Here is a 41,341-nt window from a genome sequence, read left to right on the forward strand (position 1 = left end):
GCCGCCAGCGTTCGTCCTGAGCCAGGATCAAACTCTCCATAAAGGGACTTTCGACGGCAGGGTTTCCGTGAGGAAATCCCGAGAGTCGAAATGTCCAACTGTGAAGAACCTTGAAGGCTCGTTCTGTCCTGCTGGTTTGTCTCGCGGAACCGAAGTTCTACTCGACTATTTCATTACGCTCGATGTTCAGTTTTCAAGGAACAAGGGTTCTAGCAGATCGCTCTCGCGAATCTGAGTTGCGACCGCCGTTTCAGCGGCGCGAGAAATAATGTACCACGAACCGCAAGGCGATTGCAACAGGTATTTTCTCCCATCTGCAAACTTTGTTCCCCGCCGCTCGGATGATTATGAAATTTCACATTCGCACCCGCTCGCAACGGGCTATTTGAGCGGTTTTATGTGGTTTTTGATATAAAAACGGCGCACCACGAGGCCTCCCCCCGCCATAAATGCGAAAAATCACATAAAACCCGCGATAACAGGGGTTTCGAGCAAATTGTATGTGAAAAATCACATTCGTGCGGGCAACAGGGGCTGTTCCGGACAGGCTGCGGCAGTCGGTGATCGGGATCGGTTAGCGGGCAGTTGGCGGACAGTTAGTGCGGCGGCCGATGGGTCGTCAGTGAGCAGTCAGTGCGTAGTTAGTAGGTAGGTAGTTAGTAGGCAGTCAGTGGGTTGGCAGTCAGTGGGTTGGCAGTCAGTGGGTTGGCAGTCAGTGGGTTGGCAGTCAGTGGGTAGCTGGTGAGCGGTTGCTGGGCAGTTAATGGTCAGTCAGTGAGTAATTGGTGAGCGGTTGGCAGGAGCTAGGCGATCAGAATGTGCTTGGTAAGCGGCAGGTCAACGATCGCTGCCCCGCCGCCATAGTCTCCCCGCCGCCCCTCCGCCCCCGCCTACTCCGCGGGGTCGCGTGCTTCGACCGTCACTCGCGCGATTGCCGTGCGGCCTCCCGTCTCGAGCGTCCAGCCCGGCGTGCCGAAGAACGGCGTGCCGTCCGGGAGCCAGACGAATCGCTGAACGCGGGCGTGGCGGTTCGGGTCGTACAGCGCCTCTCCCTGCAGCTCCTTATAGGGGCGGGCGTGATAAACGATCAGCTCGGCGGCGCCGTCCTCGGACACGGTGAAGCTGTTGTGACCCGGCCCGTACTGCTCCGAGGACGGGTCGCTGACGAAGACGGGCTCGGGCGACTTGCGCCACGAAGCCGGCTCGAGCAAGTCGCTGTCCATGCTCGCCGTCAGCAGGCCCATGCAATAGCGATCGTCCGTCGCGCTGGCCGAATAAGCGACGAACACCCGGCCGTTCCGCTGCAGAACCGCCGGTCCCTCGTTCACCCGATGGCCTTGAATCTCCCACTCATGCTCCGGCTGCGAGATTCGCACCGGCTCGCCGGCGATCGACCACGGCGTATCCATGCGGGCGATATAAAGGCTGGAATCCCCGATAATCTGAGCCCACAGCAGATAGCGGATGCCGCGAAGCTCGAACGTCGTCGCGTCCAGCGAGAAGCTCTCGTCCGGCAGCTCGATCTTGCCCTTCTCCACCCAATGGCCCGACAGCGGATCGTCGTTCGCATTCTCCAGCACATAGGGGCGGATCGCCCACTTGTCTTCCGCCGCGCCGGCGGCGAAGTAGATGTACCACTTGCCGTCGATCCGATGAAGCTCCGGCGCCCAGATATGGTTGCCCATCTCCCCTCTCTCGTGCTTCCGCCAGATGACCTTCTCCTCCGCGGTCGACAATCCCGCCACCGTCCGCGAGCGCCTGAGCACGAGACGGTCGTATTCCGGAACGGAGCCGGTGAAGTAATAGTATCCGTCCGTATGCTTCAGAACGTGCGGATCGGCGCGATTCGGCACAAGCGGATTCGGATAACGATCCTCAAGCAGCTTCCCTCTCACCTCAAAGCTCCCGGGCTGTTCCGCGGCGGATGCGTCCACCCGCTCCCACTCGACGGGGAATGTCGCGATCGCGCCTCCCTCCAGCAGCACTTCTGCCGCAGCGGGCAGAATAGGCGCAGCTCCGACATTCGTGCGAATCTCAATCGTTCTTACGTTGACAACCTTCATGTTCGTTTCTCCTTCTGCAAGCCCGACGACTCTCGCCTTACCTTTTTCCCCCATTATGCCATGAGATTACCGCCCGCTCAAACCAACCTCCGACAGCCGCACTTATTCCCAATACGCGTTCGTTCCTGCTATCATAAGCATAATTGCAACTTACTCACTTGGAGGTAACGCACATGTCCACGCCATCATCGCCAACCGCTCCGTATGCCGCTTATTTGTTCGTTTATTTTATCGGGGAGTCGGAGGACGGCGAGCAAGTCTACTTCTCTCTCAGCCGGGACGGCCTGCACTGGAGCGACTTGAACAACGGGCAACCCGTTCTGAGATCCCGCCTCGGGGAAAAAGGAGTGCGAGATCCGTTCATTCTGCGTGCGGAGGAGGAGTCGAAGTTCTATATCGTGGCGACGGACCTGAGAATCGCCAGCGGCAAGGGCTGGGACGTCGCGCAATATGAAGGAAGCCGCTCGGTCATCGTGTGGGAATCGGAAGACCTCGTGAACTGGTCCGCCGAGCGCAGCGCAGAGATGGACGTCCCGGGCGCCGGCTGCGTATGGGCTCCCGAGACCTGTTACGATGAGGCGACGCAGTCTCATTGGATTTTCTGGGCGTCGATGGTGGAGGACGGCCAGGGCGGACGCAAGCAGATCATCTATGGCTCGCACACGAAGGACTTCCGCGGGTTCTCGAAGCCCGAGCGCTTCATCGAGCGCGGGAACCACGTCATCGACACGACGATCATCCGGGAGGGCGGCTGGTACTATCGCTACTCCAAGGACGAGACGAAGAAGTGCATTGTGCTCGAACGCAGCCGCTCGTTGACCGATCCGTCCCCCGAGGAGCTAAGCTCCCCGGATCTGGACAGCCTGTTCGGCGTCGAAGGGCCGGCGATCTTCAAGTTCAACGACCGCAACGAATGGTGCCTGCTCGTTGACCAGTATGCGACGGGCAAGGGCTACCTGCCGCTCGTGACGGACGATCTGGCCGGCGGACGCTTCCGGATTCTCGGCCCCGACGAATACGACCTGGGCGAGACGAAGAAACGCCACGGCTCGATCCTTAATCTGACGCAGGCCGAGTATGACGCTCTGATGAAGGCTTGGGGCTGATTGTGCAACAACAACAGGCTGGGGGGGCTAGGAAGATGGAGTGGTTGGCGGGGGCGGTTGGAAGCAGCGTCATTGCGGGGGCGGCGTATATCCGCAAGTCATTGTCCGTCTCCGGGCTTGCGGCTGCCATTGTGCTCGGGACAACGATGTATGCGCTTGGGAGCGCGATCTGGTACGGGACGCTTATCGCTTTCTTCGTATCGTCGACCTTGTGGTCCAAGTGGGGGAAGAGCGCCAAGAAGCACGTCGAGAGCGGCTACGAGAAGTCCGGTCGGCGCGACCATGGTCAGGTGCTGGCCAACGGCGGCCTGGGGCTTCTGCTCTGCTTGGCGAATGCGGCTTGGCCGCATCCGCAGTGGCTGTACGCGTTCTTCGGCGTCATGGCTTCGGTCACGGCCGACACGTGGGCGACGGAGATCGGGGCCCTAAGCCGGAAGCCGCCGAGATCGATCAAGACGGGCCGACTGGTCGCAGCCGGAACGTCCGGCGGCGTCTCCGGGCTCGGCCTCGGCGCTTCGCTCGCCGGCGGCCTGTTTATCGGCTTCGCCGCGTGGCTCTTGTCGGTGGCCCTGCCCGCCGATTCGCTTGCCGTCTCCTCCGGTTCGCTGGCCGTGTCCGCCGGCTCGGAAGCGGCCGCGCCGCTGCGGCTCCTTGCCTGGGGCGGGATAGCCGGACTCGCCGGGCTGGTCGGGTCGCTGGCCGATTCCTGGATCGGCGCTACCATGCAATTGATGTACCGCTGCGATAGCTGCGGCCGCGAGCTCGAGCAGCCTCAGCACTGCGGCGCGCCCGCGGTGCGAATCCGCGGGCGCGCCGGCTGGAACAACGATGCCGTCAACTTCGCAAGCTCGCTTGTCGGCGGCATCGTCGCTGTTCTATCGGCTCTGACGGTCGGCTTGGCCTAGATCTGCCATTATAGTTGACGAGCACTTTCGATAAAACTATAATCTGTAGTGTAAAGGAAGTGCGAGCTGTGAGAATGAACTCGTTCAAGTTCCAGGGCAACGGGCTGGAGCGCTTCTTCGGTCCATTGGAGGCCAGGGTGATGGAAGCGATATGGAGCCGGACGGAGCCGCCAACGATCAAGGAAGTCAACGCCGTCGTCAGCGAGGACAAGCGGATGAGCTTCAACACGATCATGACCGTCATGAACCGACTCGTCGATAAGGGAGTGCTGCAGAAGAAGCTGCAGACCAAATCGTATGTTTACACCGCCGTCCTCTCGAAGGAGCAGTTCCTGGAGGAGCAGTCGAAGGAATTGTCCTACGACCTGGTGAAGGAATTCGGCTCCTTGGCCGTTACGCATATGCTCGACGCCATGGAGCAGGTCGACCCGGATTTGCTCACGCAGTTGGAGCGCCAAATCGAACAATTGAAGAAGGATCGATAACCGATGAGGCTGAACCGTTCCGGTTGGATGCTTGCCGTTGTTCTCCTGTCCGCGGGCTTCGTCTATGCGCATATGTCGCTTTTTCTAATCCAGTTCGTGTTCCATGTGCGTGTGCCTGTCAATCTGTTTAATCAATGCGCCGAGCTGCTTCGCTTCATCGGGTTCCCGGTGCGAATCAACCTGATGCTCCTCCTTGTCGGTTCGACGCTGCTCTGCTCGCTCGCCGTCGCCGTCCGCGAAGGAATCGCCGCGTATCGCTGGAACCGGACGGAACGAAGCCGCCTCGACGAGGAGCTGACGCTCGCTGTCGGAGAAGAGCACGGACTGGCCCGCGCCTCCCTCTCGATCCTCGATCATAAGGACCCCGTAGCGATGACAATCGGGCTGCTCCGTCCCCGCGTTGTCCTGTCGACAGGGCTGATCGACGCGCTGAGCGAGACCGAGCTTCACGCCGTGATCGCTCACGAGAAGTTCCACTTGACGAGGCGGCATCCGCTGGCGATATTCCTCTTGTCGCTAATTGGAATCGCCCTCTGGTACATTCCGATCTATCGCTGGTTCATCCGGAAGTATAAGGTGCTGATCGAGTTGATGGCCGACCGTTACGCCATACATGCGACGGGAGGCGCGGCTCCCCTGAGCAGCGCGCTCCTCGTTCTGCTGAAGCGCGGACAAGCGTCGGCGTCGGCGGTCGTTCTCGGCAGCGCATCGTTCGCCGACAATGCGATCAACCTGCGACTGAAGCAGTTGATCGATCCGCAATTCAAGCCTTCGCTTACGCCGCCGCTTTTGCCGTGCGCCGTATCCGCGCTCGCATTCGCTTTTATCGCCTTCGGCGTTTAATACGACAACGAGAGAACGTCATGCCGTTTCCCGGACTATGGCGTTTTCCTTTGAATATATAAACTACAATGAGTAGTGTAACTAAGGAGGAACAGCAATGAGTTATTTATGGGACAACAAGCACTTTATTATTACGCATTTTCCGATCGTCCTGCTTCTCGTAAGCTTCCTGTTCGACCTGGCCGCCCTGATCTGGAAGAAAAAAGATTGGCACACGGCCGCGCTGGTCTGCCTCGTTGTCGGAACGCTGTGCACCATTGCCGCGGTGCTGACGGGACCGAGAATGATGCGCAATGAAGGCGTCGAAACCCACGAGCTCTATGGAACAATGACGATGTACCTCGCCATCGCGCTCAGCGTCGTTCGGCTCGGCATTGTGCTGTGGAAGAAGCGGGACATCGGCCGCAACCCGATTTACTTGATCGTGGCGCTCGTCGCCGTCGTGCTCGTCATGTATACGGCTCATCTGGGCGGCAAGATGGTGCATCGCTCGTTCGAGCCCGGCCAGTTCCCGCAGGGAATGACCGGCGGCGGACAGGGACAGGGGCAGATGCCGGGGCAAGGCGACGGCCAAGGGCAGGGCTTCCCTGCACCGTCGGCTTCGAGCGCCACCCCATGATACGAAGCGAGCGGCGCCGGGATCTCTCCCGAGCGCCGCTCGTCTTTGATGCGTATTTCGCGTTAGAAACGGACTGCTAACTGTATACCCGAAAGTCACACCAACGGAATCACACGCAAGCCTCGAGCGTCTCGCGAATAACCGCAGGGATGTCCGCCTCTTTAAACTTCAATATCGGCATTGTGTCTTCCGGATTCAAGTAAGCGTCCCGATCCTGAATGACGGCAATGTTATCCAAGTGGATTCCATGCTCCTTGCCCAACGCGGTGGAGTGGGAATCCGCTTGCTCCATTGCGGGCTTTATCTGTTCTAACGGCAGTACGGCGATCTGCGTCTCCGTCTGGCCCAGAACATCGGCTATCATCTGGTAGAAATCCTTGAATTTCATGTTCATTCCGCTGATGGCGTAGCTGCTGCGATGCGTTCCGTATTCGATCGCGCCGACGGTTGCTTCGGCAACCTGCTGTGCAGTGACCATCGCCGTTCCTCCGGAGAGCACCGGTACGAAGCTCTTGCCGCGAACCTGCTCCACAAACATGCTCCAGAGCGGAGTTCTGCCCGGCATAAGGCCAAAGATGTAGGGCAATCGAAGGACCATCACATCCATTGATCCCTCGCCTTCCATGTAGGCAACCTCCTCTTGAAGGAGTCTTGTTCTCGGATAGGCGTTCTTGGCCTTAAGATTCAGATCTGTCCAAACTTCCGTAAAGTAAGCGAAATAAGAGCCGAACAGAACAAACTTGCGAACTCCGGCTTGTTTGGCCAACCGTGCCAGCCTCTGGGTCGGGAGTACATTCGCTTCGTAGAAAAATTTAAGCGCCGGAGCGTCAGGCACCACCCGCTCGTCCGCACCTGCCGCATACACAAAGGCGTAACACCCTTCCAACAAAGCAAGCACTTCGTCATCGCTCATCGCCGTGATGTCGCCAAGCCTGCACTCGACCTCCTTCGGAAGCAAATCCTCTGCCGGCAAGGGCGGCAAAGCTACGGTAGAAACCGAATAACCTCGTTTTAACAATTCTTTTGTCGCGTAATAGCCAAGAAACCCCGTACCGCCCAGAACAAATACTTTGCTCATACCATCCCACTCCCCGTCAATCTATTGGTGTCTCACAACCCGATGTCTCGCAATCATTATATAATTTCAAACGGGTTAGAAATGTGATTAATTTCACATGTATTGGGAATATATTTATCGTTGAACTTATTGTAAAAAAACGATGTTAATTGTACGATCTTGTCGAGGTGATTCGATGTTGACCAAAGAGTGTACATTTATAATCGATTCCTTTTACAACCTCACCGGCTTGCCTGTTCGCTATTATAACGGAGCCGAGTTTGTGCGAATGCTTCCGCCAATTCCCGGTTATCTGGACCCGTTGGGGCATACCCTCCAATTCCTGTTTGACGACGAGCGCACGGTGAGCTACCGGGTGACAGATGAGATCCTCTACTATGGCAAAGTCAACTCCCTAACAAATGACGGCGTATTCATTGTCGGGCCCGGCTATTTTATTCCTCCCTCCAGCGATCGCCTGACCGACATTATGATCGGCGCTGCCCTTTCTCATTCAAACCGGGTAGAGTTTACCGATTTCCTTACCCGTATTCCGACGACCTCCTTCGAGAACTTTTTGAACGGTCTCTGTTTTCTCAACTTTGCGCTGAATCGGCGAATGTTGACCGTCGAAGCTCTGCTGCTGCAAGGAAATTCCTTGCCGGGTGTCGGTTCCGGCATCAGGTCCGATCTGGAGGATGCTTTGTTCAACTCGGAAGAATCGAATGACTTCCATGATACTCATCAGCTCGAGCAGCGCATCTTGGCAGGAGTTCGCGAAGGGAACATCGAGGAGCTTGCCGACTTGTTCGAGAATTCCGTCAGAGGCAAAGCCGGCCCGTTAGCGAAGGATGCTCTCCGACAAGAGAAAAACATCATGATCATCAGCACTACCTTGGTCACCCGCGCAGCCATTGAGGGAGGGATGGACATAGAGACAGCTTACCATCTCAGCGATCTTTATATTCAACAAGCCGAGCCTTTATCGCGACTCGATTCCGTATCGTTGTTAAGGCAACGAATGGTTATGGACTTTGCGGAGAGAGTGTCGCTGCAGAAGTACCCGCCCGGCATATCGCCTGCAACCGCCAAGTGCATCCGGTATATCAGGAAACGAATAAACTCCCCCATCCTTGTTCGCGAGCTTGCCAATGACATCGGAATAAACCCGTCTTACCTGTCGAGAAAATTTTATAGCGATATGGGCAACCATCTGAATGATTATATCAATCGGCAGAAAATTAATGAGGCGAAGAAGCTCCTGGTTCTGACGGATAAGACGTTGGGTGAGATAAGCAGTTATTTAAGCTTCTCTTCTCAAAGTTATTTTCAGAATCTATTCCGCAAATTTGAAGATACCACTCCGATAAAATATAGAAATTCCTTTCGTGTTCCAAGCTAAGTAAATCATTTTTTCGATATACAGGTAGATTTTTTACAATACATCGCTTTCAAATTATTTTAAACTCAAGCCATGAGGGGACTGTCGTCTTATAAGGAGGACCAAATGACCAGCATCGACAAGCTTACGCCTGACCAACTTACAATCGAAGAGAAAGCCGCTCTGCTTGAAGGGCACGATTCCTGGAATTCCAATGCCGTTCCGCGTTTGGGCATTCCGAAGCTGTTCCTGACGGACGGTCCGCACGGACTTCGCAAGGTACGGGAAGCGACCGGCGGGTTCGGCGTATCCGACAACGAGCATTCGACGGCTTTCCCGACATCGGCAACGTTGGCTTCCTCCTGGGAGCCGGAGCTTGCCTTCCGGATGGGAGAAGCCATTGCCGAAGAGTGCATCGAAGCGAAGGTCGATGTGCTCCTCGCGCCGGGTATAAACATCAAGCGAAGCCCCCTATGCGGGAGAAACTTCGAATATTTCTCGGAAGATCCGCGCGTCTCCGGCAAGTTCGGATCGGCCTTCGTTCGCGGAGTCCAGAGCAATGGAATCGGATGCAGCGTTAAACACTATGCTGCCAATTCCAACGAGAATTATCGCTTTATCGGAGATAGCGTCGTCGATGAGCGAGCCCTGCGGGAAATTTATTTGCGCGCGTTTGAAACCGTGGTCAGAGAAGCCAAGCCCTACACAGTGATGTGCTCATACAATCGTCTTAATGGGACATTCGCCTCGCAGAACAAACGGCTGCTAACCGACATCCTTCGCGAGGAATGGGGCTTTGACGGCGTCGTTATGACCGATTGGGGAGCTACCAGCGATCGCATCGAAGGCGTGCTGGCTGGCTGCGACCTTGATATGCCCGGTGATGTATGGCACAATCGCCAGTCCATTATCGAAGGCGCCCGCAGCGGCAAGCTCCCGCTTCCAACTCTTGACAAATCCGTTCATCGCATGATCCGGCTTACGGCCCGTTGCTCGGCCAAAGGAACGACGGGGCGATTGGACCCGGAGCGGAATGCCGCTCTGTCTTGCGAGATAGCCAAAAGAAGCGCCGTGCTTCTTAAGAATGACGGGACACTTCCATTGAACGGCGGGGAAAAGCTGCTCGTCGTCGGCGAAATGTTCGAAAAGATGAGGTACCAGGGGGCCGGCTCTTCTCTGATCAATCCCCCTAAGGTCATCACCCCCAAGGATGCGTTCGATCGACGCGGAATCTCGTATTCCTACGAGAAAGGCTTCCGCTGTTTCTACACAGAACGGGATTCGTCCCTGGAGCAAGCCGCGCTTAACGCGGCAGCCGATGCCGATACGATCCTATTCTTTGGAGGATTGAACGACTTCGAAGAGAGCGAAGGATTCGATCGCGAGCATATGCGGATGGGCGACAATCAGACGAGATTACTGCAGGATTTGATCGCCACCGGCAAAAAAATCGTGGTCGTGCTGTTTGCCGGAGCTCCTGTGGAGCTGCCCTTCCTTGACGGCCTGGCCGCGCTTCTCGACATGTATCTGCCCGGCATGTACGGAGGAGAAGCAGCGGCAGCATTGCTCTACGGAGAAGAGAATCCGTCCGGCAAGCTTGCGGAGAGCTGGCCTGCACGAGCGGAAGACAGCTCCTGCCATGCCGACTATAACCGCGGTCCCGTCTCTCGATATTATGAAAGCCTTTACGTCGGGTACCGCTATTACGACAAAGCCCAGACGAACTTGCTCTTCCCGTTCGGGTTCGGCCTATCCTATACCTCGTTTCGCTATGATGAGCTTGCTGTCGCCGACGGCAATGGCAAGCTCACGATCGAATTTAATCTTACGAATGCAGGAGACCGCGACGGCTCCGAAGTCGTGCAGCTTTATGTTCGCAACAACCAGAGCACTGTCTTCAAAGCGGAGAAAGAACTTATGGCCTTTGCCAAAGTGTTCCTGCGGCCCGGCGAGACACGTCGTGTAAGTGTCCAATTTGACCGATCGGAGTTATCGTACTGGAACGTTAACCTGCATCGTTGGGTTCTGGAGAACGGCCGCTACGAGATTAGTGTTGCCGCTTCCTCAGCAGATATCAGGTTGACGGCTCCACTCCTTATTGACAACGGCGAGAACGTTCCGACGCCTTACTCCGATAGCGTGGCAGCCGCGTATGCAACGCCGCCGCCGAGCATCCCCGACTGCTTCCCGGAGCTTGTCGGATATCCGATTCAAGAGCAGCAAACGAAGGGACCTTTGACGCTCGAGTCCTCTCTGCTCGAATTCAGAAGATCCTGGATGGGACGAATCCTGTATGCAGCCGTCATGAACACCGTACAGAAGGATTACAGGAAGGCATTGCGAATGCCGGATTCGTTGGAACGCGATACTCGCCTTAAGAATTCCCACTTTGTCGTCCGGCTGATGCCTTCGAACTCCATCCGTTCCATGTGCATGTCTTCTAGCGGCAAGTTTACCTATCGAACAGCGCTCGGCTTGGTCGAGCTGGCGAACGGCCGAATGCTCAAGGGATTAAAAATTTTGTTAAGCAAGGACAAACCGATTCCGCTGCCAAGCGAACCTCATGGGGGGCCTGTTTCGTGAATATAATGAAACCGCTTCTTCGCAAGAAAGCCATGGACTCCCGGATTGCTTCTTCCGATACGACCGCCAAGGAGAGTTGGCTTGGTTATTTGATCGGACCGACCGGTGCGCTGCTGCTTAACGCGGTGTTGGCCTCCTATTTGAACGTCTACTATACGGATGTGCTGGGGCTGACTTCGCTTGGCGGCGGAGCCTTTCTTATCATCTTCCCCATCCTCTCGAAAATAGTAAGCGCCATAGCCAATTTTATCATGGGATATATCATCGACCGAACCCGATCAAAGCAAGGCAAAGCGCGGCCATGGCTGTTGATCGCCGCGCCTCTCATGACTCTGTCCGGCATTCTCCTGTTCCTGATCCCGAACGCCGAGCCGAAGGTGCAGGCTATCTGGATTGTGTTCTCCTATAACCTGTACTATGCATTTGCATTTACGATTTACAACCTGAGCCATAACTTGATGGTGCCGCTCTCCACGCGCGACAGCCTTCAGCGCGGCAAGCTGTCCGTATTCAGCCAGGTCTCGACCATTATGATGAGCGGAATTATCGTCGCCCTTATTTTCCCAATGGCCATTCTTCCGGTCATCGGGGTGGACAAGCAATTGTGGAGCGTCGTCATGAGCGTGATTTCCATTGCAGCTCTTCCACTTACCCTTCTCGAATATTACTATACCAAAGAGCGGGTTACCGCCGAGGCGGCGGAAGACGAAGCGAAGCCGTCCATTCCCTTCGGCAAGCAATTGAAGGCGATCCTGAAGGACAAATATATGATGATCATCCTGAGTTATTTCCTGATTTACACCTTCGCGACAAGTCTCAAAAACCTGAGTTTGATCTATTACTGCAATTACGTGCTGGGCACCTATAATGACGGAATCACGCAGACCTTAATCTCCGCAATCGGCGGCATTCCGATGGGCATCGGCATCTTGGTTGTCTGGCCGCTCGCCAAGAGGTTCGGCAAGCGGAACGTCACGTTGGCGGGATTCGTGCTTGTCGCTGTCGGAAGCGTTGTCTGCTGGGTATTCCCGACCAGCTTGACCATCGTTCTTGTCGGTCAATTTATCAAGAACATGGGCTTGCTCCCCAGCGCTTATATCTTCATGGCCTTATTCGCGGATACGCTGGATCATCTCGAATGGAAGGAGCGGTTCCGCTCCGACGGCATCGCGATGTCGATTTATACGACAATAGCGGTATCCATGATCGGCATTTGCACCGGCGTCTTCAACGGAATGCTCTCATCCGCAGGTTATGTCGCCCCCTATTACGGCTCCTCGGGAGAGCTTGTTACTGCCCAATCGAACGCGGTACAGCAGATGATCACGTTCTCGTTTACCGGGTTCGAGACGATTACGAGCATCGTCCTCCTTGTCCTGCTCGCTTTTCTGAATGTGGAGCGCCATCTGGATCGCAAACAACAGGAGATCAAATCCCGCCGGGAGGAAACCCTTCATGCTTAAAATTGCAGAACTGAAAATTGGCGGTCTTGCACGGGGCTGCATCACGGACAAACGACCGAACATCTCGTTCTCGCTGGAATCCGACGCGGATGGCGAAGCGCTCCGGGACGCGGTTATTACGGTCGGCGACTGGACCGCGACCACGAGCGATCAGATCAACAATCTTTACGGGGGAGAGATGAAGCCCTTTACGTCTTATCCCGTCCATGTCGTCGCTACAGGCAAGAACGGACAAGTCGCCGAAGCCGCAGCTTCCTTCGAAACCGGAAGATTGGATACGCCCTGGACAGCCCAATGGATAACGGACGCAAGCTACGATTATCCGAAGAAGCAATCTCCCGTTCCGATGGTGTTTCGCCATTCCTTCGCCGTCTCGAAGCGGGTTCGCCGGGCGTGGATAAATGCGACCGCTCTGGGCGTTTACGAATTGACTCTGAACGGCCGGAAGGTCGGCGACGATTACTTCGCCCCCGGCTTCACTTCCTACGAGCATCAAATCCAGTATCAGACCTATGACGTCACCGATCGTATCGGCACCTCCAACGCGCTGATGGCCGTCGTTGCGGGCGGCTGGGCAGCCGGTTCCTTCAACTACATCCGCAAGAGCAAAATCTATGCGGATCGTCAAGCGTTCCTCTGCGAGCTGCATCTGGCATACGAAGACGGAACAAGCGAAGTCGTGCATACGGACGAAGCGTGGCAGGTGTCGGAGGAAGGCCCGTACCGCATGGCCGAATGGTACGATGGAGAAACGTATGACGCCACGGTCGATCCGGAAGCGGTTCCATGGAAGCAGGCGACCCTTACCCGCCCCCGTCAATCTCCGGCTCTCTTGGCGCAATACGGCGATCCCGTCCGCATCCAGCAGATTCTGAAGCCGATCTCGTTCGTTAAGGCTCCCGGCGGAGAGGTCATCTATGACTTCGGCCAGAACTTCGCCGGGGTCATCTCGGCGAAGCTGCAGGGGCGACGCGGCCAGGAGGTCGTCTTCCGCCATGCGGAGGTGTTGGTCGACGGAGAGCTATTCGTTCAATCGCTGCGGACCGCCAAGGCGACGGCGACGTATATTTGCGTCGATGGCGAACAAAGCTACTCCCCCCGTCTCACCTATATGGGCTTCCGTTACGTCGGCGTGCGCGGCATCGCCTCCGAAGACCTTGAATTGACGGCGCTCGTTCTTCATTCCGACTTCGAGGAGATCGGCGACTTCGAATGCTCGAATGAGCTTATCAACAAACTGCACAGCAACATTCGTTGGGGCGGCAAATCCAACTTCGTCGATATTCCGACCGATTGTCCGCAGCGGGACGAGCGCCAGGGATGGACCGGAGACGTCGCGGTCTTCGCCCGAACGGCCTGTTACCACTTCGATCTGGGCCGCTTCTTCGACAAGTGGCTGACGGATATGCGCGCCGAGCAAGGACGCGGCGGCGGACTTCCGATGGTCATCCCCAAAGCGGGCGACAATTGGCCGACGATGGCGACTTCGGCATGGGGAGACAGCTGCGTACTCGTCCCCTGGGCCGAATACCTCGCTCGAGGAGACAAGACAATTCTGGAGCTTCAATACCCGACGATCAAGAAGTTTCTCAAGGCCGCCAAGTGGTGGTCCTCTCTTCTCTCCGTTACTCCCAATGGCAGGCACGTCTGGAGATTCCCCTTCCACTTCGGAGATTGGTGCGCGCCGGACGAGACTGTTCGCCAATGGCTTAAGAAGGGGAAATGGGTCGGCACCGCCTACTTCGCCAATTCCTGCGGACTTGCCGCCGAGATTGCGGATCTGCTCGGGTACGCTCAAGATGCTGCGCATTACCGCAAGCTGCGCAAGAAGATTATCCGCGCCTACCGTCAAGTATTTACCGACGGCCAGGGCAATCTGAAGAAGGAGTTCCAGACCGCTTACGTGCTTCCCCTTCACTTCGGGATGACCGAAGGCAGGGAAACGACCGCCATGGCCGACAATCTCGTTCGTCTGGTGCGGGAGGCGGGCGATCGATTAACGACGGGCTTCACGGGAACGCCTTATCTTCTGTTCGCTTTGTCGGATAACGGTCATGCCGATACCGCCTACAACCTGCTGCTTCAGGAAGAATGTCCATCATGGCTCTACGAGGTCAAGGCAGGCGGAACGACGATCTGGGAGCGCTGGGATGCGCTCCGGCCCGACGGCACTGTGAATATCGGTGATCTGACCGGCAAGAAGCCCGATGAGCAATCGAACGGAGGGATGGTATCCTTCAATCATTATGCCAACGGAGCTGTCGGCGATTGGCTCTATCGCCGCATGGCGGGCATCGAACCGACCAGCGGAGGATACAGAACGTTCCGAATCGCTCCGGTCGTCGGCGGAGGCATCACTTCAACCAAGGGAAGTATCAAGACGCCGTTCGGGCGCGTTGCTTCGGAGTGGACTCTTGCAGGGGATAATTTCCATATTGATATTAAAGTTCCGGTATCGACGGAGTGTGAGCTCATTCTGCCAAACAACGAGCGTCATCTGCTCAAGAGCGGTCATCATCAATATGCGTGCAAACTAAAGAGGCAATGAACAACGAGTTCCATAATGACACTCAATAATGTCATTATGGAACTCGTTTCTTGATTAACCTTTGACGGCTCCACCGGCTATCCCTTTTATGAAATATTTCTGCAGGAGCAGGAACAAAAGGATGAGAGGCAGCGAGGAGATCGCAATGGAGGCAAAAATCAATGACCAATTGTTGTTGTACTGTCCGACAAACGTGAAAATCGCCATTGGGATCGTTCGCGAAGCTTTCTCTTGGAGGAATAATAGAGGGACGAGAAAGTCATTCCAAATATTCAGGCTGTTCGTAATGACGACCGTTGCGGTAACCGGCTTAAGCAGGGGGAAAATAATGGAGACGAACGTTCGAATAGGACCGCAGCCGTCGATCGTGGCCGCTTCCTCCAACTCTCTAGGCACAGATTTAAGGAATCCGGTATAAAGAAAGATGACAAACGGAAGCGTGGAGGCCACATAGATCATGATCGCCCCGAAATAGGTGTTTGTCAGATGAAGGCCGCCCATTAGCTTATACAGTGGAATCATAGCCAATTGGAAGGGCAGCATAATGCCCGAGATGAAGAAGATATAGAGAATAGAGGACAGCTTCGAGGCTCTTCTTGCTAGCGGGTAAGCACCGGCGCTTCCTAAGACTGCCAGGCTCAGAATAGAGCAACCGGTAACAAGTACACTATTAAGGAGCGCTCTCGCAAGGTCTGCCTGATTCCAGGCGTCAGAGAAGTTCGTGAGAACAAGCTTATCCGGCCAACTGTATGGATCCATCATGAACGCAGAGGAAGACTTAACAGCCCCAAACAACAACAACATAAGAGGAATGATAAGGATAACACTCCATAGTAGAAGGAGACCACTCCTTGCTAATGTACCCATCGAAATTTTATTTCTCATGCTTGCACCTCCCGGCGTCGCAGAAATGCGATTTGGATAAGGGAGAAGATAAAGATAATGACGAATAGAACAACAGCTATGGCAGTACCATAACCCATCTGATTAAAATTGAACGCCTTTTTGTAGAGCAAGATAGCGATCGATGTTGTTGTGTCGCCCGGCCCGCCTTTGGTCATCACATAAATGATGTCAAACACTTTCAGGCTTCCGATCATCGTCAGGATCATATTAATAGTGAACGCCGGGGCAATCAGAGGGAACGTAATATTACGGAACTTCCTCCATGCACCTGCTCCGTCAATCTCCGCAGCTTCCTTCATCTCTTGCGGCACTCCTTGCAAGCCTGCCAGATAAATAATCATGCTAAATCCGGCCCAATGCCAAACGTTAGTAAATGTCACACTTAGCATCGACCATTTCGGATCGCCCAGCCAATCCTGGGTCAAGGAAGACAGACCGACAGACTCCAACAGCATATTGATTACTCCAGTGACCGGAGAATAGATATAGCTCCACATAAAACCGATCGCCAAGGCGCTGATAAGCGTAGGAATAAGAAAATACACTCTAAGCATACGATAGATTCTTCCGGCTCTGTCAACCAAGACTGCGAGCAATAACGACAGGCAATTTTGCAAAATGGTAACGGCTGCTGCGAACTTAAGTGTATTCCATAGTGCATGCCACACTTCGGAGTCGCGGAAGAGTTGATCGTAATTATCAAATCCGACAAACGACGTACTCCGGCTAAGGCCGTTCCAATCCGTCATGCTATAATAAAAGCTGCTAAGTACGGGATAGACAAAAAACATACAAAATACTAGCAATGCCGGGGCAACGAACAGAAAGTCTGATTTTCTCCAACCTATCATTCTTTATCTCTCCTTGCATCTGAAAATCGAGGAGCCGGGATCCTCATCCCGACTCCATTAACCAATTGGGCAAGCGTTAATTGTTCACGGCGCTCTTGTAGGCTTCATCCATCTTCTTCAACATTTCATCTATTTTATTGGATGTGTTCCCGCCGCTGACAAGCACATTCTGGATCTGGTTCATCATGACGTCCTGGACACCTGCTGGCCACTTTTGGTCCAGGAAATTATACGACCCTTTGACAAGGTACGATTCCATTTCCTTGGCCGTTGTATCCATGTCAACCGACACGTCGCTAAACGTCGAGAACGCCCTCTTTTCTTTAAGATAGAACTGAGCAATCTCAGGACTTGCCCAGAAATCCAGGTACAGCTTCGCTTCTTCGGGATGAGCCGTAGTTGCCGAGATCGCAGTCATTGATCCAACCGAAGCGGATACCCAAGCATCCTCGCCGGCCTCGTTGTACGGCAACGGGAACATGCCAAGATCCAGATCAGGATTAGCTTGCTTGATTGGGGCAAGCATCCAATTCCCATTGATTGTCATGGCTGCTTTCTCAGTTGCCATCAATTGTGTCGATTGATCGTAAGTCGTGCCCAGAATGCCTTTATTAAAGTAGCCTTTCTCGTTAAGCAATACATAATCGGACATCATCTGATTCCAGGCCGATCCAACGAATGTAGCCTTGCCTTCGCTCATTTGAGCATCAAAGTCCGGGGTGTTTTGATAAATCGCTGTCGGCGCCATTGCGTATGGAACGAGTTGCGTGATCCACAGATCTTTGTTCCCGAGTGCAATCGGAGTCACGTTAGCCGCCTTGAGTTTCTCGCTGACATCGAGAAATTCCTGCCAATCTGTTGGAATCGACAATCCATGGTCTGCGAAGATCTTCTTGTTGTAGATAACGCCAATAACATTCGAGTCTAACGGAAGCGCATACACTTTATTGTCGGTGCTGGCTACATCCTTTGCGCTCTCTATCAGTCTGCTTACCCACGCTTGATCGCTGAGATCCATGAGGTAACCCGCTTCCACGAACGCATCCTTCTTCATACCCGGATAGACGCCCAACAAGTCAGGTGCGTCGCCGCTTGCCAATCTTGTTTTAATGACCGTCTCATATTGGTCCGTCGGCGCCGTTTCGAACTCGACTGTAATGTTCGGGTATTTGTCATGGAACCTATCATTGATCTCCTTAATGGTCGGCCCGACGTCTCCGCCAATCCAGCTGTAGAACCTAAGCTTTACCTGTTCTCCGCCGGATTGCGAGGTGGACGAGGCGGACGGTTGCGCCGAATGGGTTGCATTCAAGGTCGAGTTGTTCCCGCAGGCAGTAAGAGCCAGCATTGCCGCAAGCGCTGCCATGGTTGGAGCTGCAGCTTTCTTTCTGATTGATTTCATGAGTAAGTTCCCCCTTTTAATCGCTTACATCCTCATGATAGCCTATCTGATCTTCCGGATTGGTGGAGACGTTTTCGAATTTGGGCAGGTTCATTTTCCTAATTAAACGAATATAAGCCGCCGGGGTCAACCCGTATTTCTTCTTAAAGGTTTGGCTGAAAAATTTGGAATCCTCATAGCCCACCATTCGACCGATCTCCGCAATCCTTCCGATTCCTCTATCCATAAATTCCTTGGCCTTCTCGAGCCGGTAATCGATCAGGTATTCGGAGAAATTCTGTCCCAATTCCGACTTGATCAATTTAGAAAGATGCCCCAAGCTGACGTGATGCCGATTGGCAAATTGTTGAAGCGAAGGATTGCTATGATATTCCTCCCTTACAAAGTTAAGGACAAGCGGAACCAATGCACGCGGCTTGATCCCCTCAACTTCTTCCGGAGCCGCCCAATTCATCAACTTGGCGACTAGCGCCTCAATCAGCTTGCTTGAAGTGGAATATTGAAGAGCCGCATTGGCAACATCAACGGTGTCCCATTTGCCATCATCCCTTATTTGGCCTTCGGATAATTTAAATTTAATTGCATACAACATATCAACGAGAATGGTTGACATCACCTTCGTTGATATTCGACTATTCGCCAGATAGGAGACGAGCGCGCTGCTAGTCACTCGAATTTGGTGCAAATCGCGTTGTCGAACCGCTCGTTCGATCAAGCGCACCTGATCCCAGGCTTTTGGCATGTCGCTCGTTAGGCATTGTTCTCCCGGGCCAACGAAGGAGCTTCGGTCATAGGTTACACAACGTTCCAGCCTCCCGATTATTTCCTGATATGCAGTCTCCAACGATTGGGACTCTTGCTTGAAATGAATGGCCGTATGAATATTCACTCCACTTTGCTGCAGATAACCATGAAACTCATAGAGTGTGGAGAGCAACGACGAGTGAAGCGTCAGGTCGTTCATGGGCAGAACGAACACACGCATGTGCGGCTCTGTCTCCAAACAAAAAATTCGGGTTAATCTACGGTCTGTCAACCACTCTCTGGCATCATCCAGCGATGGACCGCGATCATCCCAATTGCCAGCGAACCTCCAATTTCCAAGCAGGGAGACAACCAGGCAAGCTGAAGAAAGCAACTCTGCGGAGGCGTTGCCGAAGCCTGACAGGCTTCGCGATATCGTCCACTGCGTCAATATCCTTCTATCCTGTTCAGAGCGTCGCGCATCTTCAACCAATTGATCAACAGCACGGCATAGCTGCGCATCAGATACAGGTTTAAGCAGATAATCTTTAATTCCCAATTGCATTCCTTTGCGCGCATAATCGAATTCGCTATAGCCGCTGAGCACAATAGCGGACAGGTTAGGGTTAATTGATTTAAGCTTGCTGATTGTCTGAAGTCCGTCAAGTTCCGGCATTCGTATATCGGTTACAACAAGATCCGGCACATCACCCGATAGCGCAGCGACAACGGCATCATTGCCCGTCTCAAAGGTGAAGACACGATGCTCTTTACGGTATTGTGCGGTCATCTCAGCTAATTCTTCAAGAGCATAAGGTTCGTCTTCAATGAGAAACAGATTCATTATTCTTCCGCTCCCTCCAGGTATTCGTCCGTTATTGGAAGATGAAGCACGAATTTTGTCTCATGCTTCGGTTTGCTCTTTAATTCAATGGAGGCCGAGTCTCCAAAGCATAATTTTATCCTCCGCGCCAGATTAACGAGGCCTATGCCGTCTTGCTCGTTCCTGTGCAGCGTAGGGGGCGGATCATTCAACAATCGCCGCAGAAATTCCGCCCTTTGCGGGTCGATTCCCTTCCCATTATCGGATACGGACAAGAGAACCTTGTCCTGCCCTTTGTGTGCTTCAATGCGAATGAATCCCCCGGAACGAAGCTTTTCAATGCCATGCACGATAGCATTCTCCACCAGAGGCTGAATGAGCAATTTAGGAATAGGCTTCTCCAACAAATCATCCGGCACATCAAGTTCATAAGTAAATCTCCCGCCAAATCGGACCAACTGAATGTCGAGCACATTCTTGACATGATGAAGCTCCATCCGAAGCGTCGCCGGCCTTGACCAATTCGACAAGCTATAACGGAACATATCTGCAAGCGCTTCAGCTAGTTTGCCGGCCTCCGGCGCCCCTTTTCGTTTAGCCATGGCTTTGATTGTATTTAAGGTATTGTACAAAAAGTGGGGGTTGATTTGGGTCTGGAGTGCGAGCAATTGCGCATTTTTTGTTTGAAGCTGAGATTCATATGCCTGCTTTATTAACCGGTCAATGCTGTCTAACATCTTGTTAAATACAATGCCGAGTTGCCCAATTTCATTGCTGGGTTCACCTAGAGGGATTCGCTCCTTGAAGTTTCCTCTCTCGACCCTGTGCATTAATCCCACCATTTTACGCAACGGTCGGGTAATTCCGGCGGAAATGAAGTAGGAGACGAACACAACAAGCAGACCGGCCGAACAAATCAGACCGAGGATATACAATCCGCTGTGTCTCGCTTGCTCAAGTATAGTCCCCAATGGAATTAATACGATCGTACTCCAGTTGGTCTCATTCGATTTTTTATAGGCATACAAATATCGAATCCCTTCAACGGTAACCTCTCCGGAGCCCCCTGCGCCGTAAAATTGGTTTGATAGACCTGCTTCAGCAAGAGTACTGCCCGTAAGCCCTCCTCCGTTATCGTAAATCACGTTCTTGCTGTCATCCGCAATGTAAAGAAGCGGTGCCGCTTCAGTCCTGGAAAGTGGAGTGATGGGTTCCTCAAACACAAGAAGCTTCTCCATTACCCGGACATCGATGTCGATCTTTAGGTAACCCGTCTTGCTTCCGGTTGGAATGTCGTAAATGTTACGGATCAAGGAGAACACCCATTTCTTGTCCTGCGAGAGCGAAGGGGCAATACAAGTCGGCCACAAAAAATAGCTACGGCTGTCGTAATTTCGTATCTTGCCGTACCAAGGCTCCTCGGCAAGCTTCTGTTCCTTACCCGAGCTGGTCATTGCAAAATTATATAAGGTTCCATCAAGAGCATAAATATCTATGCTGCGAACCACTGACCAAGTCGTGGATAGATTGAGCAGCTGTGAACGAATCCGATTGGGGGCAAGCGGGTCGTTTGCTCCATCGGAGTTTCGAAGGACGCTCTGAACCGTTGGATCTGTGAAGATCGAGATCGAGAACCTCTCTAGATCCTCAATATAAAGATTAACGGTCCGAGACATTTGGTTCACATTCGAATCCATAAGCTGCAACGTTTGCTGCTTCAATTGGTGGACAGTCTGGGAATAATAGACGACGCCGCTTGCCATAATTGCCAGTGTCATCAGAACGGAGAAGCTGATACTAAGCCTTGAATGCAGACGCATTCGATTCCAGAATTTGATTGCGTTCAATTGTGCCCCATTCCCATCGCTTAAAGTCGCATTATTTTAGCACAACTCATTCAAGTCTGTTTACCGTTTGAATTGCATCTATACGGGGAGAATTTTGCGAATCTGGACTTTAGCTCTTCAAGCAGTAACACTCATAACAGTTGAAATACAAAACAGCGGGTTCCATCGCGGCATTCTAAATGCCTTGACAGGAACCCGTCAGCTTATTGCCATTCTGCAATTATACATCCAACTCCGACACCGCTTTGCGATATTCCCGTTCCGGCTCGTCCGCATCATGAAGCGGCTCCCACACTTGAGCGAAGAACGGATCGACCTTGGCCCTGGCCGCATAGTTCCAGCTGTTGCGCTCGCACTCCGGACACCAGTGGCCTCCTTCCAGAACAAGACGGGGACTGGCTTCGAATTCATGGCCGAAGGCGCAGGAGAACGTCAATTTGCCTCTCCAGTCCCCTTTGCTCATGGTGCCCGAACGGCATTCGCCCCCTCTGAACCTTGCGGCTCCCTTCATATCCTCAAGCTCCAATTCGCTCTCCGGCTTGGATTCGTCGTACCCATGATCGATATGCACGACTTTGTCCCATTCCTGATAATGCTGGAAATCATTAATATTGTCGGGGATCGCTTCCCAAGCTTTTCTGCTGCCCCAATAAGCGTCGATTTGCTCCTGCTGGTTCTCCTCGATAAACCGCACCGTACCGTGCTCCGTTCTCGCCTCCTTCAAGAAAATACGCTTCATCAGGCTTCCCATCAGCTTCTGTCCTCCGGGCAGACGACAGATCATTCGGGACAGCGTCGCGGTCGCTCCCAAGTTCTCGAGATAAGCATCGTAGAAATACTGCATGGAATCCTGTCTGAATTGGAGATGCTCCTCCAGCTTGTCCGAATCGAGGTAATATTGGCCGTGGAAGTTGCGTGTGGCATACCATTTGGGGTCGATGACATGGCTTAGATCCTTGAAGCCAATCGCTCCGTAAAGCTTCTTGTACATGGCGTAAGTGTCGACCCGGCAGCTCTCTCCTCCGCCAATATTGTAAATATGTCCCCAGAACTGGTCCGACAGCTCGCCGCTATGCTCTCGACGGCATAGATTCCCTAACAGTCTGCCCGAATCCCTGTCGGAGACATACTCCAGAACATTGTCCAGGCAGTTATGGAACATGATGGCGTCCTTGATCTTGCTCATGGCCGGTCCCATGATGCCGGTCTGCCTAAGGCTGACCCAATAGGTCAATCCGGATTCGATCAAGAGACGCTCCGCGGCAATCTTGGATACCGCATAATAGTCGTATACGCTGGGCTTAATGGGATCGCCGACACGCCCCCAATGAATCGGAGGCATGCGATCTCCCGTCTCGGCAATCGTTCCGATCGATACGACCTTGACTTCGTTCATGCGGTTCTGTTCCTCGATGGCACGAACGATATTCCTCATCGAGCCGTAATTTACCTTCATCGCCAGCTTGGGGTTGTAATCGGCGGCCGGGGATACCAAGGCCGCAACATGCAGCACAATATCCGCGTTAAGCACACATTCGTAAACGTCTTGATAATCCGTTACATCTCCCCAATGAACGGCAAGACCGCTCCGATTCTCGAAGCTTGTCAGCTTCTGTCTGTCCGTCTTCGTATCCAGGACCAGGATCGTTATCTCTTGCTTGTCCGTATCCTTCAATAATTCCTGCAGAACCCAGAAGCCCATTCCTCCCGTTGCACCGGTCAGCAGCACTCTTTGCTTGCGCATAATCGTTCACCCTTTCGTTCTTGATCTTGACAACAATAATCGTCCATAGTTTCATATATACTAACACTGTGTCTTTTTCACAACCATCAGTTGTCTGCCGAATGTCGTGTCAAAGACACTTTGGAATGAAGTGTCGCAGAACCATCAAATAAATCGAATTAGATGGAAGGAGAACGCAAACAATGAACGGGAAAGAAAATCAACGAATCCGTTTGACCAGAACGTTATTAAAAAGCAGCCTCATGGAGCGAATGGCTTCCAAGCCCGTCTCCAAGATCACCATCAAAGAAATATGCGAGAATGCCGGCATCAACCGCTCGACCTTCTACCTCTACTACAAGGACCAATTCGAGCTGTTGAACGAAGTCGAATCGGAATTGTTGGACTTGGCGGAGCAGCACTTGAAGAAGCTTGATTCCAACGAGGATAACGTCCATTATTTAAAGAAGCTGCTCGGGTATATGAAGGACAATTCCGCCCACTTCCGAATTCTGTTGTGTCACCCGGAGAGCTTGTCCTTCCAAACCCGATTCGTCGATATCTCGATCCGAAATCTGAAGCACAATATTTCCTTGAACTGCCCGGAGCCGATCTCCGATTACGTATTCCGTTATTTGACCATTGGCTGCTTAAGCATGATAACGAAGTGGATTGAATCAGACTTTGAGTTGCCTGTTGAAGAGCTTTCCCATCTGATTTTCGGATTGTCAGACAGTGCCCTGGGCTTATTCGGCCCGAAGAACGCAGGGGGCTGACCTTATGAGCTCAAACCGGAATAGGTCCATCGTTTCTGCCAGATCAGCAATATTGTTGATGAGTCGCGGACCTTTAATAGTCTGGATTTCGATAACTTTCGGCGGCTGCCTTATCCTTCAATCATTGACTAACCTCCAACTCATCCCGCTGCTGTTTTTCATCGGCTTGATTATGTTGCACGCGTCCTTGACATGGCACTCCGCATCACTGACACAGAATCGTCCCTGGATATATCTGGATGTCCAGGCACTGCTTATCAACGGGGCCGCCTTGCTGATGCCGGATGGCGCACCTATTCTTATCGCTGCCCTGAATCCGATAATGATTAGCCAGAGCTATGTCATTTATCCGAATAAACGGTTATTCGCCACGGCTCTGTTCAAAAATATCCTTTTATTCTGCATCACCACGAGTTACTTAAGCGATCCGCTTCATTGGGCTTTATATTTTGTCTGGTTTATCCCTATGTGCGTCGTGATGCTGACCGTAACCAATCTTGCCGTCAGGCAGCTTCAGAACCAGTACCGTACTCAATCCTTCTTGACGGAGCTTGAGATTGCCCATCAGCAGGTAGAAGAACTGTCAATCGCGAACGAGCGACAGAGAATGGCCCGGGACTTGCATGATACACTTGCTCAAGGTCTTGCCGGGATTGTCATGCAGCTCGAAGCCATCGATGCCAATCTTGCGAACGATCGTCCGCAACGCGCCCAGGATATCGTACATCAGGCAATGAACCGCGCAAGAAGCACTTTGGCTGAAGCCAGGGGGGTTATTGATAACCTTCGAATGGCTTCGAATTCGAATACGGACTTTGGGCAAGCTATCGCCAAGGAAATGGAACGGTTCAAGCATGAAACCAAGCTTCTCGTTCACCTGGAATTGGATATTCCAAACTCCTTATCCAAGCTCTTGTGCGAGCACACTCTTTACATAATAAGGGAGAGTCTTGCGAATATAGCCAAGCACTCGAAAGCGAGTCAGGCTTGGGTCGCCATTCATAACATCCGTTCAACGTTGAATATCCATATTCGAGATGATGGGATTGGCTTTAATCCGGCAACGATTGGCCAAAGTTTAGGCCATTACGGACTGGTTGGCATGCAGGAGAGAGTGCGCATCATCGGAGGTTCATTCGAGATTGAGAGCAGTTCGGAGGGGACGCTGATCCGTATACAAGTTCCGTTGCCGGAAGGAGAGGACAGACAATGATGTACAAAGTGATGATTGTGGATGATCATTTCTATATTCGTGAAGGAATAAAGCTAATCCTCGAAACAAACGAGTCATTTCGAGTCGAAGCCGAGGCAAACGACGGAGTGGAAGCTCTCGAGCTTCTACAATCGGAGAAACCCGATGTCATTCTAATGGATCTCAACATGCCCCGTATGGGCGGCTTGGTCACCATGCAAGAATTAAAGAAAAGACAAATAGACATCCCGGTCATCATTCTTACTACGTATAATGAAGACGATTTAATGCTGCAGGGACTCGAATTGGGAGCCAAAGGCTATCTCCTGAAGGACACGGGAAGGGAACAATTATTCCGAACGCTGGAATCCGCGATTAGAGGCGAAGCACTGCTTCAACCCGAAGTCCTGGCCAAGGTGTTTGAGGCTAAGCAGAAGGAAACGAATCCCGTCATTGCCAAGGAGTCCTCGCCGCTATCCGCGAAGGAGAGCTTGGTCCTGCAAGCGATCGTCCAAGGCTTGCGGAACAAAGAAATTGCCGCGGAGCTCGGAATTTCGGAGAGAACGGTAAAGGCATACCTTACCGGCTTGTACAACAAGCTAGGTGTGGACAGTCGCACCCAGGCGGTTGTCGCCGCAACGGAACGCGGGCTTGTTTAGCGTCGAGGATAGTCGAGCTACGAGAAGGATGTCCCGCAACGGAAGCCGCTATCCCGGTCTGCTGCCCTCTTCTGCCCGAAAGGGCATGCCCTTTCGGACGATTTCAAATCCTTGTTGATAAGGTACCATTATGTCATGTCGTTACGGAGCAGACAAAACGGAGGGAACGATTATGGCAAAATGGTTGTACAATCTTGGGAAATGGTCATTTCGCAGGAAAAAAACGGCACTAACGATTACCATTGCCGCGCTGGTTATTGCAATAGCAGCCGGAATCGGAATGGGCTCCAAATTCAGCGGCGATATGAGTATCCCCGGCACCAAATCGGAACAGGCTCAGAACGTATTGGCTGAAGCCTTCGGAACCTCATCCGACGGAGGCGGCACCATTACTTTGATTTACAAGGCTCCGGACGGGGAGACGCTGGAGTCGGAAGCCGTCAAAGAGATTGTTCAAGCAACGGAGCAAGAAGTCGCCAAGGATGAGGAAGTCGCCTCCATTACGACCGTTTACGATGCCAACTCGATCAGTCCGGATAAACGAATCGGTTATTCCACTGTTACTTATAAAGTTGCGGCGGATGAGGTTGCGCAGGACTCGATCGAGCATGTTGAGGCAGCCATAAAGACAGCTAACGATAAAGGAGTACAGACCGAGCTCGGAGGTACGGTAGCCTTGTCAGAGCTGGAAATCGGAGGAATCTCCGAAGTTGTCGGGGTTGCCGTAGCCTTCTTGATCCTTGTTCTAACTTTCGGTTCGTTCGTGGCGGCCGGGCTGCCCATTCTAACAGCGGTTATTGGTCTTGCGATCGGCATGATGCTGATCTTCGTCGGTTCGCACTATACGTCGATCCCTTCCTTCTCTTTGTCGCTTGCCTCCATGCTGGGGTTGGCCGTCGGAATCGACTACGGTCTGTTCATTATTTCCCGATTCAGACACAATCTGAGTGACGGAATGGAGCGTGCGGAAGCCGCAGCCATGTCCAATGCAACAGCGGGAAGCGCGGTCATCTTCGCAGGACTTACCGTCATCATCGCTTTGCTCGGCTTGACCGTGACCGGAATCCCATTCTTGGGAGCAATGGGCATCTCCGCAGCCGTTACCGTGTTCGCAGCCGTCATTGTCTCTCTGGTAAGTATTCCTGCACTTCTGGGTGCAACGACGAAAGTATTCGCCCCAAAAACAGGAAAGTCCAAAAACGATACTCGTTCCGTGAGCCCTCAAGACGGAGAATCGAATCGATGGGGACGCTTCGTTACCAAGTATCCTTTGCCTGTCCTGATTGCTTGCGTGCTTCTATTGGGCTTGGTTAGCTTGCCCGCCCTTCACCTTCACACCGGACTTCCGAACAATGGGACCAAGTCGACCGACACAACGGAACGTCGAGGGTATGATCTTCTGTCGGAAGGCTTCGGCGCCGGCTTCAACGGCCCCCTTATCCTCGTAGCCAAAGCGGATTCGAGTGTAGCTGATCCGGCTGCAGCCATTGACATTGCAACAAGCGGCTTATCCGAATTATCCAATGTTGCCAGCGTTACGCCTCCACAGTTGAATGCATCCGGAGACACGGCTATTTTAACTCTGCTGCCAGGCACAGACCCTTTGGATACCCAAACGAGTGATTTGGTCAAAGAAATTCGTCAACAAGCTGCAAGCATACAAGAAGAGACTCATGTCGAGCTGATGGTCACCGGCGCTACGGCGGTCGACATCGACATCTCTGACATGCTGAACCAAGCTTTGCCCAAATTCGCCGGATTGATCGCAGGGCTTGCCTTCATTCTGCTCGCCATCGTCTTCCGCTCGATTCTGATTCCGATCAAGGCGGTGGTTGGATACTTGTTGACGTTGACAGCCACGCTTGGGTTCATTGTATTCGTCATCCAGGACGGGAACATGGCGAGCTTCTTCGGAATACCGGAACCTGCTCCGGTCTTGAACTTCCTCCCGGTCCTGGTTGCAGGCATTCTGTTCGGCTTGGCGATGGACTACGAAGTATTCCTGGTAAGTGCGATGCGCGAGAAGTACTCCCATAGCAAGCAACCCAAGAAGTCGATTCTGTATGGGTTGAGAACAAACGGGAAAGTGGTATTTGCGGCCGGCCTCATTATGGTTTCCGTGTTCGCCAGCTTTATTTTCGCGGAGGATTCGATCATCAAATCGATGGGACTTGCTCTGGCCGTCGGCATTCTCTTCGATGCCTTTATTGTCCGCCTGACGCTCGTTCCGGCTATTATGACCCTTCTGGGCAAGTCGGCATGGTATTTCCCTCGATGGCTTGATCGCATCCTGCCGAAGATCGATATCGAAGGTGAAGCGTTTCAGCATGACAAGCGAACACATCTTCATTAATGTCCTGAAACTTCTCCCATATAAGTAGGAGGACTGCATCGTGCAATCCTCCTCGTGTGTCCAATATCAATTGTTCAGTGATCTTGCCGATCCGGCTCTTCCCCCTTCATCATCTCTTGCCTATACTTTTTTTACGAATTCGGATTTTAATTTCATGGCTCCAAAACCATCGATCTTGCAATCAATATCATGATCACCCTCGACAAGGCGAATATTCTTTACTTTTGTGCCTATTTTTAAAACAGATGAGCTTCCTTTAACTTTAAGATCTTTGATTATGGACACGGTATCTCCGTCGCTTAATACATTCCCATTAGAATCCTTGATAATCTTATTTGCTTCATTCTTCTCGGCTTCCGATTCTGTCGACCACTCATGACTGCATTCCGGGCAAATAAATAATTTTCTGTCTTCATACGTATACTCCGAGTTGCATTGAGGGCAATTGGGAAAATGCACGGTCATTTATTCTCTCCTTCGATTCGATTGAGATGATAGTCACGCAGCGCTTTTTGAAAATTATGAAAACGACTGGACAAAACTTGGAGTTCTCTTTCGATTTTAATTTGCTTTTTAGGATCATTTTTGCAATGATTCAATCGATCAATGTTTTTATCTATTTTCTCTCGGAGTGTTAAGATGAATCCTATTGCAATTTGTTCTGATGCCAGTTCTCGCAGGTCGGTCGCAAGGGCTTCACTTAGATTCCGAATTCTGTTCATTTGCAACGGCTTCTCCACGAAAAAAACCTCCGGCGTGAAATCTTCGCGGAAGTCTTGACCTGGAACTTGTCTCCAGAAATCGTCCCATTCCTTCAGCAGTCTTGTTGCATATAGCAGGTATTTTAGAAATCCGCACAACCATGCCGTACAACTTGTATTGCGGTTTGCACATCCAATTCCATCCACAAGGTGGCGACAACCACTACAACAGGAACCCCCATTTAGGATACATACCTTGCAAATTAAATCGGAGCCGACCTCATTCAAAGCATCGACCCCAATCTTGATAACCGTTTGTCTGCTCATATTCGTTATTCGGGAGGTTGATTCGTAAATGGACTGTGAAATGGGCTGTGATTGGTCGTTAGAATTAAAGCTTGGCATTCACCCTCCACCTTTAACGTATAAAAATCAAATATTCAAATGTTTGAATATAAAAGCATTATAATGCAGATGCATCCAAATAACAATCAATGGATAGATCCCCCCCCCCCCCGGCTTATTCCTCTATCCACAAGCATTTAATTGTCCGTTCATAATTGCCAATCGGGTAGTCGGCTACTCATTAGTTGAGTAGCCGACTCCGGGTAGAAGGGCCACCCAACTGGTGGCCCGAACCCCCACAGAACCCGGCGTGCGGATTTCCCGAGCCAGGCTCTTCAGAAATAGATTCACGTAAGCGCTTCTTGGCTCCCCGACTCCTGTCTGGCACATGGATTCCTTCTCGGCACTTCTCTTACACCAGTTCCGGGCTTCGCGCACAGTCCCTGCCTTTTGAGTCAGGGCTTGCATCGACAACTTCGTGCCGATTCACTCGCCTTTGCGGCTTTTCCTGCGAGCTTATTCACTAATATCCCTTCTTCTGACTTCTCACCATCCATAGCTGCGACTTGGCCGTCACGGCCTTGTTCGCAGGTTACCGCTATGCGGGAACGATGAGATCTCCTTGGGGCACGTCACCGGCTTTCCCCCGAATCCAATCCTCCTAACCTACAAGATCAGTGGTGGTATTGGACATCCCCTTTTTGTGCAGGGTTATCCGATCTCGTTGACCAACTTGGTTTAGCCGCCTGCTCCGGGGTTTGCCTTCAAGCCCTCCGCACGCATCCTCGCGGACTACGCACTGCCTGTCAGCTATGCACTCCGCCACCTCGCGGTATGCTCGAGACTTCCACTCCTTAGTCGGCGCGCTGCCAAACGCACGCAAAAGCAGCCCCAACTTAGAGGGCTGCTTCTTAACCTAGGTCCGATATTAATAACCCTTTACGGCTTGATCGACATTGCGTTAATTTATCGTAATGTTGTCAAGCTCGGCGAACCCGATGCTTCCTTTGGCCAGCCGGATAATGTTGTCTCCTGCCGTCAGACCCACGCTTACGTTCACGGATCCGAATTGCCCCCAGCCCGCCGTAGGCGTGTAGGTTACCGTAGTCGTCGACCCGCCGTTAACATTCAGCGAGTGCGTCGAATTGGCGCCTGTGCCGTTCGCGTAGCGGATCGTCATCGTGTAGGTCTTTGTCGTCGGTACTTTTACATAAAAATCAACGTAACTGTCGGAGAAATCAATCTGCGCAACGTATTTGCCGCCGGATGCGCTAGCACTAGACGAGATGTTGGAATGGCTGACAGCCGCGTATTCCGCTTCGTATACGTTTGTTGCCTGACCGAACGGCGTGATATAAATCCGGTAGCCGTCATTGCTATTCACTCCGGTTATCGGCACTGTGATCTGATTGCCCGCGATCGTGTAATCGGCTTCGAACAACGTGTTCGTCGTGTTGACGGCCATGCTTCGATTGACGAACGGCGTCGATTCCACTCGCACATGCACTTTGCTGCCGTTCGTTCCGAAGAAGGACGGGAAGTTCTGGATGACCGCGTTGACGGTGCCGTCCGTTACGCCGCCGAACAGAACGCTGGCGTATTGTCTCAACGAGTCCACGTTGGCGAAGCCATCAAGCCCGGTCATATCGTACACGTTTGGCGGCGTAACGGAGACCATATTGCCCGTCATGTCTCCGTACCACTTGTAGAACCACCAACCGCCGTTTCGCTGCGCGGAGCTGGACAACAAGCTCCCCAACCTGCCGGGGTTTGGCACGTCCCAATAGCTTTGCATGGCGGTGTCGATCTGCAGCCTTTCGAACTTTGCGATCAGAGGAGCCACCTTGCCAGGCTTGCCTTCGTCGCTGAGCCAGCCCGCTCCGCTGTATTCGTTGATCGATATCGGCTCGGGCGTAATGCCGAGAGACGATTCGATCGCCCGGTAATCTTCGAATGTCGACGTAATATTCTCGCCGCTGAGAATATGCCAGCCGCCGATATCCGGAAGCGTGTTATGCACTTTCTGATACGTCAAGAATTCCACCATGAAATTGTGGCTGTATCCGGCCAGCGAAGGACCGATCACTTTAGCCGTCGAGTCGAGCTGCTTCAGCTTGGTGTATGATTGGCTGAAAAACTCCGAAAAGGTCAGGTTGCCCGACGTATTCGAAGATGCATAACCGCTGCTGTAAGTGGTCGAATGGTTGACGGTGCCGTTTTCCGCCTCGTATCTGGCCGGATTGCCGCCCGCAATATCGATCAAATCGAGCTCGGCGTATCCGGTCGAGCCTTTGGCGAGTCTGATCGTGTTGCTGCCTGCATTCAAGTTGACGTTTACGGTCACCGTACTCGCGCTTCCCGTATTCAGCCAACCGTCGGTTCTCGGATACGCAACCGTCGTCGCGCCGCCACCGTTAACGGTCAAGTTCTGCGTCGAGGAAGCGCTCGTGCCGTTGGCGTAACGGATCGTCATGGCATAAGCTTTGGTCGTCGGCACACTGACGGTAAACTGCACATAGCTGTCGCTGTAATCGATGCCCCCCACATATTGGCCTTTCCACGTGCCGTTCGGCTCGTTCCATACCTCGTAGCCGTAGATGTTCGTCAGACCGGCCGACTTCACCGCATTGACTGTCGTCGTCAGCTTGTTGAACCAATCATTCAGATTCGAATAATTGTACCAGCCGGTAAACCAGTCCGCCAACCGAATGGACACCTGGCTGCCCGTTCCCGCCAGCTTCTGAGCAACCGGAACCGCGGCTCCCCATGGCTGCTGATAGCCGGCGACCGCCGGATTGTTGAACGCTTTGGCATGAAGCGGAATGATCAGGCTGTTATCCGGCTGGTTCTCGATGACGCCGTATAACGAGCCGCCCGCCGCATGCGTTACAGGCCTGATTACGCTGGACAAATCGACCGTCAGGCTGGTCGCCGCATAAGCCGGAGTAACCGATACCGTACTGCTCAACAGCGCAATGAGACCGGCAAACAGCATCGCTTTCTTGCCTTTCTTCACGTTCTTTCCTCCCATATTAGTAGATTAAAATCAAAAAAATCCGTTCTTTGTGTCAAACGTTAAGCATCACCCCCTTTTTCGTGTCATCCTTTGACCGCCCCGTTGGTCAAACCGCTCACGATATACCGCTGAACAAAAATAAAAATCAGCACAACAGGAATGATGCTGACGGTTCCGAACGCCATCGTATTATTCCACGAAGTGCTCTGAAAGCCGAGAAACGTATAGATGCCCGAAGTGATAGGGCGCATGCTTTCCTTGCTGATGAACGTCATCCCATAGATGAGATCGCCCCATGCGAACAAGAAGGAGAACACCATTGCGACGGCAACACCGGGCAGGGCAAGCGGCAGCATGATGCGCAGGAAGGTCCGGATCGCGCCGCAGCCATCGATTGTCGCGGACTCTTCCAGCTCTTTGGGCAATCCGGCAAAATACGTGCGCAGCGTAACGACAGAGAACGGAATCCCGATTGTCGCATTCGCGAGAATGGTGCTCCAATAATTCGGCCCGATCAATCCCATATGTTTGAATTGAATGAACAGAGGCGTAAGAATCAACGACGAAGGCAGCATTTGCGTTACAAGAAACAGAAGCAGAAGCATGCTCTTACCCGGAATCCTGAATCGACCGAGTCCGTAAGAGGCCGGGATCGCCAGAAGCGTTGCGATCGCAAGCGAACCGAACGCAATGATAGCGCTATTGCGAAATCCGTTCAGGATGTTGTAGGAAGAACCCGTCAATTGCTCGGTATAGGATTCAAAATAAAAGGAGTGGGGAACCCAAGTGACAGGCGATCGGAATATTTCCCCTTCGGGCTTGAGCGAAGTAATAATCATCCAATAGAGTGGAAACAGGAAAGCCGCCGTTACGACGATTCCAATCAAGGAGAGCAGCCAAGACGGACAGCGGCGTCTCATAACCCGCTCCTCTCTTCTTTCCTGACCATGCGCAAATAGATAACGCCCACGAATAGAAGAATCAGGAACATAATATTGGCGGCTGCGGCGCCATGACTGAATTTGAACAATTCGAAAGATAATTTGTAAGCGTAAGTGGACATCATTTGCGTGGCGTTTACCGGACCTCCGTGCGTTGCGATGAGCACAAGCTCGAACACTTTGAAGGTATAGATGAAGCCTAAAACAAGCAGCGAATAGATTGCGGGCCTAAGCAAAGGCAATGTGATCCGAAAAAAACGATTGCAGGCGTTGGCTCCGTCTATCGACGCGCTCTCGTAAATGTCCTTGGGAATGGTCATGAGACCGGTCGTCAGCAGCATCATATTGAAGGGAATCCCGATCCAGGTGTTCGCGATAATCAACGTGATCATGGCCGGAATCGGCGCAATGAGCCAATCGATCTGGTCCCTTATTAAGTGCAGGCGGGAAAGCACGTCATTGACGATATTTCCGGCGCCGAACATGAATTTGTACATCATAGCCGTTATGGTAGCCGGCAGCAGCCAACTGATCATGACCAAGCCGCGAAGACGCTGCGCGAGCCGGAACGGCCTGTTGAACAACATGGCGAACGCCAGTCCGATGATGAATTGCAGAACGATACAGGCTACGGTGTAAATCAAGGTATTAAAGATCGAAGTGACAAGAACGCTTTCTGCGAACAGATCTTTGTAATTGACGAAGCCGACGAACGGCTGCTCTCCATGCGATACATTCATGACACTCACATCGAGAAATCCGAGACGAAGGTTATCAATGATGGGATAGGCGACGAAAAACAACATATAAAGCAGAGCGGGCAGAACAAGCAAATAACCCGTCATTTTTTGGCGTCTGTTCAGCAAGGGTCCACCACCTGTCGATTCTTGATCCATTGCTTCGTATAAGGGGCCGGATGCTTCCCGGCCTTCTTATACGAAGCCTTGCAACAAAACATGGCGAAGTTCATTATTTGCCCAGAATTTTATCGATCTTGGTTTGCGCTTCTTTGGCGTTATCCTCCGCCGCGCTGCTTCCCAGAATGGACTTCACGAGCGCTTCTGACAGCGCGTTGGAGATTTCCGGCCATTTGGGATGAGGACCGCGAGGCAACGCGTAATTCATGTTGTCCGCGAATACTTTGAGCTGCGGGTTATCGGACCAATAAGGGTCCGCCGCGACGTCTTTACGGGCTGGGAAATAGCCGAAGCCTTGTGCGAACGATTTGAGCACTTCCGGCGATTCAACGTACATGGCGAACGAAACGGCTTCGTCCACGTTTCTGCCGTTTACAATACTCAGGTTCTCACCGCCGAGAACGGAGGCGAATGTTTGATCCTTCGGCACAAGCGCAATGCCGTATTTCAAGTCGGGAGCGTTCGTCGCGAGCTCCGGCAATTGCCACGGACCGTTGATCATCATCGCGATTTTGCCCGCGGCGAATTGCTTCATGACGTCCGCTTGCGTCCAGTTGATTACATCTTTGCTCATTGAGCCGTCTTTGGCCAGGTCGGCCAGATAGCCGTACGCTTTAATTCCTTCCGGTCCTCCGACCTTGTCGAAGGCGGCTCCGGCGGAGAGCAGCCAGGGAAGGAACTGGAAGGTCCCTTCTTCGTTGCCGGGCGCGGCGATACCGATGCCGGTTACTCCATCTTTCGTTAGCGCTTTCGCGGCTGCACGCAACTCGTCCCACGTCGTCGGAGGCTGCACATTGGCATCCGCAAGCATCTTCTCGTTGTAGAACAAAGCGAGGTTGTTGCTGCCCAGAGGGATGGCATATTGCTTGCCGTCCAGAATCGTCGACGACCAAGGACCGGGGAAGAACTGGTCTTTATCGGGCCATGCGGCGATTTTGTCGGTAATGTCCGCGAACAATCCCATGGCGGCATAAGCTGCGGTATCCGGATTGTCGATAACGACGATGTCCGGCAGATCCTCGGCGGCAAGTCCAACGGAAAGGCGTTTCTTGAAGTCCGCGAACGGGATGAATACCGGTTCGATCTCCACGTTCGGATGCAGCTTCGTATAACCGTCCGTCAAAACTTTGATTTTGTCGAAACGTTCTTTGCCTTCGAAATAAAACCACATTGTCAGCTTTTTCTTGTCCGCTTCCGTCTCCGAGGACGCCGATTCGGACGGAGATGACGATTCCGGGGCGACCGCCGATGGAGAAGCGGGCGGAGAAGCGTTCTCTTTATTCTCGCCGGAACCGCATCCGACAAGGCTAAGGATCATAAATACCGCAAGCATCAGGCCGACTACAGACTTCTTCATTCGTTTACCCCCAAAAGATGGATTGTCGTTGCATCTTAAGATTACACAAATGAAAACGCTTCGAAAATTGCAATATCCTCTGAAAAGTGGAGATTCTTCATGTGACTTCCACCGTTCATCGGTCGTTTAATTTCTGGAATTCTCCCGGCGTCATGCCGGTTGCTTCCTTGAATACGCGAGAGAAGTATTTGGGATCCGGATAGCCGGCCTTCTGCGCGATTTCAAATGTTCTGAGTTCGCTGCCGAGCAGCAGCTCCTTTGCCTTTCTCAGCCTAATATCTCTGATGTACTCGGAGAACCGCCGACCCACATCTCTTGTGAATTGCCCGCTTAAATAAGCCGTCGTTACGCGAAGATGGTCCGCGATTTCATCCAAAGTAATGCCTTCCGCATAGCGTTCCTGGATCATTCGAACCGCTTTCTGAATGAGCAGACTGTAGACAGGTTGGCCTTCCGGGCTATTCATACTTGCCAAAGCCGAAGCAATCTCATCCATCGCTCTCCCGAATTGCCGGATCGTTCGAATCTCGCGGAGGGAGCGCTGCCATTCGCTCTGCAACGGCTCCGGCAGCATGTAGCCGTGAATGTCTCCAGCCAGCCTGAGCATGTAGGAAACAAATCGGATGCTATATTCGATCGTCAGAACGGGACCGTACTTCATATCCTTGAAGGCATGCACCCAGTTTTGAAACTGCCTTTCGATTTCCTGCTTGTTCGCGTTCACGATCGCCCTTAAACAGTTGCTCTCCAGCAGAGCGGGATAAGGAAGCTCTCTCTTCGTCAATCGCTCGGGATCCTCGCGCCGGATTGCCCTCCTGTTCCCCAGGATCATCGACCATTTAGCCAACTCAAGCAGTTCCTCGATTGCCTTCTTCAGCTCGGACAGTCGGGATACATCGCCAAGGCAGCACTCGACGACGAACCCGGCTTTGGCAATCTCGGGAAGGAGACGCTCATCCGCGAACTTCGCCGGATCGAAGTCCGCATCCGCCGCTTGAACGATGGAGACTACGATGCTGCGGGATGCCATATCATAAACAAGGCCGATCCCGACGGACCTCCAACTCGATTTCAGCAGCTCTCTCAAGATAGACGGCTGTTTGTCGTTGCTACCGTCGTAGCAGCAAATTGCAATGCAGAACGGAATCTCGTCTCTGAAGCCGAACTTGGCCCTTATAAGGGCCTCCTGACGCTCGGCCTCTTCCCTCGAACAATCCATTAATCTCAGGAAAAGCGAATCAAGGCTGCCCGGTTCATCCGATCCTTCCGGAACGAGAGGGAGCTGCCTCAATTCTTGCTCCACCTTGTCCAGCGCTTCTTGCAGATCGGGCACGGTAATCGGCTTCTCCAAATAATCGCTGACACTCATCTTCAACGCTTTGTGAGCGTATTCGAACTCGGAATAGCCGGTAAGAATAATCATCTTGTGCCGGAGTCCTTTATTCTTCAGAGTGCCGAGCATCTCCAGTCCGGACATTCCGGGCATCTTGATATCGGTAATAACCAGATCCGGCTTGGTTCGATCGATGACATCGATCCCGTCCAGCCCATTATCCGCTTCTCCGACGACTTCGTACCTTGAGCCTAATTTACCGATGATTCGGACCAATCCTTCTCTTGCATTGTGCTCGTCTTCCACCACGACGATCCTCATCACGCCTGTTCCCCCTCGTCAATAGGCAGGACGATCGTAACGACCGTTCCTTGGCCCGGTCCGCTTTGAATATCAAGCTCTCCCCTGTTTCCGTAATAGCTATGAAGCCGGTCGGCAACAATGCGGATGCCAAGACCGCTTCCGGCAGCTTCCGCCCCCTTCGGGCGTCCGGAGAGAAGCTCCTGCCTCCTCTCCTCCGACATCCCAGCACCGTTGTCTTCGATGCGCACCATCAGCAGTTGATTATCCCGTTTCCTCGCGGAGATACGGAGCACCCCTCCGCTTTTCACCCCGTTGAATCCATGAATGATCGCATTCTCGATGAAAGGCTGCAGCATCAGCTTATACACCTGGCAATGATAAAGCTGCTCCGGGCACTCCACCTCGCAACGGAAGGAAGAACGAAACCGGTGCTGCTGCAAAAAGACGTAAGAATTCATCCAGCGGAGCTCTTCCCGGAGCGAGACGCGTTTGTTGCTATTCTTGACACTGTACCGAAGAATCTGCGCCAGTTCCTTCAGCATTTGACTGATCTGATAGTCTTCCTTCTCGATGGCCATCCAGTTGATGGAGTCCAGCGTATTGTAAAGAAAATGCGGGTTGAATTGCGCCTCCAAAGCCCGAATTTCGGCTTCGTTTTGCTTTTCTCCAGCACGCTTGGTTTCAACCATAAGCTCATTGACTTTTTGCATCATTTTGTTAAACCCAAGCGCAATGATCGACAAATCGTCGTGCGTTCGGGCTTCCACTTGCACGTCGAGCGTCCCGAGTTGCGCAGTCCTCATCGCTTTCAGAATTCTGCGGATAGAACGGGTTAGCCTTCCGGAGAAATAATAGATCAGAATAAATGACAGAATCGCCGCCGACAAACCGGAATACAGATTGAGACGCTGCATCGCATAGATTTCTTTGAACAGTTGGTTCTGGTCGATCATATTGTTGATTCTCAGATTGCTAGCCGAGTTGAAATACGTATTGCGGATGGTCGAGCGACCCATGACAGCGGTTACATTTAATCCGATTTGACTTTTGTCCGGCGAGGAGACAATGGTGTCGCTTGCGTCCGTCAAGAAATTGCGATTGTTCAGACGGGACGTGTCCGAAGCGCCTCCCGCGTCCAAGTTGATCGCTTGAGCAAGAACAGATTCATAGACCGTAATAATCGCGACTCCGATCCCGTCCAGACTGGCTCCGTTCAAATCGCTTAACTTGATAGCCATATGGAACACGTATTTCTCCTTATTGTTGATCGTATCGATTTTCATCGGCGGCGTCAGGACAGCTCCTCCTTTTTTGGCAATCGATTCCCTATAAATAGGAAGCTGATTCAGATCCTTGACATTAGACCACAAATTGTCATAGGGAGACCCCGTTTGTTGGTCATATGCAATAAGCGTATTGTTCGAAGTAAATATGGCTATGCTCCGTATACCGACTTTGGCGTAGGAGTACCGCGACAAAATGTTGATCAGCTTGCGCCGGCTGAATTCCAGACTGCCCGTCTGCGGATCATTGATTTCTTTTACAAGATTCATCACGTTGTCGTCGGTGAAAATTTGGAAAAGCAAATCTTCATATGCATGCAGGGAAGTGTCCAGGTTTTTGGACGTTTGCAGCAAGTTCACACGAACCAGATCGTTCATATTGGTCTTCATAGCCACTGTCGATACGTAATAGGACAGCATCTGAACGGCCAACATCGGAAGCAAGCCGACAAGCAAGAAAGAGACGATTAATTTATTTCGCAAGCTGATTCCTCTTTTGGGCGGCATGTCCATGGGAAATTCTCCTTCTTCTTTGGCATCTTAGCTTAATAATAATACTTAAGCACGACCTTGAAAGCGCTCATAAGGTGGATTTTTATAATAAAAGTGGAAAATCATCATGCGGTAAAATAAAACAAGAGGCACCTGTCAGGGCAGCCTCTTGCTTCAACCTTTCATTATTTGCAATTACAGGGTCAAACCGCCATCTCCGCCAGTTCGGTCGGATCGGCGAAGCGCCCTATCCGCATGTTCGGGAACTCCTCCGGAACATAACCGGACTCCTGCATCATGGCGGGAACCTCCTGCGTAAGCGCCGTATCGACGCCGCCCGGACAGATCGCGTTCACACGCACGCCTTTCTTGACGTATTCGATCGCCGCCGCTTTCGTGACGTTCAGGATGCGATCGAATTCGGAGATGTCCAGGTTCTCCAACAGCGTGAACTTCTGCAGCACGCCGGCATTGTTGAAGAAAGCATCAATTCGACCATAGGTGTCCATGGCCGCTTTGACGTAACGTTCGACACCCGCTTCCTTCGAGACGTCGGCTTGCACGAAGAGACCTTCGCCGCCTTGCTCGCGGATGAGGCGGAGCGTTTCTTCACCCGTCGCCGCGTTGAAGTCGACGGCCACAACCTTGAAGCCGGTTTCGGACAGCCTGAGGGAAGCTGCGCGGCCAATGGCGCTTCCGGCTCCCGTGACGACAGCAACCTGCACACCGACGCCGGCAGTCGATATCGGGCTCTCCGATGCCGGGCTTGCTTAAGTCGGGATTACTTCGCTTCCAGCGCCTCCCCAATCCGCGAGCAGCGCTGCCAGCGTGTCCGCCGGGATGCCTGCTTGCGGAAGAGCGCCCAGTTGAGTCAGCGTGAAGCCCTTCGCCATCTCGATCATCGGGTTGGTCGAGATGCCCGGCAGATTCTTCTCCAGCATGGCCTTCGTCATTTCGTTGGCGAGCAGGTCGCCGATTTTGGACTCTCCGTTAAATGTCATGCTTGTTCCCTCCGTTAGTTTGGAATTCGCCTGAACGGCAGCATTCAATTGCTGCAACAGCCCGGTGAGATGCTCTTCGGTCAGTACACCTCCCGTGAATGGAAGCAGCGCGCGAAGCGGCATGTAGCGCATCATCGCCATCATCATGTCCGCGCTCACGGCATCCGATTCGGGTGCGGACGAAGGCGCCATGCTCTGAAGCTGCGCAAGAATCGGCACGGTGGCCGGGTTGCTCATGAGCTCTCCCAGCGTCGTGTTGCGATGGTAACATGGCACGATCTCGGTCGTCGAGGTCACTTTAAGCGACGTTGTCAACCGGATATCGCGAGACGAGCTGCCGATGCCGATCTCGAACTCCCCGGTCTCGACGCGCCAATCCTTGAGCTCGACATCGTAGAACGCGAAGCTTCGTTCATTCAGCTCGAAGCGGACGGTCTTCGTCTCGCCGGGCTGAAGCTCGACCTTGGCAAAGCCTTTTAGCTCCTTCTCCGGACGAATGACGGACGACTCGACATCCTTCACATAGAGCTGCACAACCTCTTGCCCGACACGCCCTCCCGTATTGGTTACCTGGACACTTGCAAGACCCGTATGGAACGAGCGGCTCATCTTCTTAGAGATACAGAGCTTAAGATCGCGGAGATCAGCGGTCAGCTCGGCTTCCTGGCTCCGCCGCACTTCATCAAAATCTTCAAAAGCATCATGGGTGTACTCCTCAGGAGTTTCGTAATAAGTAATGAACAGGACCAGGCTCATTCGCGCGATGGTCTGATCCTGATGTTGGGTTAATAACCTTCTCGTTATTGATCAACTCACTGTCACGAACATTTATTAATACGTGTTCGAAATGTGTATATACATGTAAATTATCGATTAAAATAAAGACTTTCTCCTGATTCTCCAGAATATACACATGTATATAAATCCTATTCTAATAAATTATTTATCAGTCCCTTTATTTTAGTGATTCTATTTAACGCTAAGTCACCAAGTGTTGCAGCCCATATATAACCGGACTCATTTGGACTGTTTTCTTTAAATTGTTCAGTCCTATTACGCATTGATAAAATAACATTTTCAAAAGAATCCAACTCATTAATTAATTCAGTCGGTATGAGATTATTTCTGCTAATTCCAGTTATTAACCTATCGATATTAAACTCATCAAGGTCTATTAATTCGGTATTTATATCTTCACTGGACAGTGAAAAGTTCTCCAAAGAAAAATAACCCAATCTAGCGATTTTACGGTATCCTTAAGGTCTCACTCTAAAAGGATAAAATCGCTGAAAGGGTTATAGACTGTAGTCTACCCGATTTCCG

The 41,341-nt window shown here is 52.4% G+C and carries 33 protein-coding genes; 14 read left to right on the plus strand and 19 right to left on the minus strand.

Features of this window, described 5'->3' with window-relative positions; genetic code table 11:
* Window positions 1-890 precede the first annotated feature (890 nt).
* Complete coding sequence (locus tag E6C55_RS31175) at window positions 891-2,063, minus strand: family 43 glycosylhydrolase (RefSeq protein ID WP_136373755.1); 1,173 nt, start codon at window positions 2,061-2,063, stop codon at window positions 891-893.
* A gap of 173 nt (window positions 2,064-2,236) precedes the next feature.
* On the opposite strand from E6C55_RS31175, the gene E6C55_RS31180 reads away from it, so the two are divergent.
* From E6C55_RS31180 to E6C55_RS31200, 5 genes are all read left to right on the plus strand, one after another.
* On the plus strand, window positions 2,237-3,169 hold the full coding sequence (locus E6C55_RS31180; protein ID WP_136373756.1) for a glycoside hydrolase family 43 protein: 933 nt from the start codon (window positions 2,237-2,239) through the stop codon (window positions 3,167-3,169).
* 35 nt (window positions 3,170-3,204) lie between these two features.
* On the plus strand, window positions 3,205-4,074 hold the full coding sequence (locus E6C55_RS31185) for a DUF92 domain-containing protein (RefSeq protein WP_136373757.1): 870 nt from the start codon (window positions 3,205-3,207) through the stop codon (window positions 4,072-4,074).
* A 68-nt stretch (window positions 4,075-4,142) separates the two neighbouring features.
* Window positions 4,143-4,559, plus strand: coding sequence for a BlaI/MecI/CopY family transcriptional regulator (locus E6C55_RS31190; protein WP_136373758.1), 417 nt, complete (start codon window positions 4,143-4,145; stop codon window positions 4,557-4,559).
* Window positions 4,560-4,562: 3 nt separating this feature from the next.
* Complete coding sequence (locus E6C55_RS31195) at window positions 4,563-5,402, plus strand: M56 family metallopeptidase (RefSeq protein ID WP_136373759.1); 840 nt, start codon at window positions 4,563-4,565, stop codon at window positions 5,400-5,402.
* Window positions 5,403-5,499: 97 nt separating this feature from the next.
* Entirely contained in the window at window positions 5,500-6,021 is a 522-nt protein-coding gene (locus E6C55_RS31200) for a DUF2231 domain-containing protein (protein WP_136373760.1), read from the plus strand.
* Window positions 6,022-6,130: 109 nt separating this feature from the next.
* Here E6C55_RS31200 and E6C55_RS31205 read toward each other — a convergent pair whose 3' ends face one another.
* On the minus strand, window positions 6,131-7,099 hold the full coding sequence (locus E6C55_RS31205; RefSeq protein WP_136373761.1) for an NAD-dependent epimerase/dehydratase family protein: 969 nt from the start codon (window positions 7,097-7,099) through the stop codon (window positions 6,131-6,133).
* A gap of 175 nt (window positions 7,100-7,274) precedes the next feature.
* Here E6C55_RS31205 and E6C55_RS31210 point away from each other — a divergent pair, with 175 nt between their 5' ends.
* The 4 genes from E6C55_RS31210 to E6C55_RS31225 all read left to right on the plus strand — a co-directional run bounded on the left by E6C55_RS31210 (window position 7,275) and on the right by E6C55_RS31225 (window position 15,053).
* Window positions 7,275-8,480 (plus strand): helix-turn-helix domain-containing protein, encoded by a 1,206-nt coding sequence (locus E6C55_RS31210; RefSeq protein ID WP_168735977.1) that lies wholly within the window; start codon window positions 7,275-7,277, stop codon window positions 8,478-8,480.
* A 105-nt stretch (window positions 8,481-8,585) separates the two neighbouring features.
* On the plus strand, window positions 8,586-11,042 hold the full coding sequence (locus E6C55_RS31215; RefSeq protein ID WP_168735978.1) for a glycoside hydrolase family 3 C-terminal domain-containing protein: 2,457 nt from the start codon (window positions 8,586-8,588) through the stop codon (window positions 11,040-11,042).
* Window positions 11,043-11,047: 5 nt separating this feature from the next.
* Window positions 11,048-12,505 carry an MFS transporter gene (locus tag E6C55_RS31220; RefSeq protein ID WP_230986942.1) on the plus strand — a complete coding sequence of 486 codons (1,458 nt, stop codon included), beginning with the start codon at window positions 11,048-11,050 and terminating at the stop codon, window positions 12,503-12,505.
* Entirely contained in the window at window positions 12,498-15,053 is a 2,556-nt protein-coding gene (locus E6C55_RS31225; RefSeq protein ID WP_136373765.1) for an alpha-L-rhamnosidase, read from the plus strand. The genes E6C55_RS31220 and E6C55_RS31225 overlap by 8 nt, the downstream gene beginning before the upstream one ends.
* 54 nt (window positions 15,054-15,107) lie before the next feature.
* Here the strand turns inward: E6C55_RS31225 and E6C55_RS31230 are convergent, their stop codons facing one another.
* From E6C55_RS31230 to E6C55_RS31255, 6 genes are all read right to left on the minus strand, one after another.
* Window positions 15,108-15,938, minus strand: coding sequence for a carbohydrate ABC transporter permease (locus E6C55_RS31230; protein ID WP_136373766.1), 831 nt, complete (start codon window positions 15,936-15,938; stop codon window positions 15,108-15,110).
* Window positions 15,935-16,810 (minus strand): carbohydrate ABC transporter permease, encoded by an 876-nt coding sequence (locus E6C55_RS31235; RefSeq protein WP_136373767.1) that lies wholly within the window; start codon window positions 16,808-16,810, stop codon window positions 15,935-15,937. The genes E6C55_RS31230 and E6C55_RS31235 overlap by 4 nt, the downstream gene beginning before the upstream one ends.
* A gap of 76 nt (window positions 16,811-16,886) precedes the next feature.
* The gene (locus E6C55_RS31240; protein ID WP_136373768.1) at window positions 16,887-18,212 is read right to left on the minus strand and encodes an ABC transporter substrate-binding protein; all 1,326 of its coding nucleotides are present in this window, start codon (window positions 18,210-18,212) and stop codon (window positions 16,887-16,889) included.
* 16 nt (window positions 18,213-18,228) lie between these two features.
* Entirely contained in the window at window positions 18,229-19,800 is a 1,572-nt protein-coding gene (locus E6C55_RS31245) for a response regulator transcription factor (RefSeq protein WP_136373769.1), read from the minus strand.
* Entirely contained in the window at window positions 19,800-21,626 is a 1,827-nt protein-coding gene (locus E6C55_RS31250; protein ID WP_136373770.1) for a sensor histidine kinase, read from the minus strand. Before E6C55_RS31250 ends, E6C55_RS31245 begins: the two co-directional genes overlap by 1 nt.
* A gap of 220 nt (window positions 21,627-21,846) precedes the next feature.
* Window positions 21,847-23,370, minus strand: a complete 1,524-nt coding sequence (locus E6C55_RS31255; RefSeq protein WP_136373771.1) for an NAD-dependent epimerase/dehydratase family protein — start codon at window positions 23,368-23,370, stop codon at window positions 21,847-21,849.
* Between the two features lie 182 nt (window positions 23,371-23,552).
* Between E6C55_RS31255 and E6C55_RS31260 the strand changes: the two genes are divergently transcribed.
* The 4 genes from E6C55_RS31260 to E6C55_RS31275 all read left to right on the plus strand — a co-directional run bounded on the left by E6C55_RS31260 (window position 23,553) and on the right by E6C55_RS31275 (window position 28,329).
* Window positions 23,553-24,125, plus strand: a complete 573-nt coding sequence (locus tag E6C55_RS31260; protein ID WP_136373772.1) for a TetR/AcrR family transcriptional regulator — start codon at window positions 23,553-23,555, stop codon at window positions 24,123-24,125.
* A 4-nt stretch (window positions 24,126-24,129) separates the two neighbouring features.
* The gene (locus E6C55_RS31265; RefSeq protein WP_136373773.1) at window positions 24,130-25,338 is read left to right on the plus strand and encodes a sensor histidine kinase; all 1,209 of its coding nucleotides are present in this window, start codon (window positions 24,130-24,132) and stop codon (window positions 25,336-25,338) included.
* Window positions 25,335-25,976, plus strand: a complete 642-nt coding sequence (locus E6C55_RS31270; protein WP_136373774.1) for a response regulator — start codon at window positions 25,335-25,337, stop codon at window positions 25,974-25,976. The genes E6C55_RS31265 and E6C55_RS31270 overlap by 4 nt, the downstream gene beginning before the upstream one ends.
* A 172-nt stretch (window positions 25,977-26,148) precedes the next feature.
* Window positions 26,149-28,329, plus strand: a complete 2,181-nt coding sequence (locus E6C55_RS31275) for an MMPL family transporter (RefSeq protein ID WP_136373775.1) — start codon at window positions 26,149-26,151, stop codon at window positions 28,327-28,329.
* 120 nt (window positions 28,330-28,449) lie between these two features.
* Here E6C55_RS31275 and E6C55_RS31280 read toward each other — a convergent pair whose 3' ends face one another.
* From E6C55_RS31280 to E6C55_RS31325, 10 genes are all read right to left on the minus strand, one after another.
* On the minus strand, window positions 28,450-28,794 hold the full coding sequence (locus E6C55_RS31280; protein ID WP_136373776.1) for a zinc ribbon domain-containing protein YjdM: 345 nt from the start codon (window positions 28,792-28,794) through the stop codon (window positions 28,450-28,452).
* Window positions 28,791-29,435 (minus strand): hypothetical protein, encoded by a 645-nt coding sequence (locus E6C55_RS31285; protein ID WP_136373777.1) that lies wholly within the window; start codon window positions 29,433-29,435, stop codon window positions 28,791-28,793. Before E6C55_RS31285 ends, E6C55_RS31280 begins: the two co-directional genes overlap by 4 nt.
* A 901-nt stretch (window positions 29,436-30,336) precedes the next feature.
* The gene (locus E6C55_RS31290) at window positions 30,337-32,391 is read right to left on the minus strand and encodes a CBM35 domain-containing protein (protein WP_230986939.1); all 2,055 of its coding nucleotides are present in this window, start codon (window positions 32,389-32,391) and stop codon (window positions 30,337-30,339) included.
* Between the two features lie 83 nt (window positions 32,392-32,474).
* Entirely contained in the window at window positions 32,475-33,311 is an 837-nt protein-coding gene (locus E6C55_RS31295; RefSeq protein WP_136373779.1) for a carbohydrate ABC transporter permease, read from the minus strand.
* Window positions 33,308-34,198, minus strand: a complete 891-nt coding sequence (locus E6C55_RS31300; RefSeq protein WP_230986940.1) for a carbohydrate ABC transporter permease — start codon at window positions 34,196-34,198, stop codon at window positions 33,308-33,310. The genes E6C55_RS31295 and E6C55_RS31300 overlap by 4 nt, the downstream gene beginning before the upstream one ends.
* A gap of 103 nt (window positions 34,199-34,301) precedes the next feature.
* Window positions 34,302-35,606 carry an ABC transporter substrate-binding protein gene (locus E6C55_RS31305; protein ID WP_136373781.1) on the minus strand — a complete coding sequence of 435 codons (1,305 nt, stop codon included), beginning with the start codon at window positions 35,604-35,606 and terminating at the stop codon, window positions 34,302-34,304.
* A gap of 115 nt (window positions 35,607-35,721) precedes the next feature.
* Window positions 35,722-37,260: a response regulator gene (locus E6C55_RS31310; protein ID WP_136373782.1), complete on the minus strand. Its 1,539-nt coding sequence runs from the start codon at window positions 37,258-37,260 to the stop codon at window positions 35,722-35,724.
* Window positions 37,260-39,038 (minus strand): sensor histidine kinase, encoded by a 1,779-nt coding sequence (locus E6C55_RS31315; RefSeq protein ID WP_136373783.1) that lies wholly within the window; start codon window positions 39,036-39,038, stop codon window positions 37,260-37,262. The genes E6C55_RS31310 and E6C55_RS31315 overlap by 1 nt, the downstream gene beginning before the upstream one ends.
* 182 nt (window positions 39,039-39,220) lie before the next feature.
* Window positions 39,221-39,742 carry an SDR family NAD(P)-dependent oxidoreductase gene (locus E6C55_RS31320; protein WP_136373784.1) on the minus strand — a complete coding sequence of 174 codons (522 nt, stop codon included), beginning with the start codon at window positions 39,740-39,742 and terminating at the stop codon, window positions 39,221-39,223.
* 45 nt (window positions 39,743-39,787) lie between these two features.
* Complete coding sequence (locus E6C55_RS31325; RefSeq protein WP_136373785.1) at window positions 39,788-40,627, minus strand: fibronectin type III-like domain-contianing protein; 840 nt, start codon at window positions 40,625-40,627, stop codon at window positions 39,788-39,790.
* On the opposite strand from E6C55_RS31325, the gene E6C55_RS35275 reads away from it, so the two are divergent.
* The gene (locus E6C55_RS35275; protein ID WP_136373786.1) at window positions 40,610-40,807 is read left to right on the plus strand and encodes a helix-turn-helix transcriptional regulator; all 198 of its coding nucleotides are present in this window, start codon (window positions 40,610-40,612) and stop codon (window positions 40,805-40,807) included. The genes E6C55_RS31325 and E6C55_RS35275 overlap by 18 nt on opposite strands.
* Before the next feature lie 137 nt (window positions 40,808-40,944).
* On the opposite strand, the gene E6C55_RS31335 is transcribed toward E6C55_RS35275, so the two are convergent.
* Complete coding sequence (locus tag E6C55_RS31335; RefSeq protein WP_136373787.1) at window positions 40,945-41,238, minus strand: hypothetical protein; 294 nt, start codon at window positions 41,236-41,238, stop codon at window positions 40,945-40,947.
* Window positions 41,239-41,341 lie beyond the last annotated feature (103 nt).

Source organism: Cohnella fermenti (genome assembly GCF_004801405.1).
Classification (GTDB): Bacteria; Bacillota; Bacilli; order Paenibacillales; family Paenibacillaceae; genus Cohnella; species Cohnella fermenti.

What these genes read in the sequence shown, in the direction of transcription:
- E6C55_RS31175 (WP_136373755.1), bottom strand. Translation starts at nt 2,063, where the DNA reads ATGAAGGTTGTCAACGTAAGAACGATTGAGATTCGCACGAATGTCGGA.
- E6C55_RS31180 (WP_136373756.1), top strand. Translation starts at nt 2,237, where the DNA reads ATGTCCACGCCATCATCGCCAACCGCTCCGTATGCCGCTTATTTGTTC.
- E6C55_RS31185 (WP_136373757.1), top strand. Translation starts at nt 3,205, where the DNA reads ATGGAGTGGTTGGCGGGGGCGGTTGGAAGCAGCGTCATTGCGGGGGCG.
- E6C55_RS31195 (WP_136373759.1), top strand. Translation starts at nt 4,563, where the DNA reads ATGAGGCTGAACCGTTCCGGTTGGATGCTTGCCGTTGTTCTCCTGTCC.
- E6C55_RS31200 (WP_136373760.1), top strand. Translation starts at nt 5,500, where the DNA reads ATGAGTTATTTATGGGACAACAAGCACTTTATTATTACGCATTTTCCG.
- E6C55_RS31205 (WP_136373761.1), bottom strand. Translation starts at nt 7,099, where the DNA reads ATGAGCAAAGTATTTGTTCTGGGCGGTACGGGGTTTCTTGGCTATTAC.
- E6C55_RS31210 (WP_168735977.1), top strand. Translation starts at nt 7,275, where the DNA reads ATGTTGACCAAAGAGTGTACATTTATAATCGATTCCTTTTACAACCTC.
- E6C55_RS31215 (WP_168735978.1), top strand. Translation starts at nt 8,586, where the DNA reads ATGACCAGCATCGACAAGCTTACGCCTGACCAACTTACAATCGAAGAG.
- E6C55_RS31220 (WP_230986942.1), top strand. Translation starts at nt 11,048, where the DNA reads ATGAAACCGCTTCTTCGCAAGAAAGCCATGGACTCCCGGATTGCTTCT.
- E6C55_RS31225 (WP_136373765.1), top strand. Translation starts at nt 12,498, where the DNA reads ATGCTTAAAATTGCAGAACTGAAAATTGGCGGTCTTGCACGGGGCTGC.
- E6C55_RS31230 (WP_136373766.1), bottom strand. Translation starts at nt 15,938, where the DNA reads ATGAGAAATAAAATTTCGATGGGTACATTAGCAAGGAGTGGTCTCCTT.
- E6C55_RS31235 (WP_136373767.1), bottom strand. Translation starts at nt 16,810, where the DNA reads ATGATAGGTTGGAGAAAATCAGACTTTCTGTTCGTTGCCCCGGCATTG.
- E6C55_RS31240 (WP_136373768.1), bottom strand. Translation starts at nt 18,212, where the DNA reads ATGAAATCAATCAGAAAGAAAGCTGCAGCTCCAACCATGGCAGCGCTT.
- E6C55_RS31245 (WP_136373769.1), bottom strand. Translation starts at nt 19,800, where the DNA reads ATGAATCTGTTTCTCATTGAAGACGAACCTTATGCTCTTGAAGAATTA.
- E6C55_RS31255 (WP_136373771.1), bottom strand. Translation starts at nt 23,370, where the DNA reads ATGCGCAAGCAAAGAGTGCTGCTGACCGGTGCAACGGGAGGAATGGGC.
- E6C55_RS31260 (WP_136373772.1), top strand. Translation starts at nt 23,553, where the DNA reads ATGAACGGGAAAGAAAATCAACGAATCCGTTTGACCAGAACGTTATTA.
- E6C55_RS31265 (WP_136373773.1), top strand. Translation starts at nt 24,130, where the DNA reads ATGAGCTCAAACCGGAATAGGTCCATCGTTTCTGCCAGATCAGCAATA.
- E6C55_RS31270 (WP_136373774.1), top strand. Translation starts at nt 25,335, where the DNA reads ATGATGTACAAAGTGATGATTGTGGATGATCATTTCTATATTCGTGAA.
- E6C55_RS31275 (WP_136373775.1), top strand. Translation starts at nt 26,149, where the DNA reads ATGGCAAAATGGTTGTACAATCTTGGGAAATGGTCATTTCGCAGGAAA.
- E6C55_RS31280 (WP_136373776.1), bottom strand. Translation starts at nt 28,794, where the DNA reads ATGACCGTGCATTTTCCCAATTGCCCTCAATGCAACTCGGAGTATACG.
- E6C55_RS31285 (WP_136373777.1), bottom strand. Translation starts at nt 29,435, where the DNA reads ATGCCAAGCTTTAATTCTAACGACCAATCACAGCCCATTTCACAGTCC.
- E6C55_RS31295 (WP_136373779.1), bottom strand. Translation starts at nt 33,311, where the DNA reads ATGAGACGCCGCTGTCCGTCTTGGCTGCTCTCCTTGATTGGAATCGTC.
- E6C55_RS31305 (WP_136373781.1), bottom strand. Translation starts at nt 35,606, where the DNA reads ATGAAGAAGTCTGTAGTCGGCCTGATGCTTGCGGTATTTATGATCCTT.
- E6C55_RS31310 (WP_136373782.1), bottom strand. Translation starts at nt 37,260, where the DNA reads ATGAGGATCGTCGTGGTGGAAGACGAGCACAATGCAAGAGAAGGATTG.
- E6C55_RS31315 (WP_136373783.1), bottom strand. Translation starts at nt 39,038, where the DNA reads ATGGACATGCCGCCCAAAAGAGGAATCAGCTTGCGAAATAAATTAATC.
- E6C55_RS35275 (WP_136373786.1), top strand. Translation starts at nt 40,610, where the DNA reads ATGGAACGAGCGGCTCATCTTCTTAGAGATACAGAGCTTAAGATCGCG.
- E6C55_RS31325 (WP_136373785.1), bottom strand. Translation starts at nt 40,627, where the DNA reads ATGAGCCGCTCGTTCCATACGGGTCTTGCAAGTGTCCAGGTAACCAAT.